45 protein-coding genes (2 of these 45 running past the window's edge) are annotated in these 57,671 nt (G+C 74.7%); 14 read left to right on the top strand and 31 right to left on the bottom strand.

Going from position 1 to position 57,671, the window contains the following annotated elements; all coding sequences use genetic code 11:
* Window positions 1-487 carry the 5' portion of an asparaginase gene (locus BLW63_RS06905; RefSeq protein WP_211517037.1) on the bottom strand. Its footprint begins 530 nt before the window's first position, so 487 of the gene's 1,017 nt are visible here — the first part of the coding sequence; its start codon is at window positions 485-487; its stop codon lies off the left edge, out of view.
* A 98-nt stretch (window positions 488-585) separates the two neighbouring features.
* Between BLW63_RS06905 and BLW63_RS06900 the strand changes: the two genes are divergently transcribed.
* The 4 genes from BLW63_RS06900 to BLW63_RS06885 all read left to right on the top strand — a co-directional run bounded on the left by BLW63_RS06900 (window position 586) and on the right by BLW63_RS06885 (window position 4,994).
* Window positions 586-1,959, top strand: a complete 1,374-nt coding sequence (locus tag BLW63_RS06900; RefSeq protein ID WP_091152846.1) for a dihydroorotase — start codon at window positions 586-588, stop codon at window positions 1,957-1,959.
* Between the two features lie 98 nt (window positions 1,960-2,057).
* Window positions 2,058-3,596, top strand: coding sequence for an aldehyde dehydrogenase (locus BLW63_RS06895; RefSeq protein WP_211517036.1), 1,539 nt, complete (start codon window positions 2,058-2,060; stop codon window positions 3,594-3,596).
* Window positions 3,596-4,309: an enoyl-CoA hydratase/isomerase family protein gene (locus tag BLW63_RS06890; protein ID WP_091152844.1), complete on the top strand. Its 714-nt coding sequence runs from the start codon at window positions 3,596-3,598 to the stop codon at window positions 4,307-4,309. The genes BLW63_RS06895 and BLW63_RS06890 overlap by 1 nt, the downstream gene beginning before the upstream one ends.
* Window positions 4,310-4,316: 7 nt before the next feature.
* Entirely contained in the window at window positions 4,317-4,994 is a 678-nt protein-coding gene (locus BLW63_RS06885; protein ID WP_091152841.1) for a GntR family transcriptional regulator, read from the top strand.
* 11 nt (window positions 4,995-5,005) lie between these two features.
* Here BLW63_RS06885 and BLW63_RS06880 read toward each other — a convergent pair whose 3' ends face one another.
* From BLW63_RS06880 to serA, 5 genes are all read right to left on the bottom strand, one after another.
* Window positions 5,006-7,465 (bottom strand): xanthine dehydrogenase family protein molybdopterin-binding subunit, encoded by a 2,460-nt coding sequence (locus BLW63_RS06880; RefSeq protein WP_091152839.1) that lies wholly within the window; start codon window positions 7,463-7,465, stop codon window positions 5,006-5,008.
* Window positions 7,462-7,977: a (2Fe-2S)-binding protein gene (locus tag BLW63_RS06875; RefSeq protein ID WP_091152837.1), complete on the bottom strand. Its 516-nt coding sequence runs from the start codon at window positions 7,975-7,977 to the stop codon at window positions 7,462-7,464. The genes BLW63_RS06880 and BLW63_RS06875 overlap by 4 nt, the downstream gene beginning before the upstream one ends.
* Before the next feature lie 7 nt (window positions 7,978-7,984).
* Window positions 7,985-8,854: an FAD binding domain-containing protein gene (locus tag BLW63_RS06870; RefSeq protein ID WP_091152834.1), complete on the bottom strand. Its 870-nt coding sequence runs from the start codon at window positions 8,852-8,854 to the stop codon at window positions 7,985-7,987.
* Between the two features lie 170 nt (window positions 8,855-9,024).
* Complete coding sequence (locus BLW63_RS06865) at window positions 9,025-10,047, bottom strand: 3-isopropylmalate dehydrogenase (RefSeq protein ID WP_091152833.1); 1,023 nt, start codon at window positions 10,045-10,047, stop codon at window positions 9,025-9,027.
* Between the two features lie 16 nt (window positions 10,048-10,063).
* The gene (serA, locus tag BLW63_RS06860; protein WP_091152831.1) at window positions 10,064-11,665 is read right to left on the bottom strand and encodes a phosphoglycerate dehydrogenase; all 1,602 of its coding nucleotides are present in this window, start codon (window positions 11,663-11,665) and stop codon (window positions 10,064-10,066) included.
* A 171-nt stretch (window positions 11,666-11,836) separates the two neighbouring features.
* Here serA and BLW63_RS06855 point away from each other — a divergent pair, with 171 nt between their 5' ends.
* A complete protein-coding gene (locus tag BLW63_RS06855) occupies window positions 11,837-12,598 on the top strand; it encodes a hypothetical protein (protein WP_091152829.1) in 762 nt (253 codons plus the stop codon).
* A gap of 20 nt (window positions 12,599-12,618) precedes the next feature.
* On the top strand, window positions 12,619-13,035 hold the full coding sequence (locus BLW63_RS06850) for a hypothetical protein (RefSeq protein WP_139263497.1): 417 nt from the start codon (window positions 12,619-12,621) through the stop codon (window positions 13,033-13,035).
* Window positions 13,036-13,164: 129 nt separating this feature from the next.
* Here the strand turns inward: BLW63_RS06850 and ilvC are convergent, their stop codons facing one another.
* The 6 genes from ilvC to ilvD form a co-directional block, all read right to left on the bottom strand.
* Window positions 13,165-14,193 carry a ketol-acid reductoisomerase gene (gene ilvC, locus BLW63_RS06845; RefSeq protein ID WP_091152824.1) on the bottom strand — a complete coding sequence of 343 codons (1,029 nt, stop codon included), beginning with the start codon at window positions 14,191-14,193 and terminating at the stop codon, window positions 13,165-13,167.
* Between the two features lie 90 nt (window positions 14,194-14,283).
* Complete coding sequence (gene ilvN / locus BLW63_RS06840; RefSeq protein ID WP_091152822.1) at window positions 14,284-14,811, bottom strand: acetolactate synthase small subunit; 528 nt, start codon at window positions 14,809-14,811, stop codon at window positions 14,284-14,286.
* Window positions 14,812-14,902: 91 nt separating this feature from the next.
* Window positions 14,903-16,774, bottom strand: a complete 1,872-nt coding sequence (locus BLW63_RS06835; protein WP_091152820.1) for an acetolactate synthase large subunit — start codon at window positions 16,772-16,774, stop codon at window positions 14,903-14,905.
* A 311-nt stretch (window positions 16,775-17,085) separates the two neighbouring features.
* Complete coding sequence (locus tag BLW63_RS06830; protein ID WP_139263496.1) at window positions 17,086-19,797, bottom strand: putative bifunctional diguanylate cyclase/phosphodiesterase; 2,712 nt, start codon at window positions 19,795-19,797, stop codon at window positions 17,086-17,088.
* 110 nt (window positions 19,798-19,907) lie between these two features.
* Window positions 19,908-22,508 carry a putative bifunctional diguanylate cyclase/phosphodiesterase gene (locus BLW63_RS06825; protein ID WP_139263495.1) on the bottom strand — a complete coding sequence of 867 codons (2,601 nt, stop codon included), beginning with the start codon at window positions 22,506-22,508 and terminating at the stop codon, window positions 19,908-19,910.
* A gap of 260 nt (window positions 22,509-22,768) precedes the next feature.
* The gene (gene ilvD / locus BLW63_RS06820; RefSeq protein ID WP_091152813.1) at window positions 22,769-24,496 is read right to left on the bottom strand and encodes a dihydroxy-acid dehydratase; all 1,728 of its coding nucleotides are present in this window, start codon (window positions 24,494-24,496) and stop codon (window positions 22,769-22,771) included.
* 167 nt (window positions 24,497-24,663) lie between these two features.
* Between ilvD and BLW63_RS06815 the strand changes: the two genes are divergently transcribed.
* Together BLW63_RS06815 and BLW63_RS06810 are read left to right on the top strand one after the other, a co-directional pair.
* Window positions 24,664-25,485 carry a helix-turn-helix transcriptional regulator gene (locus tag BLW63_RS06815; RefSeq protein WP_091152811.1) on the top strand — a complete coding sequence of 274 codons (822 nt, stop codon included), beginning with the start codon at window positions 24,664-24,666 and terminating at the stop codon, window positions 25,483-25,485.
* A gap of 24 nt (window positions 25,486-25,509) precedes the next feature.
* A complete protein-coding gene (locus BLW63_RS06810) occupies window positions 25,510-25,881 on the top strand; it encodes a PH domain-containing protein (protein ID WP_091152809.1) in 372 nt (123 codons plus the stop codon).
* A gap of 23 nt (window positions 25,882-25,904) precedes the next feature.
* On the opposite strand, the gene BLW63_RS06805 is transcribed toward BLW63_RS06810, so the two are convergent.
* Both BLW63_RS06805 and BLW63_RS06800 read right to left on the bottom strand, forming a co-directional pair.
* Window positions 25,905-26,288: a PIN domain-containing protein gene (locus BLW63_RS06805; protein ID WP_211517035.1), complete on the bottom strand. Its 384-nt coding sequence runs from the start codon at window positions 26,286-26,288 to the stop codon at window positions 25,905-25,907.
* A gap of 32 nt (window positions 26,289-26,320) precedes the next feature.
* Window positions 26,321-26,572: a type II toxin-antitoxin system Phd/YefM family antitoxin gene (locus tag BLW63_RS06800; protein WP_091152807.1), complete on the bottom strand. Its 252-nt coding sequence runs from the start codon at window positions 26,570-26,572 to the stop codon at window positions 26,321-26,323.
* Between the two features lie 84 nt (window positions 26,573-26,656).
* Here BLW63_RS06800 and BLW63_RS06795 point away from each other — a divergent pair, with 84 nt between their 5' ends.
* Window positions 26,657-27,820: a PQQ-dependent sugar dehydrogenase gene (locus BLW63_RS06795; protein ID WP_091152805.1), complete on the top strand. Its 1,164-nt coding sequence runs from the start codon at window positions 26,657-26,659 to the stop codon at window positions 27,818-27,820.
* Window positions 27,821-28,029: 209 nt separating this feature from the next.
* On the opposite strand, the gene gatB is transcribed toward BLW63_RS06795, so the two are convergent.
* The 4 genes from gatB to gatC are packed head-to-tail and all read right to left on the bottom strand — an operon-like array spanning window position 28,030 to window position 31,653.
* Window positions 28,030-29,529, bottom strand: coding sequence for an Asp-tRNA(Asn)/Glu-tRNA(Gln) amidotransferase subunit GatB (gatB, locus tag BLW63_RS06790; protein ID WP_091152804.1), 1,500 nt, complete (start codon window positions 29,527-29,529; stop codon window positions 28,030-28,032).
* A complete protein-coding gene (locus BLW63_RS06785) occupies window positions 29,526-29,705 on the bottom strand; it encodes a hypothetical protein (RefSeq protein WP_091152802.1) in 180 nt (59 codons plus the stop codon). The genes gatB and BLW63_RS06785 overlap by 4 nt, the downstream gene beginning before the upstream one ends.
* Complete coding sequence (gene gatA, locus BLW63_RS06780) at window positions 29,702-31,237, bottom strand: Asp-tRNA(Asn)/Glu-tRNA(Gln) amidotransferase subunit GatA (RefSeq protein WP_170856675.1); 1,536 nt, start codon at window positions 31,235-31,237, stop codon at window positions 29,702-29,704. Before gatA ends, BLW63_RS06785 begins: the two co-directional genes overlap by 4 nt.
* Window positions 31,234-31,653 (bottom strand): Asp-tRNA(Asn)/Glu-tRNA(Gln) amidotransferase subunit GatC, encoded by a 420-nt coding sequence (gene gatC / locus BLW63_RS06775; RefSeq protein WP_091152800.1) that lies wholly within the window; start codon window positions 31,651-31,653, stop codon window positions 31,234-31,236. Before gatC ends, gatA begins: the two co-directional genes overlap by 4 nt.
* A gap of 201 nt (window positions 31,654-31,854) precedes the next feature.
* On the opposite strand from gatC, the gene BLW63_RS06770 reads away from it, so the two are divergent.
* Window positions 31,855-32,523 carry an ACT domain-containing protein gene (locus tag BLW63_RS06770; protein WP_091152798.1) on the top strand — a complete coding sequence of 223 codons (669 nt, stop codon included), beginning with the start codon at window positions 31,855-31,857 and terminating at the stop codon, window positions 32,521-32,523.
* A 67-nt stretch (window positions 32,524-32,590) separates the two neighbouring features.
* Window positions 32,591-32,962, top strand: a complete 372-nt coding sequence (locus tag BLW63_RS06765; RefSeq protein WP_091152797.1) for a hypothetical protein — start codon at window positions 32,591-32,593, stop codon at window positions 32,960-32,962.
* Window positions 32,963-33,003: 41 nt separating this feature from the next.
* On the opposite strand, the gene ligA is transcribed toward BLW63_RS06765, so the two are convergent.
* The 11 genes from ligA to BLW63_RS06710 form a co-directional block, all read right to left on the bottom strand.
* Window positions 33,004-35,154 (bottom strand): NAD-dependent DNA ligase LigA, encoded by a 2,151-nt coding sequence (ligA, locus tag BLW63_RS06760; protein ID WP_091152794.1) that lies wholly within the window; start codon window positions 35,152-35,154, stop codon window positions 33,004-33,006.
* A gap of 109 nt (window positions 35,155-35,263) precedes the next feature.
* Window positions 35,264-36,331 carry a methionine synthase gene (locus BLW63_RS06755; RefSeq protein ID WP_170856674.1) on the bottom strand — a complete coding sequence of 356 codons (1,068 nt, stop codon included), beginning with the start codon at window positions 36,329-36,331 and terminating at the stop codon, window positions 35,264-35,266.
* Window positions 36,332-36,363: 32 nt separating this feature from the next.
* Entirely contained in the window at window positions 36,364-37,437 is a 1,074-nt protein-coding gene (mnmA, locus tag BLW63_RS06750; RefSeq protein ID WP_091153193.1) for a tRNA 2-thiouridine(34) synthase MnmA, read from the bottom strand.
* A 2-nt stretch (window positions 37,438-37,439) separates the two neighbouring features.
* Window positions 37,440-38,645 (bottom strand): cysteine desulfurase family protein, encoded by a 1,206-nt coding sequence (locus tag BLW63_RS06745; RefSeq protein ID WP_091152791.1) that lies wholly within the window; start codon window positions 38,643-38,645, stop codon window positions 37,440-37,442.
* Entirely contained in the window at window positions 38,642-40,036 is a 1,395-nt protein-coding gene (locus tag BLW63_RS06740; RefSeq protein WP_091152788.1) for an MFS transporter, read from the bottom strand. The genes BLW63_RS06745 and BLW63_RS06740 overlap by 4 nt, the downstream gene beginning before the upstream one ends.
* A gap of 161 nt (window positions 40,037-40,197) precedes the next feature.
* Window positions 40,198-41,160 (bottom strand): electron transfer flavoprotein subunit alpha/FixB family protein, encoded by a 963-nt coding sequence (locus BLW63_RS06735; RefSeq protein WP_091152786.1) that lies wholly within the window; start codon window positions 41,158-41,160, stop codon window positions 40,198-40,200.
* 31 nt (window positions 41,161-41,191) lie between these two features.
* Window positions 41,192-41,971: an electron transfer flavoprotein subunit beta/FixA family protein gene (locus tag BLW63_RS06730; protein ID WP_091152784.1), complete on the bottom strand. Its 780-nt coding sequence runs from the start codon at window positions 41,969-41,971 to the stop codon at window positions 41,192-41,194.
* Between the two features lie 130 nt (window positions 41,972-42,101).
* On the bottom strand, window positions 42,102-42,887 hold the full coding sequence (locus BLW63_RS06725; RefSeq protein ID WP_091152782.1) for an enoyl-CoA hydratase/isomerase family protein: 786 nt from the start codon (window positions 42,885-42,887) through the stop codon (window positions 42,102-42,104).
* A 156-nt stretch (window positions 42,888-43,043) separates the two neighbouring features.
* Complete coding sequence (locus BLW63_RS06720) at window positions 43,044-44,672, bottom strand: glycosyltransferase family 39 protein (protein ID WP_091152780.1); 1,629 nt, start codon at window positions 44,670-44,672, stop codon at window positions 43,044-43,046.
* Between the two features lie 213 nt (window positions 44,673-44,885).
* Complete coding sequence (locus BLW63_RS06715) at window positions 44,886-46,520, bottom strand: hypothetical protein (protein WP_091152778.1); 1,635 nt, start codon at window positions 46,518-46,520, stop codon at window positions 44,886-44,888.
* 140 nt (window positions 46,521-46,660) lie between these two features.
* Window positions 46,661-47,452, bottom strand: a complete 792-nt coding sequence (locus tag BLW63_RS06710; protein WP_244522410.1) for an ABC transporter ATP-binding protein — start codon at window positions 47,450-47,452, stop codon at window positions 46,661-46,663.
* Between the two features lie 77 nt (window positions 47,453-47,529).
* On the opposite strand from BLW63_RS06710, the gene glgX reads away from it, so the two are divergent.
* Window positions 47,530-49,659 carry a glycogen debranching protein GlgX gene (gene glgX / locus BLW63_RS06705; RefSeq protein WP_091152776.1) on the top strand — a complete coding sequence of 710 codons (2,130 nt, stop codon included), beginning with the start codon at window positions 47,530-47,532 and terminating at the stop codon, window positions 49,657-49,659.
* Between the two features lie 307 nt (window positions 49,660-49,966).
* Here glgX and BLW63_RS06700 read toward each other — a convergent pair whose 3' ends face one another.
* Together BLW63_RS06700 and glgP are read right to left on the bottom strand one after the other, a co-directional pair.
* On the bottom strand, window positions 49,967-50,944 hold the full coding sequence (locus BLW63_RS06700) for an FHA domain-containing protein (RefSeq protein ID WP_091152774.1): 978 nt from the start codon (window positions 50,942-50,944) through the stop codon (window positions 49,967-49,969).
* A gap of 176 nt (window positions 50,945-51,120) precedes the next feature.
* Window positions 51,121-53,670, bottom strand: coding sequence for an alpha-glucan family phosphorylase (gene glgP / locus BLW63_RS06695; RefSeq protein WP_091152771.1), 2,550 nt, complete (start codon window positions 53,668-53,670; stop codon window positions 51,121-51,123).
* Window positions 53,671-53,849: 179 nt separating this feature from the next.
* On the opposite strand from glgP, the gene BLW63_RS06690 reads away from it, so the two are divergent.
* Together BLW63_RS06690 and treS are read left to right on the top strand one after the other, a co-directional pair.
* Complete coding sequence (locus BLW63_RS06690) at window positions 53,850-55,919, top strand: alpha-1,4-glucan--maltose-1-phosphate maltosyltransferase (protein WP_091153190.1); 2,070 nt, start codon at window positions 53,850-53,852, stop codon at window positions 55,917-55,919.
* A 49-nt stretch (window positions 55,920-55,968) separates the two neighbouring features.
* Window positions 55,969-57,671 carry the 5' portion of a maltose alpha-D-glucosyltransferase gene (treS, locus tag BLW63_RS06685; RefSeq protein ID WP_091152769.1) on the top strand. It continues 121 nt past the right edge of the window, so the window shows 1,703 of its 1,824 coding nt (coding positions 1-1,703); its start codon is at window positions 55,969-55,971; the stop codon falls past the right edge of the window.

The following is a 57,671-nucleotide window of genomic DNA, read 5'->3' as shown; positions in this document are numbered from 1 at the left end:
GGACCCGCGCGGCGGCGTGCACCTCGTCGGCGAGCACCACCAGGACCCCGCGGTCACGCGCGCCGGGGTCCGCCGCGACGCGCGCTGCCGCGAGCAGGTTGGCCGGCCCGTCCGCGCCGGCCGCCGCCGGGGAGCGCATCGCGCCGGTGACGACGAGGGGCTCCGGGTGGTCCCAGAACAGGTCGAGCAGCGCGGCGGTCTCCTCGATCGTGTCGGTGCCCTGCACGAGCAAGACGCCGTCGGCTCCCCCGGCGACCTGTGCGGCGGCCCAGTCGCCGGCGGCGACCACGTCGGCCGGCCGCAGCCAGGCGCCCGGGACCGTCTGCAGCGTGGTGGCGTCGATCTCGGCGACCGCGCCGAGACCCGGCACGCCGCGCAGCAGGTCGGCCGCCTCAAGCTCGGGCCGCACCCCGCCACCGGCGGCCGGCGCGGTCATCGTGATGGTGCCGCCGAGGGACCCCACCGCCACCCGCACCCGTCCGTCCACCCCGGCACCCTCCCGTCCCCGCCCGGCGGCCCCGTCGGCCCCCGGCCGGGACACCGTAGGACCCCGCTCACCCCACCCGTCGACCGGAGGACCGCCGCGTGACCGACCTGGACCTGCTCGTCGCCGGGGGCACCGTGGTCACCCCGGCCGGACGCCGCCGCGCGCACGTGGGCGTCCGGGACGGCGTCGTCGTCCACGTGGGCCCGCCGGTAGCGGCCGGGGGCCCGACCGCCACCTGCACCGTGGACGCCACCGGGCTGGTCGTCCTGCCCGGCGGCGTGGACACCCACGTGCACCTCATGGACCCGGGCAGCCCGGAGCGGGAGGACTTCCCGACCGGGACGGCCGCGGCCGCCGCCGCGGGCGTCACCACGATCGTGGAGCACACCCACGGCAGCCCGGTGCGCACCGTCGACGACCTGCGGGACAAGACGGCGTACCTGCGCGAGCGCGCCGACGTCGACTACGGCCTGGCCGCGCACGCCTGGCCGGGGCGGGCGGGCGACGTGGCCGCCCTGTGGGCCGCCGGCGTGACCTTCTTCAAGGTCTTCACCTGCACCACCCACGGCGTCCCCGGGCACGACCCGGCCCGGCTCAGGGAGCACCTGGAGGCGACCGCGCTGGCCGGGGCGGTGAGCCTGCTGCACTGCGAGGACGAGTCCCTGACCGGGGCGGCCGAGACCCTGCTGCGCGAGCAGGGCCGCACCGACGGCGGGATCCTGCCCGATTGGCGCAACCGGGACGCCGAGCTCGTCGCCGCCGCCGTCGCCGCCCTGCTCGTCCGGCGGACCGGCGCGCGGGCCACGGTCGCCCACGTCAGCCACCCGGAGGTCGCCGCGTACCTCGCGGCCGAACGGGCCCGCGGCGGCGCGCTGGCGGCCGAGGGCTGCCCGCAGTACTTCCTGCTGCGCGAGGACGAGGTGCTCGACGCGGGGGCGCTGCGCAAGTTCACCCCGCCGGCGCGGGCGCGCACCGACGCCGACGAGGCCGAGATGTGGCAGCTGCTGCGCTCCGGCGTCCTCACCCACATGTCCAGCGACCACGCCCCCTCCACGCTCGAGCAGAAGCGCGCCGGCGACATCTGGAACGTGCACTTCGGGCTGCCCGGCCTCGACAGCACCATGCAGCTGCTGCTCGACGCGGTCGCCCGCGGGCACCTCTCGTACGAGGACGTGGCCCGCGTCTACGCCGAGCGGCCCGCGCGGGCCTACGGCCTCTGGCCGCGCAAGGGGCGGATCGCGCCGGGCGCGGACGCCGACCTGGCGCTCGTGGACCCCGCCGCCCGCCGGACGCTGCGCAACGCCGACGTCCTCTCCAAGGCCGGGTGGACGCCGTACGACGGCCGCAGCGTGGGCGGCCGCGTGGTGCAGACCTACCTGCGCGGCGCGCTCGTGGCCGAGGAGGGCCGACCGCTGCGCGCCCGCGGCGGCCGCTTCCTGCCCGGCGCCGGCGCCGTCCCGGGCTCGAGCTGAGGTCTTGCCCCGCGGGTCGTCCGGACCTAAGGTCGTCCCAGCCGTATACGGGGAGCCTCCTCCGCATACGACCCCGAGCCCCCGTCCGAGGAGCCCCCGTGACCCTGTCCAGCCCCGTCCCCGACGTCGTGGACCTGCCGGTGGCCTCGCTGCCGACCGGTCTGCGGATCGGCGGCGAACTGTCCCCCGGCGGCGCCGAGCCGATCGAGGTCGTCAACCCCGCCACCGGCGAGGCGTTCGCGACCGTCGCCGCGGCCGACACCGCGGACGTGGACCGCGCCGTCCGCGTGGCCGACGAGACGTTCCGCTCCGGCGTGTGGAGCCGGATGCCGATCCACGACCGCGCCCGGCTCCTGCACCGCTTCGCCGACGGCATCGAGGCCCGCATGGCGGACCTCTACACGCTGGAGACGATGAACAACGGCCGGCCGATCACCGAGACGAAGGCGCAGATCACCCGGCTCGCGGAGTGGTACCGCTACAACGCCGCGCTGCTGCTGGCCGACCGGGACGCCGTGGTGCCGCTGCGTGGCGACTACCACGCCTACACCAGCCGCTTCCCGCTCGGCGTGGTCGGCATCCTGGCCCCGTTCAACCACCCGATGATGATCGCCTCCAAGAGCCTGGCGCCGGCGCTGGCGACCGGGAACAGCGTCGTCCTCAAGCCGTCGGAGCAGACCCCGCTGACCGCGATGCTGCTCGGCGACATCGCGGCGGACGCCGGCATCCCGCCGGGCGTCCTCAATGTCATCAACGGCCTCGGGCGCACGGCCGGTGCGGCCCTCACCGAGCACCCGCTGGTCAAGAAGGTGGTCTTCACCGGCGGCACGGAGGTGGGCCGGGCGATCTCCCTGGCCACGGCCGGCCGGTTCGCCAAGGCCACCCTGGAGCTGGGCGGCAAGTCGCCGGTGCTGGTCTTCGACGACACCCCGGTCGACGTCGCCGCCCGCGGAGCCGCCTTCGCCGGGTTCATCGGCGCCGGGCAGACCTGCATCGCGGGCAGCCGGCTGCTGGTCCAGCGGGGCGTCTACGACCGGGTCGTCGACGGGCTCGCCGCCCAGGCGCAGCAGATCCGGGTCGGCGACCCGTCCCTGCCCGAGACGCAGCTCGGCCCGGTGATCTCCGAGCGGGCCCGCACCCGCATCCTCGGCCACGTCGAGAGCGGGATCGCCGAGGGCGCCCGGCTGGTCACCGGCGGCCGCGCCGCCGACGTCCCCGGTCTCCCGGGTGGCTTCTTCATCGAGCCGACGGTGCTGGCCGACGTCCGCAACGACATGCAGATCGCCCAGCAGGAGATCTTCGGCCCGGTCGTCGTGGTGATCCCCTTCGACGACGAGGACGAGGCGATCCGGCTGGCCAACGACTCGCCGTTCGCGCTCGGCTCGGCGATCTGGACGCGCGACGTGGCCCGGGCGCACCGCGTCGCTCAGCAGCTGGAGATGGGGATGGTCTGGGTCAACGACCACCACCGGCTCGACCCCTCCTCGCCCTGGGGCGGCCTCAAGGAGAGCGGCACCGGCCGCGAGGGCGGCTGGGAGTCCTTCCACGACTTCACGCACGTCCGCGCCATCACCGTGCGCACCGCGGCCGACGACGTCGACTGGTACGGCGGCCGGGCGACGGGACGGCTCAACTGATGGCCGGGCTGTCCATCTCACCGGTCACCGACGGCGTCCTCGTCGCGGAGCTGGACCGCGGTCCGGACAACCTCTGGACCCTGGCCGACCTGCGGGAGCTGGTCGGCGTCCTCGAGGCCCCGCCCGAGGGCGCGCACGTGCTGCGGGTGCGCTCGGTGGGCGAGGCGTTCTGCCGGGGCCGCGAGCGTGGGGGCACGAGCACCGCGCCGGGCGTGGTGCGCGGCGAGGCGGAGACGCTGGTCGCGGTCACGCGGGCCTTCCGGCGCACCCGGCTGGTCACCGTCGCCGAGGTCCAGGGCGACGCGGCCGGCTTCGGCGTCGGGGTGCTGGCCGCCTGCGACGTCGCGGTCGCCGTCGCCGACGCCCGCTTCTCCTTCCCCGAGGTCGGCATCGGCCTGGCACCCGCGCTGGTGCTGGCCTGGCTGCCGCGGAAGATCGGCGAGCGGCAGGCCTTCTGGCTGACCGCCACCGGCGAGCAGGTCCCCGCCGCCCGCGCCCTGGAGCTGGGCCTGCTCAACGCCGTCGTCGGCACCGCCGACGAGCTGCGCAAGGACGTCGACGAGCGGGTGGCCCAGCTGCGCGCCCGCAGTCCGCGGGTGCACGCCGACATCAAGGACATGCTCCGGGCCTTCGGGGCGGTCGGCGACGACCAGGCGCTGGACATGAGCATCGACCGGCTGGTCGTCGGCTCGCTGCGGCGCGGCGAGGAGTGAGCTGACGATGGCCGAGGAGTCAGCGGGCAGCCGCGTCGCGCGGGGGCTCCGCGAGCGGCTGTGGACGGGGGCGATCCCCCCGGGGACGCTGCTGTCCCAGGCCGACATCGCCGCGGAGTACGGGGTCAGCCGGATCCCGGTGCGCGACGCGCTGCACGTCCTGGCGACCGAGGGCCTGGTGCAGCTCGGCGTGACCGGTGCCACGGTCACCAGCCTGTCCATCCCGGAGCTGCAGGAGCTCTACGAGATGCGCGAGGCCGTCGAGCCGGTGGTCACCGCCATCGCCGTGCCGAACGTAGGCCGCGCCGAGATCGCCCAGATGGCCGCCCTGGCCGACCGGATGGAGGCCGGGGAGACCTCCCCCGGCGAGTGGCTGGAGGCCAATGCGCGCTTCCACGCCCTCGTCTACGAGCGGGCCGACCGGCCGCGGATGGTGGCCCTGACCGAGCAGCTGCGCCGGCTCACCGACCGGTACGTGCACCTCCACCTCGACGTCATCGGCGACGTCGAGCACCTCCACCGGGAGCACCGGCAGATCCTGGCCGCGGTGCGCGCCGGGGACCCCCGGGAGGTCGCCGAGCTGACCCGCCTGCACCTGGCGACCTCGCACGACTTCATCCTGCAGTACCTGCTGCGGACCGGGCTGGCCGGCGACGGGACGGAGCAGCGCCCCGCCGCCGGTTGACCTCGACCCGCTCAGCCCCGTCCCGGTGCCGCTCCTGCCTCCCGGATGGCCGCCCGCAACCGGTCCGGGGTCATCGGCAGCTCGGTGACCCGCACCCCGAGCGGGGCCAGTGCGTCGTTGACCGCCGCGTTGAGCGCCGCCGGCGCCATCATGCGGCCGCCCTCACCGCCGCCCTTGATGCCGTGCGGTGTGTACGGCGACGGCGTCTCGACGTGCCCGATGCGCAGCTCCGGCACCTCCATCGCCGTGGGGATCGAGTAGTCGAGGAAGCTGCTGGTGACCAGCTGACCCTCGTCGTCGTACACGAACTCCTCGTAGAGCGCGGTCCCGATCCCCTGGGCGGTCCCGCCCACGATGTGACCGGCGAGCGAGCGCGGGTTGACGAGGGTCCCGCAGTCGTGGACCGCGGCGTAGGCCAGGATCCGGACCTCCCCGGTCGCCACGTCGACCTCCACCACGGGGACGTGGCAGGCGTTGCCCATGAACGGGTAGAAGACGCCGAGGTCGCTGCGGTCCGGCGCGGGCATCGTCGTGTAGGGGTGGTCGTAGACCTTGGACTCCTCCAGACCCGACTCGAGGTCCTCGGGGAAGCTGTGCTTGAACATGTGCAGCATGGCCGCGATCTCGTCGAGACCCTTGCGCTGATCCGGCACGCCCCTCACCTGGAAGCCGCCCTCGGCCCACTCAAGGTCCTCCGGGTCGACCTCCATGAGGTGCGCCGCGGCCCTCCGCGCCTTGGCCTTGATCTTGGCCGAGGCCCCCTCCACGGCGCCGGCGAGCATCACCGTGGTGCGCGAGCCGCCCGGTCCCGTCGCCGGCAGCCCGCCGGACAGGCCGTGGTAGATGATCGACACCGAGTGCGGGTCGCAGTCGAACTCCTCGGCGACCAGCTGGGCGACCATCGTCTCCGGGCTGTTGCCCCAGAAGGCGCACGAGTACAGCGTCGCGGTGATCGTGCCGGTGGCGTCCACCCCCAGGGTCACGCTCTCGGGGCTGCTGGTGACAGGGGCGTTGGGTTCGTCGAACCAGAACCAGAACTCCGTCGCGGAGAAGACGCTCCGCTCCTGCGCGGAGATCAGCCCGATACCGATGTAGCGCCCCTCCTCGCGGAGGCGGGCCTGCTCCGCCCGCCAGCGGTCGTACTCCCCGAGCTCCAGCGCCTTCTCGAGGACCGTGGCGTAGTCCCCGCTGTCGTATACGTTCCCGCTGGGGATGAAGTACGGGAAGGCCTCCGGCGGGATGAAGTTCCGCCGGCGGATCTCGGCCGCGTCCATGCCGAGCTCCCGGGCGGCCTTGTCGACGACCTGCTCGAGCATCCAGTTGTTGACCTCGGAACCGAAGCCCCGGTAGGCGCCCTGCTGGTTCTTGTTGGTCAGCGCCGCGCGGACCCGGTACTGGACGCTGCCGATCGTGTAGGGGCCGGTGACCTGGGCTAGGGCGTTGCCGTGGTGGCCGACGCCGAACTGGATGTAGGCCCCGTAGTCGTCGATGGTGTCGATAGTGATGCTGCGCAGGGTGCCGTCACGCATGACCGCCAGCTCGACGTCGTAGACGCGGTCGGAGCCGTGGTGGTCGCAGTTGGACATGTTGTCGACCCGGTCCTCCAGGTAGACGACCGGGCGGCCGAGGATCCGCGAGCACATGCCGGCGATCACCGTCGGCTTGGTGACGAACAGCTTGGAGCCGAAGCTGCCGCCGGCCGGCACCTGGTGGACGTCGAACTTGTTCATGGGGATCCCGAGCGCGCCGGCCGCCATGAACATGTAGCTGGTGAAGCTCAGCGAGTTCGTGTGCACCGTGAGCTTCTCCGTGGCCGGGTCGAAGTCGGCGATCGCGCCGACCGTCTCCAGCGGCTGCCCGCCCGAGCGGTGCCAGCGCAGCCGGTCGCGGACGACCACGTCGGCCTCGGCGAAGTCACGGGCGACGTCGCCGAAGGTGAACTGCCGGTCGTAGGCGCAGTTGCTCTCGAGCGCCTCGTGCAACAGCGCCGCGCCCGGCCGCAGGGCCGCCTCGGGGTCGGTCACCGGAGGCAGCGGGTCGTACTCGACCTCGATGAGCTGGAGGGCGTCCTCGGCGAGGTAGCGGTCGTCTGCGACGACGACGGCCACCCCCTCACCGACGTAGCGGACCTTGTCGACGGCGAGGCAGCGCCAGGTGTGCTTGGTCGGGTCGGGGCCGAAGTCGGGCAGCGGGCCGGTCAGCTCGGCGGCCTGTGCGCCGGTGACCACGAGGTGCACGCCCGGGGCGGCCTCCGCGGCCGCGGTTTCGATCGAGAGGATCCGCGCGTGCGGCATCGGACTGCGCAGCACCGCGGCGTGCAGGGTGCCCGGCCGGACCAGGTCGGCGACGTAGCCGCCCCGCCCGCGCAGGAACTTGGGGTCCTCGACCTTGCGGATGCTCTTGCCCACCCACCTGCGGTCCTCCTTGTGGGTGCGGACCGGCGGCGGGGCGGGACGCTCGACGGCGGTCATGCCTGGGCTCCGGTGGTCGGCTGGGTGGCAGGGGCGGCCAGTCGCATGCGCGGCGCCGCGGCCATGACGGCTTCCACGATGTACTGGTATCCGGTGCAGCGGCACAGGTTGCTGGCGATCCCCTCGCGTACCCGCTCCGGGGTGGGGTCGGGGTCCTGTTCGAGGATCTCCAGGGCTCGCATGAGCATCCCCGGCGTGCAGTAGCCGCACTGCAGGCCCTGCTTGTCCCAGAACTCCTCCTGCAGCGGGTGCAACCCCGCGCCGTCGCCCAGCCCTTCCACCGTTCGGACCGTCCGCCCGTCGGCCTGGACCGCCAGCGTGGTGCACGACCGGATGCTGGCACCGTCGACGAGCACGGTGCAGGTGCCGCACACGCCGTGCTCGCAGCCGATGTGGGTGCCGACCAGGCCGAGGTCGTCGCGGAGCACGTCCACGAGCAGGCGCCGGGGCTCCACGGCCAGGGTGTACCGGCGTCCGTTGACGGTCAGGGTGACGTCCTGCAACTCGGTCATCTCCGCCTCATCTCCGGTCCTCCGCGCGTCGGAGCGCGCGCCCGATGCCCTCGCGCAGGCACACGCGGGCGATGTCGGTGCGGGTCGCCGCGCTGGCGTGCACGTCGCCGGCCGGGTCGAGGCCGGCGGTGGCGGCGTCGACCGCGGCCTCGACGGCCGTGTCGTCGCCCGTCATCCCCACCAGCGCCTCCTCGGCCGCGGCCAGCCGCACCGGCGTCGGGGCGACGCCGCTGGCCGCGACCGCGGCGCGGGAGACCCGCCCGTCCTCGACGGCGACGAGAGCCGCCACGCCGACGACGGCGAAGTTGCCGTGGGTGCGCGCGAACTCCACGAAGGCGTGGCCGCCGGGGAACCGCGGGAGGCGGACCTCGGTGAGGATCTCCTCGGGCGCCAGCGCGGTGGTGAACGGTCCCAGGAAGAACTCGCCGGCAGGGATGCGCCGCTCCCCCTGCGGCCCGACGACCGTCATCTCGGCGTCCAGGGCGAGGGCGACCGCGGGCAGTTCGGCGGCGGGGTCGGCGTGCGCGATGCTGCCGACCACGGTTCCGCTGTGCCGGACGGGTGGGTGGGCGACGTGGCCGAGGGCCTCGGCGAGCAGGGGTGCGGCGAGCGCCACCTCGGGACTCCGCTCGGCCGTCGCCTGCCGCACCATGGCGCCGACCACGAGGTGGTCGCCGTCGAGCCGCAGGGTGTCCAGCCCCGTCACCCGCCGCAGGTCGACGAGGTGCCCGGGCTGGGCCAGCCGGAAGTTCATGAGCGGCACCAGGCTCTGCCCGCCGGCGAGGACCCGCGGCTCCTCCTCGGCGTGCTCGACCAGCAGCGCCACGGCGTCGGCGACGGTGGTCGGGACCGAGTAGGTGAAGGGCGGCGGTTTCACGGCGGCCTCCTCCGGAGTGACGCGCGGAGCGTGCCGCGATCCTGCCGGGGAACCCCCTCGGACACCATGTGTCCGGGCCCATGATGTGCACCGTCCGTCGGTGACCGGGCACAGGCCCGTCAGCCGGGAGCTCGGGGCGGCCGGGCCGGCGACGTCCGCCGGCCGGGGGCTCAGCCGCTCGTCAGCGCGGCGAGCCGGTCGCCGACCTCCTGCGTGCGCAGCGTGTCCTGCCCGCCCCGCGTGGACAGGTCGAAGGCGACCGCGGCGTTGACCTTCTTCGCCTGGTCGGCGCGGCCGAGGTGCTCGAGCAGCAGGCCGACCGAGAGCACCGTGGCGGTCGGGTCGGCGACGCCCCTGCCGGCGATGTCCGGTGCGGAGCCGTGCACCGGCTCGAACATGCTCGGGTGCGTGCCGGACGTGTCCAGGTTGCCGCTGGCCGCCATGCCGATGCCGCCGGTGACCGCCGCCGCGACGTCGGTGACGATGTCGCCGAAAAGGTTGTCGGTGACGATGACGTCGTAGCGGCCGGGGTCGGTGATGAAGAACATCGACGCCGCGTCGACGTGCTGGTAGGCGACGGTGACCTCGGGGAACTCGGCCGCGACCTCCTCCACCGTGCGCGACCAGAGCGACCCGGCGTGGGTCAGCACGTTGGTCTTGTGGATCAGCGTGAGGTGCCGCCGCGGCCGGGCGACCGCCCGCTCGAACGCGTACCGGACGACCCGCTCGACGCCGAACGCCGTGTTGAGGCTGACCTCGGTCGCGATCTCCTGCGGGGTGTCCCGGCGCACGACGCCTCCGTTGCCGGCGTACAGGCCCTCGGTGCCCTCCCGGATGCAGAGCATGTCGATCTCGCCGGGCTCGGCCAGCGGGCTGCGGACGCCGTCGTAGAGCCGGGCCGGCCGCAGGTTCACGTGGTGGTCGAGCTCGAAGCGCAACCGCAGCAGGAGCCCCCGCTCGAGGATGCCGCTGGGGACCCCCGGGTCACCGATGGCACCCAGCAGGATGGCGTCGTGCTGGCGCAGCTCGTCGAGCACCGTGTCCGGCAGCAGCTCGCCGGTCCGCTGCCAGCGGGCGGCCCCGAGGTCGTAGGGGGTGGTCTCCACGTCGGGGGCCACCTCGCGGAGGACCTTGAGGCCTTCGGCCACCACCTCCGGGCCGATGCCGTCTCCAGGGATCACTGCCAGGCGCATGAGGACCGACCCTAGGTCAGGCGGCGCTGAGGTCGGCGGAGTGGGCCTCACGCGCCCCGATCCGGCCGGCGATGTCGCCGAGCAGCTCGGCCGGGACGGGGCTGTCGACGATCACCGCCATGAGCGCCTCGCCGCCGCGGGTCGTGCGGCTGACCTGGGCGCCGGCGATGTTGATGCCGGCCTCCCCCAGCGCCGCGCCCACGGTGCCGACGACGCCGGGCCGGTCGGTGTAGACGAAGAACAGCAGGTAACCCGAGGCGTCCAGGTCCATGTCGAAGCCGTTGACCTCGACCAGCTTGGGCACCTGGTTCTTGCCGAAAAGGGTGCCGGAGACGGTGATCCCGGTGCCGTCGGCCATCGCGCCGTGGACGCTGATCAGGTTGCGGTAGTCGGGGCTCTCGACGTCGCTGGTGAGCGCCACCTCGAGGCCGCGCTGGTCGGCGAACAGCGGCGCGTTGACGTAGGTGACCTGCTCCTCGACCACGTCGGAGAAGACGCCCTTGAGGACGGCGAGCTGCACGACCGAGTCGTCGAACTCGGCGATCTTGCCGCGCACGTCGACGGTCACCGACTGGGCCAGCCCGCCGGCGACGGCGGTGAACACCCGGCCGAGCTTCTCGGCCAGCGGCAGGCCGGGGCGGACGTCCTCGGCGACGACCCCGCCGGCCTGCACGTTCACCGCGTCCGGCACGAACTCGCCCTGCAGCGCCAGCCGCACCGAGTGCGCCACCGCGGTGCCGGCCTTGTCCTGGGCCTCGGTCGTCGAGGCGCCCAGATGCGGCGTGACGACGGTGTTCGGCAGCCGGAACAGCGGGCTGTCGGTGCACGGCTCCTTGGCGTACACGTCGATGCCGGCCGCACCGACCTGCCCGGACGCCAGCGCCTCGGCCAGCGCAACCTCGTCGACCAGCCCGCCCCGGGCGGCGTTGACGATGATGACGCCGCGCTTGGTGGTGGCCAGCTCCGCGGCGCCGATCAGGCCCAGGGTCTCCGGCGTCTTGGGCAGGTGGACGGAGATGAAGTCGGCCTCGCGGAGCAGCTCCTCCAGCGACACCATGCGGACGCCGAGCTGCGCGGCGCGGCCCGGCTGGATGTAGGGGTCGTAGGCGATCAGCGTGACCCCGAAGGCGGCCAGCCGCTGGGCGACCAGCTGGCCGATCCGGCCCAGGCCGACCACGCCGACGACCTTGTCGGTGACCTCGACGCCGGTGTACCTCGACCGCTTCCAGGTGCCCTCGCGCAGCGACGCGTCGGCGGCCGGGATGTGCCGGGCCGCGGCCAGGAGCAGCGCCACCGCATGCTCGGCCGCGCTGACGATGTTCGACGTCGGCGCGTTGACGACCATGACGCCGCGCTCGGTCGCCGCCGGCACGTCGACGTTGTCCAGCCCGATGCCGGCGCGGGCGACGACCTTGAGGTTCGGGGCCGCGGCCAGCGCCTCGGCGTCGATCTGCGTGGCACTGCGGATCATCACCGCGGCCGCGTCGGCCAGCGCGGGCAGCAGGGCGGCGCGGTCGGCGCCGTCGACGTGCCGGATCTCGACGTCGCGCCCCAGGACCTCCAGCACGCTGGGCGCGAGTTCTTCGGCGATCAGGACGACGGGCGCGGTCGGAGTCACGGGACCACAGCCTAGGGACGCCCGCCGCTACCGGGCCGCGCAGCCCCGTCCGCCGGTCCGGGCACCGCGGCCGGCCGCCCTCCCACCGGGTGGCGTCGCTTGCCCGGGGTGCGACGGGCCGGACATCCTGGCCGGGACGGTCGGCGGAGGCCGGCGCCGACGGAGGAGAGCATGAGCACCCAGGACGACGAGTACGACCCCGGCCGCGACCCGCGGTACACGCCGCCGCAGCAGTACGGGCAGGCGCCGCAGCAGTACGCGGGCGGCGGACAGCCCGGGCCGCCGTACGGGGGCCAGCAGTACCAGCCCTCCCCCTACGGCCAGGGCCAGGCGGGCGGGCAGCCCGGTCCCCCGCAGCCGTACGGCCAGCCCGGCGGCTGGGGCCCCTACCCGCCGCAGGGCCCGTACGGGCAGTACGGGCAGTACGGGCAGACGGCGGTGCCCGTCCGGCCGGCGCCGGTCGTGGTCGCCGCCGTCCTCGGCTTCGTCTTCGGGGCCCTCGGCGTGCTGGTGTCCCTGGGCCTGCTCCTGGGCGGCGCGGTGTTCGGGACCGTCTTCGAGGACCTGGCCGCCAACGACCCGGCCTTCCAGGACGCCGACACCAGCGGCATCGACACCGGGCAGGTCACCGGCGTGCTCGTGGTGATGGGGGTGCTCGCGCTGGCCTGGACGGTGCTGGTCATCTGGGGCTCGGTGCAGGCGCTGACCGGCCGCAGCCGCGTGCTGCTGCTGGTCGGGGGTGCGATCGCCGCCGCCGCGACCGGCGTGTTCGCGGTGCTCGTCCTTACGGGGCTCGCGACCGGGGAGGTGGGCGGCGGGGAGGTCGTCTTCGCCCTGCTGCTCGTCCTGGCGGCCCTGGCGATCGTCGTGCTGCTCTGCCTGCGGCCGGCCGCGCAGTTCTACGCCGCGCACCGCGCGCGGCGCGGCCGCTGACGCCGGACGGGGGGCAGCCCGTGTCCTCCACCGGTCGTCCCGGCCCCGCCGCGGGCCCGCAGCGGCCACCGCACGTCCTCATGGCGGGCGTGGCCGGCTTCACCGAGGCCACGCTGCTGTTCCTGGTGGCCCTGGTGTCGTTCACGTTCAGCCCGCAGGCCGGCCTGCTCGGGCTGTTCGGCGTCCTCTACCTGACGCTGACGGCGGGGTGCCTGTGGGGCGCGGTCTCGGTGCTGCGGGGCCGGTCCGCGCGGCCGCTCCTCGCCGCCTCGGCGGTCACCGGCGTCGTCGCCCTCGCCGGCCTCGTCGTCGGGCTGCTGCAGGGCGGCGGGGTGGCCTTCCTGCCCGCGCTGCTCCTGCTGCTCGCCGTCGGTGCCGTGGTGCTCCTGCTGCAGGCACCGTCCCGCGAGTGGTTCGCCGCCCACCGCGACCGCTAGCCCGCGGACGACGCCAGGGGTACCCGCTGCCTCCCGACAGCGGGTACCCCTCTCGTGACGTACAAGAGCGGCCACCCTCCAGGGACCCGCGCCGAGCCTGCGAGGCGCGGGGGGGAGGGTGGTCCTTCTTCAGCTGCGGGCGGCGGTGCCGGTGTAGTCGTCGGACGCCGACACCCAGCTCATGAGGCCGCGCAGCTTGCGGCCGGTCTCCTCGATCGGGTGCGCCTCGGCCTCGGCACGGCGGCGCTTGAAGTCCGGCGCGCCGGCGTCCTGGTCGGCGATGAACTCCGCCGCCCACGAGCCGTCCTTGATCCGGGCCAGAACGTCCTTCATGGCGTCCTTGACGTGCTGGTCGATGACCTTCGGGCCGGAGGTGTAGTCGCCGTACTCGGCGGTGTCGGACACCGACCAGCGCTGCTTGGCGATGCCGCCCTCGTACATGAGGTCGACGATCAGCTTGAGCTCGTGCAGGCACTCGAAGTAGGCGATCTCGGGCTGGTAGCCGGCCTCGGTGAGGGTCTCGAAGCCGGCGGTGATCAGCGCGCTGGCGCCGCCGCAGAGCACGGCCTGCTCGCCGAACAGGTCGGTCTCGGTCTCCTCGGCGAAGGTCGTCCTGATGACGCCGGCGCGGGCGCCTCCGATGGCCTTGGCGTAGGACAGCGCCAGCTGCAGCGCCGAGCCGCTGGCGTCCTGCTCGACGGCGACGAGCGCCGGAACGCCCTTGCCGTTCTCGAACTCGCGGCGCACCAGGTGGCCGGGGCCCTTGGGGGCGACCATGGCGACGTCCACACCGGCCGGGGGCTTGACGTAGCCGAACCGGATGTTGAAGCCGTGGGCGAAGAAGAGCGCGTCGCCGTCCTGCAGGTTGGGCTCGATCGACTCGGCGTACACCTTCCGCTGCACGTGGTCCGGGACGAGGACCATGATCAGGTCGGCCTCGGCAGCGGCGTCGGTCGGGGTCACGACCCGCAGGCCCTCGGCCTCGGCCTTGGGCCGGCTCTTGCTGCCCTCAGGCAGGCCGACGCGGACGTCGACGCCCGAGTCGCGCAGCGACAGCGCGTGGGCATGGCCCTGGCTGCCGTAGCCGATGACGGCGACGGTGCGCCCCTGGATGATCGAGAGGTCGGCGTCGTCGTCGTAGAAGATCTCGGCGGCCATGCGGTGCGGTTCCTTCCGGTGGTGAGGTGGGCGGCCCCTCTGCGGGGTCCCGCCGCGAGCCTGCGAGTGGTGGGGGGCAGAGGGGTCCGCTCAGGCGGTGCGCTCGACCGGGCGCAACGTACCGGCGCCGCTCATCGAGCGCGGACCCCGGCCCAGGGCGACCGTGCCCGACTGCGCCATCTCCTTGATGCCCAGGGGGGCGAGGACGGCGAGCAGGGCCTGGAGCTTGTCCGGCGTGCCGGTCGCCTCCAGGGTCACCGTGTCGGTGTTGACGTCGACGACGTGGGCACGGAACAGCTCGGCGGTCTGCAGCACCTGAGTGCGGTCGGCCATCGGCGCGCGCACCTTGACCAGCAGCAGCTCCCGCTGCACGGCCGCGGTCGCGTCCAGTTCGACGATCTTGATGACCTCGACGAGCTTGTTGAGCTGCTTGGTGATCTGCTCGAGCGGCTGGCTCTCCGCATCGGCGACGATCGTCATGCGGGAGAGGTCGGGGTTCTCCGTCGGCCCGACGGCGAGGGACTCGATGTTGAAGCCGCGGCGGCTGAACAGCGCCGAGACGCGCGCCAGCACACCGGACTTGTTCTCGACCAGCACCGAGAGCGTGTGCCTCGTCATCGGAGGGGACCTTCTTCCGGTCTTGCGGGCCGGCCCCCTTGCAGGGACCCGCCGCGAGCGTGCGAGTGGTGGGGAGGAAGGGGGTCCTTCATCAGACCTGCCCCTCGCCGAAGACCGGGCGGATCCCCCGCGCGGCCAGGATGTCGTCGTTGCTGGCGCCCGCGGCCACCATCGGCCACACCTGGGCGTCGGCGCCGACGGTGAAGTCGATGACCACCGGGGCGTCGTCGATCGCCATGGCCTTCTCGATCACGGCGTCGACGTCGTCCTTGGACTCGCAGCGCAGGCCCACGCAGCCCAGCGCCTCGGCCAGCGCCACGAAGTCGGGGATGCGCACCGGCTTGGGCCGGCCCTGGTCGTCGACCGGGTGCAGCTTGGTGTTGGAGTAGCGGCCCTCGTAGAAGAGGGTCTGCCACTGGCGGACCATGCCGAGGTTGCCGTTGTTGATGATGGCGACCTTGATCGGGATGCCCTCGATCGCGCAGGTGGCCAGCTCCTGGTTGGTCATCTGGAAGCAGCCGTCGCCGTCGATCGCCCACACGGTGGTGTCCGGGCAGCCGTACTTGGCGCCCATCGCCGCGGGGACGGCGTAGCCCATCGTCCCGAGCCCGCCGCTGTTGAGCCAGGTGCCCGGCTTCTCGTACTTGATGAACTGGGCGGCCCACATCTGGTGCTGGCCCACGCCGGAGGCGTAGATCGCGTCCGGGCCGGCGATCGCACCCAGCCGCTCGATGACGTACTGCGGCGACAACGCGCCGTCCTCGGGCCAGTCGTAGCCGAGCGGGTACTTCTGGCGCCACTGGTCCAGCTGCGCCCACCAGGCGGACAGGTCCGCGGTGCGGCCGGCCTCGCGCTCGGCGCGCAGCGCGGTGACCAGCTCGGCGATCGTCTCCCGCGCGTCCCCGACGATGGGCACGTCGGCCTTGCGGTTCTTGCCGATCTCGGCCGGGTCGATGTCGGCGTGCACGACCAGCGCGCCGGGCGCGAAGGACGACAGCTGGCCGGTGACCCGGTCGTCGAAGCGGGCACCGAGGGCCACGAGCAGATCGGCCTTCTGCAGCGCGGTGACCGCGGTGACGTTGCCGTGCATGCCCGGCATCCCGAGGTTCTGCGGGTGGCTGTCGGGGAACGCGCCCCGCGCCATGAGCGTGGTGACCACCGGGGCGCCGGTGAGCTCGGCCAGCTCGGCCAGCTCGGCGCTCGCCTGGGCCTTGATGACGCCGCCGCCGACGTAGAGCACCGGCCGGCGCGCGGCAGCGACGAGCGCGGCGGCCTCGCGGACCTGTTTGCCGTGCGGGCGGGTGGTCGGCTTGTAGCCGGGCAGGTCCAGCCGCGGCGGCCAGGAGAAGTCGGTGGTCGCCTGGAGGGCGTCCTTGGCGATGTCCACCAGCACCGGGCCGGGGCGGCCGGTGGCCGCGAGGTGGAAGGCCTCGGCGATCCGCTGCGGGATCTCGTCGGGGTCGGTGACCAGGAAGTTGTGCTTGGTGATCGGCATCGTGATGCCGCGGATGTCGGCCTCCTGGAAGGCATCCGTGCCGATCGCCGCGCTCGGGACCTGGCCGGTGATGGCCACCATCGGGACCGAGTCCATGTAGGCGTCGGCCAGCGGGGTCACCAGGTTGGTCGCGCCCGGGCCGGAGGTGGCCATGCAGACGCCGACCCGGCCGGTGGCCTGCGCGTAGCCGGTGGCCGCGTGTCCGGCACCCTGCTCGTGCCGGACGAGCACGTGGCGCACGTGGGAGTCGAACAGCGGGTCGTAGGCGGGGAGGATCGCCCCGCCCGGGATGCCGAAGACCACGTCGACGCCGACCGCCTCGAGCGACCGCACGAGGCTCTGCGCCCCGCTGATGCCGGTGAGCGGCTCGGCGGCGGCCTCCTCGAGCGAGCGGGCGGTCGTCTCGACCCCGGTCAGTGCCTCGGCGGCCTCACGGGTGGCGGACCCACCCGGGGTGGTGCTGGTCATGGCGTCTCCTGGCCTCGCTCACTGAGGTGCTGCTCACTGAGGGTGCTGCGTGCTGCGGGCGCCCCTGGACGGGGCCGTGCGGTGTGCGGCGCGGGTGCCTGCGGCGGGCCGGCGGCCGTCGGGAGGAGGTCGGGGCCCGCAAACGAAAGACCCCCCGTGCCTGCGGGCACGGAGGGGTCAGCGCGTCGGTCGGGAGGACCGACGCGCTAGGCGATTACCAGGAGCAGGCAGGCCGGACGCACGGGGCCACTGTGCGCCCCGACCGGGCCGGACGTCAACCAGGCCGTCCCAATGTGTGGAATGTCGTGTCGTCAGACGTGGGACGGCAGCTCGTCTCCACGCACCACGTCGGCGACCGGTGCGGCCAGCACCGCGGGCAGGTCGGCGGCGGGCACGGGGCGGCCGAGCAGGTGGCCCTGCAGGTAGCGGCAGCCGAGCCCGCGCAGCGCGGTCACCTGCCCGAGGGTCTCCACGCCCTCGGCGACGACGTCGAGGCCCAGCGTCCGGCCGAGCTGCACGACGCTGGCGACGACGGCCGCGGTGCGCGGGTCCTCCTCGATGCGGGCCACGAAGTCGCGGTCCATCTTCAGCACGTCGACGGGCAGCCGGGAGAGCCGGGCCAGCGTGGAGTGGCCCGTGCCGAAGTCGTCGATCGAGATGAGGCAGCCGGCCTCGCGCAGGGCGGCCAGCTCGCGCTCGACCCGGTCCTCGGCGTCGACGAGCACCGACTCGGTGATCTCCAGCATCAGCCGGCGGGCCGGGACGCCGGAGGCGGCGAGCGCCCGGGCGACGTCGGCGGCCAGGCAGCCGGCCTGCAGGTGCCGCACGGAGACGTTGACGCCCAGCTGCAGGTCGTGTCCCTGCGCGAGCAGCGGCGCGAGGACCGCGGTCGCGGTGCCGAGCACCCAGCGCTGCAGCGGCACGACGAGGCCCTCGTCCTCGGCGACCCCGACGAACTCCTCCGGCGGGACGTCGCCCAGCTCCCGGTGCCGCCAGCGCACGAGCGCCTCCAGGCCCAGCACGCGGCCCTCCTCCAGGCCGACCACCGGCTGGAGCTCCAACGACAACCCGCCGTCGGCGATCGCGTCGGGCAGGTCCCGCGCCAGCCGGGCGCGCCGGTCGACGACCCGGTCCAGCGCCTCTCCGGTGGTCCGGACGCAGTTCTTGCCGGCGGCCTTGGCCGCCCGCAGCGCCAGGTCGGCCCGGCGCACCACCTCGGCGGGGTCCCCGCCGGCGCGCAACTCGGCCACGCCGACGCTGCTCGAGACCGGCAGGACCAGCCCGCCGCGGGCGCTGCCGTCGGGGGCCGGCGGCCGGTGGTCGCGGTCGAGCAGCACGACCAGCCGCTCGGCCAGCACGGTGGCCTCGTCGCGGCCGGCCCGCACCAGGACGGCGAACTCGTCGCCGCCGAGCCGGGCGACGACGTCGTCCTCCCGCGCGGCCGCGCGCAGCGTCTCGGCCACCTCGCAGAGCAGCCGGTCGCCCGCGTCGTGGCCGGCGACGTCGTTGACCGCCTTGAAGCCGTCGAGGTCGACGAGCAGCAGGCACCCGGGGTCGGTGCCGGCGGGCACGTCGCCGAGCTCGGCCATGAGCCGGGCGCGGTTGGGCAGGCCGGTGAGGAAGTCGGTGTAGGCCATCCGCTCCAGCTCGCGCCGGCTGGAGCTGCGGGCGGTGACGTCGCGCAGGTGCAGGACCAGGCCGCCGCGCCACGCGGGACCGGGATCCCCGGCCGGGGCGGCGCCGGCGGGCGCGGCCCCCGTGACGTCGACGTCGCGCCAGTGGCCGTCGCGGGTGCGCAGCCGCACGGTCGCGGGCAGCAGCCCTCGTGTGGTGCCGCTGCGGACGGCCTGCGCGACGCGGGCGACCAGCTCGCGGCCCTCGACGTCCAGCAGATCGGCGAGCGGCCGCCCGGCGAGGTCGCCGTCGGTCCGGCCGAGCTGCGCCGCCACGGCACCCGAGGCCCAGCCGATCCGGCCGGTGCCGTCGAGGACGACGGTGACCGCGTCACCGCTGTCGACCAGTGCGCGGAAGTAGCCCTCGGTGCGGACCAGCCGCTGGGTGAGCCGGTAGCCGTCGGCCGCCCAGAGCGTGGTGCGCAGCGAGGTGAGCACCACCAGCGCCGCGCCGCCGCCGGCCTCGACCGGGTCGATCGCCCGGCCGGTCAGCACGCCGGCGAGGAGCAGCAGCAGGACGCTCGACGCGACCCCCGAGGCGAGCACCAGGCCGCGCAGCGGGACGATCGGCCGGTCGTGGTCCGGTGTCGCCGGTTCCCCGGGGTCGCACCGCACGGCCAGCACGCTCGCCGCCAGCATGGCCAGCCAGGCCTGCTCGGTGACGACCGTGGCGGCGGTGCTGCCCAGCGTCCGGCCGAGCGCGCCGCCGACCGCGACGACCGCCATCGCGACCGCCGCGGTGAGCAGCCAGACCGCGGCTCCGCGGCGGGCGCCGCGGACCCCGGTGACGGTGACCAGCCCGACCCCGACCAGGACGGCACCGACGGCCGGGTAGCCGACCGCGATGAGCCCGTCGGCGGCGCCCTCCACGCCGGCGAGCAGCGCGGCCAGCAGCACGTGGCCGAGGACGGCGACGGCGAGGGTGGCGACGAGGCCGTCGAGCACCGTGCGGGAGCCGGGCCACCGGCGCGGCCGCGGAGGCAGCAGCCGGAGCGCGGCCAGGACGGCGAGCGGCACCGCGAGCAGCGTCGGCACGTCCTCGACACCGCCGAACTGCAGGTCCGCGCCAGCACGGACGGTGGCGAGGACCTGGCCCACGGCGAGCAGCGCGAGGGCCGCTGTCAGCGCCCGCCACGGCCGCGCGGAACGGCCCGGCAGGCGGGCGGCGCCCCGCGCCGCCACGACCGCGGCCGCGCCGGACCCCAGGCCCAGGCAGGCGGGGACGAGCGCGGGGGTCAGCGGGGACCGGGTCAGCTCCAGGACCGCGGTGGCCGCGGCGAGCACCCCCAGCAGGACGAGGACCGGGAGCGCGCCGCGGAGGGCGGACCGCGGCGGCCCCGTCCAGGGCACCGCCCCGAGCCTGCGAGGCGGCCCCTCGCAGGGGCCCGCCGCGAGCTTGTGAGCGGTGGGGGGCGAGGGGTCCTTCTCGGGGGGCGAGGGGTCCTTCGAGGGGTCCTCCGTCACCGGGAGCCCACGAGCCCGGGCCACAGCTGGCCGGCGCCGACGTCGAGCACGTCGACGAGGTCCTGCGCGCGCATCGGCCGGGCCAGCAGGAAGCCCTGCGCGAAGCCGCAGCCGGCGGCGCGCAGCGCGCCCAGCTGGGCCGGGGTCTCCACGCCCTCGGCGACGACGTCCAGGCCCAGGGCCGCGGCGATCGCGACGACCGACTCGCACAGGGCGCGGGCCTTCGGGTCCCGGTCGACGCGCAGCACGAACGCGTGGTCGAGCTTGAGTACGTCGATCGACAGCCGGGTCAGGTGCGCCAGCGAGGAGCGGCCGGTGCCGAAGTCGTCGAGCGCCACGTGCACGCCCATGAGGCGCAGCGCCTCCATGTCGACGGCCACGTGCTCGCCCTCGGACATCAGCGTCGCCTCGGTGACCTCGAGCACCAGCCGCTCGGGCGCCAGCCCTGTCGACTGCAGCACCGCGGCGACGTCGCGGACGAGGGTGCGGGCGGCCACGTGCGAGGCGGAGATGTTCACGCCCAGCCGCACCGGCGTGCCGCTGTGCGGCAGCGGCAGCACGGCCGCGGCGGCGGTCTCCAGCGCCCAGCGCTGCAGCTCGCCGATCACGCCGGCGCGCTCGGCGATCGGCACGAACTCCGTCGGGGGCACCTCGCCGAGCTCCGGGTGCTGCCAGCGCAGCAGGGCCTCGACACCGGTCACCCGCTGCTCCCCCAGCGAGACGATGGGCTGGAAGAGCACCGACAGCTCGCCGCGGTCCCAGGCGCCCGGCAGGTCGTCGCGCAGCCGGGCGCGCCGCTCGGCGGCGCTGCCCAGCGCCGGCCGGTACCGCACCGCGCTGCCCGTGCCGGCAGCGACCGCCGCGCGGAGGGCGAGCTCGGCGCGGGTCATGAGCTCGGCGACCGAGCCGGCGGCGGCCAGATCGACCACGCCGATGCCGGCGCTGAGATCGAACACCCCGGCGACGGTGTCCACCGGCTGCTCGATGACCGACAGGCAGCGGTCGGCCAGCAGGTCGACCGCGTGCGGCGCGCCCTCGGCCAGGAGCGCGAAGGCGCCGCCGCCCACCCGGCTGACCGCGTCGCAGCCGCGCACGGTGGTCCGCAGCCGCCGGCCGACCTCGACCAGCACGGCGGTGACCACGTCGCGGCCGGCGTCCTCGCGCACCTCGTCGAGGCCCTCGAGCTCGATCAGCAGCAGGCTGCGGCAGGTCGTCCCGGTCTCGGCCAGGGCCCCCTCGAGCCGGCTCTCGAAGCCGGCCCGGTTGGGCAGCCCGGTGACCGGGTCGGTGAATGCGACCTGCTCCAGCGCCCGCTCCCGCGCGACCCGCTCGGTGGTGTCGCGGCAGTACAGGACGACGGCGCCCACGACGGCGTCCGAGCGCAGGTCGGAGGTGCTGGCCTCCAGATGCCGCCAGGTGCCGTCGGCGTGCCGCAGCCGCAGCCGGAGCACGCCGGGCGGCGGCGCGTCCGCCGCCGCGGACCGGAGGGCCCGGGCGACGGGCACCGCGTCCTCGGGGTGGACCAGCTCGAGCAGGTCGGCGCCGGCCGGCACCGCGGCGGAGCCGCCGAGCGTCGTCCCCAGGGTCGGCGAGGACCAGGTGACCCGCAGGTCGCCGTCGAGGATGAGGACGGCGTCGCTGCTGGCGGCGACCAGGGAGCGGAAGTAGGCCTCGCTGTGCCGCAGCCGGGCGCCGAGGCGCTGCTCGTCGCGCGCGGTCAGCCAGCGGTGCAGCACGGCGAGGACGGCGCACAGCGACCCCCCGACGGCGATCACGGGGCTGATCCGGTGGCCGGTCAGCGACACCGCGGCCGCGCCGAAGCAGGCCACGGTCATCGCCAGGTACGGCAGCACCTGGCGCAGCTGGGTGGAGCGGCCGCTGCGCGGGCGCCTGCCCGACTCGGGGCAGGGGCCGGGGTCGACCAGGACGGCGGCGCCGAGCAGCACCAGGCCGCCGCCGATGAGGAAACGGCCGACGTCGCCGACGGCGTGCTCCCCCGACAGCGTGGCCGCGGTGCCCAGCGCGCGGCCGGGGGCGAGCAGTGCGGTGGCGGCGAGCAGCACCAGCGCCATGGGCTGGCGGCGGCTCTCGATGACGCCGAGCAGGAGCAGTGCCGCGGCCATGGAGGCCGAGGTCACCAGGACGGCCGCGCCGAGGACGACGGCCCCGGTGGGCGCCAGGTCCGACCAGCCGGGGTCGGGGCCGAGCACGAGCACCTGGACGACGAGGACGCAGGCGGTGAGGAACAGGGCCAGCTCGACGGCCGGGCGGGCGCCACCGCGCAGCCGCGAGGGGGCGACGAGGGTCAACGTGGCGACGACGACGAGGACGTAGCCGGGGACGGTGGGCAGCCAGCGGAGCGCGACCTGTTCCAGCGGCGACTCCGGTGCCGCGACGGTGACGGCGACCAGGCCGACGACCGGCGTCAACGGGGCCAGCGCGAACAGCCGCCAGCCCCGCCACCCGGACTGCTTCGACCGGCCGGCCGTCCACAGCACCGCAGCCGTGGCGATGCCGAGCGCGGCGAGTGCGAGGTCGCCGACGTACCCCGGGCCGGGCGTGCTCGCGGAGACCGCGCAGGCGGCACCCACGGGCACGGCGCTCCCGAGGAGCCACCACCTCAGCTTGTCCACACCTGCTCAGTCGGCAGGCGGCCGGAGCCACGACAGCCGGGGGGACCCCGGCCTCACCCCTCCGGGGGACGCCCGGCGCTCGGCCCCCGTCCAGCAGAAGGGCCTCCCTGCCCCCACCGCTCGATGGAGGACCCGGTCCTCTCACCCCTCGCAGGCTCGGGGTGAGCCTCCGGACGGGGCCGGCGGGACCCTGCAGGGAGGCCGGGGCGAGGAGGTCCTCCCTTTCAGCCGCAGACCGCGCCCTGGGCCGCGGAGCTCACCAGCTTGGCGTACTTGCCGAGGACGCCGGTGGTGTAGCGCGGGGGCAGCGGCGTCCACGCGGCCCGGCGGCGGGCCAGCTCGTCGTCGTCGACCAGCAGGTCGAGGGTGCGGGTGGTGAGGTCCAGCCGGATGCGGTCGCCGTCCCGCACGAGGGCGATCGGGCCGCCGTCGGTGGCCTCGGGCGCGACGTGGCCGACGCACAGGCCCGTCGTCCCGCCGGAGAACCGGCCGTCGGTGAGCAGCAGGACGTCCTTGCCCAGGCCCGCGCCCTTGATGGCGCCGGTGACGGCGAGCATCTCGCGCATGCCCGGCCCGCCCCGGGGGCCCTCGTAGCGGATCACCACGACGTCGCCCGCCTGCAGCGTGCCCTCGGTGACGGCGTCCATGGCGCCCTGCTCGCCGTCGAAGACGCGCGCGGTGCCCTCGAAGACGTCGGCGTCGAAGCCGGCGGACTTCACGACCGCGCCGTCCGGGGACAGCGTGCCGCGCAGGATGGTCAGCCCGCCGGTCTTGTGGATCGGGTTGTCCATCGCGTGGACGATGGTGCCGTCCAGGTCGGGCGGGGCGATCTCGGCGAGGTTCTCGGCCATCGTCTTCCCGGTCACGGTCAGCACGTCGCCGTGCAGCAGGCCGGCGTCGAGCAGCGCGCGCAGCACGACCGGGACGCCGCCGACGCGGTCGATGTCGGTCATGACGAACCGGCCGAAGGGCTTGACGTCGGCCAGGTGCGGGGTGCGGTCGCCGATCCGGTTGAAGTCCTCGAGCGTGAGCTCGACCTGGGCCTCGTGCGCGATGGCCAGCAGGTGCAGGACGGCGTTGGTCGACCCCCCCAGCGCCATGACGACGGTGATGGCGTTCTCGAACGCCTCCCGGGTCATGATCTGCCGGGCGGTGATCCCCTGGCGCAGCAGGTTGACGACGGCCTCGCCGGAGGCGACCGCGACGGCGTCGCGGCGGCTGTCCGGCGCCGGCGGCGCGGCACTGCCGGGCAGCGCCATCCCCAGCGCCTCCGCGACGCTGGCCATCGTGTTGGCGGTGTACATGCCGCCGCAGGAGCCCTCGCCGGGACAGGCCGCCTTCTCGATGGCGTCCAGCTCCTCGCGGCTGATGAGCCCGCGGGCACAGGCGCCGACGCCCTCGAAGACGTCGATGATCGTCAGGTTGTCCCGGTCCCCGAGCCGTCCGGGCAGGATCGAGCCCGAGTAGACGAAGACGCTGGCCAGGTCGAGGCGGGCGGCGGCCATCAGCATGCCCGGCAGCGACTTGTCGCAGCCGGCGAGCAGGACGGTGCCGTCGAGGCGCTCGGCGAACACGACCGTCTCGACCGAGTCGGCGATGACCTCGCGGGAGACCAGCGAGGCGCGCATGCCCTCGTGGCCCATGGAGATGCCGTCGGACACCGAGATGGTGCCGAACTCCAGCGGGTAGCCGCCGGCGGCGTGCACGCCCTCCTTGGCCCGCTTGGCCAGCCGGTCCAGGGAGAGGTTGCACGGGGTGATCTCGTTCCACGACGAGGCGACGCCGATCTGCGGCTTCTCCCAGTCGTCGTCCCCCATGCCGACCGCGCGCAGCATCGCCCGCGCCGGGGCCTTGGCGATGCCGTCGGTCACCTCGTAGCTGCGCGGCTTGAGGGGGCTGTGCGTCGCACCGTGGGACTCGCGTCCCGGGATGAGGTCCTCGCCGATCGTCACTCGTCCTCCTCGCTGGCGCTCGTCGGCCTCGCGCCGATCGTCGTGCCGTGCTCCTGCACGAGCTCGCGGGCTCGCTCCCGTGCGGCGACTCTAGGCCGATCCGTCCGGCCCGCCGAGAGACCCTCGATACTGGTACCGACACCACCACCGAGCGGCGAGGAGTCCTCGTGTCCGCAACCGCCCGACGTGAGCTCGCGGAGTTCCTCCGCTCGCGCCGCCGCCAGGTCGACCCCCGGGTCGCCGGGGTGCCCGGCGGCGGACCGCGCCGGACGCCGGGGCTGCGCCGCGAGGAGGTCGCGCTGCTCTCCGGCGTGAGTCACACCTGGTACACGTGGCTCGAGCAGGGCCGCGACATCCGGCCCTCGCGCCAGGTGGTCGACGCGCTGGCCCGCACGCTGCGCATGTCCCCGGCCGAGCACGAGTACGTGCTCCGGCTGACCGGGCACGGTGGCAGCACCCCGACCGGCGCGGCCGCGGGCATGCCGGCCCACGTGCAGCGGCTGCTCGACGCGCTGGGCCCCTCCCCCGCCTACGCGATCACCGCCGGCTGGACCATCGTGGGCTGGAACCGCGCCTACGAGCGGCTCTACCCGGGGGTGGCCGCCGTGCCCGCGGCCGAGCGCAACCTGCTGTGGCTGGTGTTCACCGACCCGGCGGTCCGCTCGCTGCTCGCCGACTGGGCCGGCGACAGCCGCCGCTTCCTCACCCAGTTCCGCGCCGAGGTGGGCCCTCGGCTGGCCGATCCGGGGGTGGTCGACCTGGTGGCCCGCTTGGCGGCGGCCAGCCCGCACTTCCGCACCGGCTGGGCCAGCCACGACGTCGACCGGTTCAGCTCCTCGGAGCGGTTGTTCGAGCACCCGCGCGTCGGGACGCTGCTGCTCGAGCACCACCAGCTCACCCCGGCCGACGCCCCAGGGCTGCACCTGGTGGTCTACACCGCCGCGGAGGGCGGGGACGCGGCCGACCGGCTGGCGCGGCTGTCGGCCTGACCCGGTCTGGGAGGATGTGCGGACGTGACGACAGCGCGTCTGCGGATGAGCCGGGTAGCGCTGCTGCCGGTCGTCGTCCTGCTGGTGTGCGTCCTGCCCCTGGCCTCCGCCGCCGCGTGGACGCCGGTCTTCCTGCTCGTCCCGGCCCTCGCCGCGGCGTACGTGCTGCGGGTCGGGGTGGACGTCGGCGACGCGGGGATCACGGTGCGCTCGCTGGCCGGCTCCCGCCGGGTGCCGTGGGGCGAGGTGGCCGGCCTCCGCGTCGGCGAGCGCGGCGAGCTGTGGCTGGTGACCACCCGCGGCACCGAGCTGCGGCTGCCGGCCCTGCGCGCCCGCGACCTGCCCCGCCTGGCCGGGGTCTCCGGTGGCCGCATACCCGCTCCCGGCCCCGCCTGACGGGCACCGGGCTCGACCGGTCGTCAGACCGCGTGGACCTCGACGAGGTCCTCCAGACCGGCGAGGTCGACCGGGTTGCGTGTTGCGACCGCCAGACGGTTCGCGCGGGCGACCGCAGCGATGAGCAGATCGAACTGCCGCCGCCGCGGCTGCCGGCCGGATCGGCGGACCGCCGAGACGATCTCGCCGAAGGCCCGCGCTGCTGCTGCGTCCACCGGGATCGGGTCGAAGAGGGCCTCGACCTCCTGCAGGTGCCGTTGACGCCGGGCGCGCTCGGCGTCGTCATCGGTGACCAGTGGACCGGCGGCGAGCTCGGCGATGGTGACGACGCTGATCGCCGTCGTCTCCGGGAGAGCTGCGAGCACCGCGGGGTCCGTGAGGTCGATGACGACGGAGGTGTCGAGCAACCACGGGGCCTGCCCCGCTCCCGACGCAGACCTCAGAGCTGGGCCCACGGATCGGCCACGTCGTCGAGGTCGGCGCGCAGCCGCGCCCCGTCCAGGGGGTCGAGCCGGCCCGCGACCTCGGCCAGTCGGTCCCGGTGCACGACGCGCTGCCTGCCGGCCGGGAGCGGGCGCAGTTCCGCGACGGGTACCCCGTTGCGGGTCACGATGAAGGTCTCCCCGGCCTCCACCCGCCGGATGACCTCGGCGTTGTCGTTTCTCAGCTCGCGTTGGGCGATCTCGGCCACCCATCGAGCGTAGCACCGAGTGCTACGGTCGGCCTCTGCTCAGTCTGGTCCGTCGCCCCACCTCGCGCACGTACTGTTCGAGAGGTGAGCCGGCAGCGCGCGCGACGGGGACGGGGCCTGGCCGGTGCCGCCCTGCTGGCCGTCGTCCTCGCCGGGTGCGGGAGCGACGGCTACGAGCCGGCCGGCCCGTTCCGCCCGCAGCCGGAGGGCCCGCCGCCCCAGGTCGGCCCGCCGACGGAGTCCTCGCCGGCACCCGCGCCGGGCGACCCGGCCGACCCGGAGTCCGAGGAGGACGCCGGCGACCCGAACGTGGTGGCCTCCGGGCTGCTGGTGCCCACCGGGCTGGTGGTGCTGCCCGACGGCAGCGCGGTCGTCGGGGAGCGCGAGACCGGGCGACTGCTGCAGGTCTTCCCCGACCGCTCCCCCGCCCGCGAGCTCATGACCGTCGGCGGGGTCGACACCGCCGGGGACGGCGGGCTGCTCGGGCTGGCGATCTCGCCGACCTTCCCCGAGGACGGCCTGTTCTACGCCTACGTCTCGACGGCCACGGACAACCGGGTGGTCCGCTTCCCCATGGGCGGCACCCCGAACCCGGTGCTCACCGGCATCCCGCGCGGCGAGACGCACAACGGCGGCGGGCTGGTCTTCGCCCCCGACGGCACGCTGTTCGTCGGCACCGGCGACACCGGGAACGCCGGCCTGGCCCAGGACCCCGCCTCGCTGGCCGGCAAGGTGCTGCACGTCGACGTCTTCGGCCGCCCCGTCGGCGCCGGCCCGGTGCACAGCAGCGGGCACTCCGACGTGACCGCGCTGTGCTGGGGCGGCGAGCAGGCGCTCTACGCCACCGACGAGTCCGCCGAGGGGCCCGACGCGCTCGACGCCGTGACCGAGGGCGGTGACGCGGGCTGGCCGACCGCGGGTCCCGACAGCACCGGCCCGGTCGTGGACTTCGGCCCCGCGGAGGGCGGCCTCGGCGGCTGCGCGGTCGCGGGGCGCACCGTCTTCCTCGGGGCGCTCGACGGCCGGCGCATCCACACGGTGCAGCTCGACGGCACCGGGGCGGTCAGCCAGGAGCCCACCGAGTTCCTCACCGAGCGGTACGGCCGGCTGCGCACCGTCGTCCTCGACGACGAGGGTGCGCTGTGGATCACGACGTCCAACGAGGACGGCGTCGGCACCCCGGGTCCGGACGACGACCGGGTGCTGCGCGTCTTCCCACCCGGCGGCGCCCAGGACAGCCCGCTGTGACACCGTCGGCCTACCGGCCGACGCCGCGGCCAGGTGCCGTCCCCCACCCACGCTGAGCCGCTGCCCGTGTCCCGGTCGGACAGAGGACCCGTCCTCCCCACCCCTCGCAGGTTCGGGGCGTGCCCCTGGACGGGGCCACCGGGCCCCCGCGACCGATCCACCCCAGCCGGGTGCCGTCCCCCCGACTCGTGGGACCGTTGCGTTCCCTCTCAGCTCCCGACCACGCGCTCCTCGAGCATGCGCTTCACGGTCGCGGCGTCGGCCTTGCCGCGGGTGGCCTTCATGACCGCGCCGACCAGCGCGCCGAGGGCCTGCACCTTGCCGCCCCGCACCTTGGCGACGACGTCGGGCGCCCCGGCGATCGCGGCCTCGACGGCGGCCACCAGCTCGTCGGACTCCCCCATCACCGCCAGGCCGCGGGCCGCCACGACCTGCGCGGGGTCGCCCTCGCCGGCCAGCACGCCGTCGAGCGCCTGCCGGGCCAGCTGGTCGTTGACCGTGCCCTCGGCGACCAGCCGGGTGAGCTCGGCGACCTGCCGTGGGGTGACGGCGAGCTCGGCGAGCTCGACCCCGGCGTCGTTGGCGCGGCGGGCCAGCTCGCCCAGCCACCACTTGCGGGCGTCGGCCGGCGTGGCGCCGGCGGCGACCGTGGCGTCGACCAGGCCCAGGGCGCCGGCGTTGACCAGCCAGGCCATCTCGGTGGCCGACAGGCCCCACTCCTCCTGGAGCCGCGCGCGGCGGGCCGCGGGCAGCTCCGGCAGCTCGGCGGCGAGCTTCTCGACCCACTCGGCGTCCGGCGCGACCGGCACGAGGTCGGGCTCGGGGAAGTACCGGTAGTCGGTCGCCTCCTCCTTGCTGCGGCCCGGCGAGGTGCTGCCGGCGTCCTCGTGGAAGTGGCGGGTCTCCTGCAGCACCCGGCCACCGGCGTCCAGGACGGCGGCCTGGCGGCGCATCTCGAACCGGACCGCCCGCTCGACGCTGCGCAGCGAGTTGACGTTCTTGGTCTCGGTGCGGGTGCCCCACTCGAGGTCGCCGACCGGGTTCAGCGAGGTGTTGACGTCGCAGCGCAGGCTGCCCTGCTCCATCCGGACGTCGGAGGCGCCGAGGGTCTGGATGATCTCGCGCAGCTCGGTGACGTAGGCGCGGGCGACCTCGGGGGCCTTGGCGCCGGTGCCGGGAATCGGCCGGGTGACGATCTCGACCAGCGGGATGCCGGCCCGGTTGAAGTCGACCAGCGAGTGCGAGGCACCGTGGATGCGGCCGGTGGCCCCGCCGACGTGCAGGTTCTTGCCGGTGTCCTCCTCCAGGTGCACCCGCTCGATCTCCACGCGGTACGTCTCGCCGTCGACCTCGACGTCCAGGTGGCCGGCCGTGCACAGCGGCTCGTCGTACTGGCTGGTCTGGAAGCCCTTGGGGATGTCCGGGTAGAAGTAGTTCTTCCGGGCGAAGCGGCACCAGGACGCGATCCGGCAGCCCAGCGCCAGCCCGATGCGGATCGTCGCCTCGATCGCGGCGGCGTTGGCCACCGGCAGCGAGCCGGGCAGCCCCAGGCAGACCGGGCAGGTCTGGGTGTTGGGCTCGGCGCCGAAGGTGGTCGCGCAGCCGCAGAACATCTTCGACGCGGTGCCCAGCTCGACGTGGGTCTCCAGGCCGATGACCGGCTCGTAGCGAGTGAGGAGCTCGTCGTAGTCGACGAGGGTGGCGGTCATGAGCGGTTCTCCTTCGGGCCGGTGCTGCGGCCGCTCAGCCACGCCCCGACGGCGGTCAGCAGGCCCAGGACGATGAAGACGGCGAAGAACACCTCGCCGGTCGCGAACCAGCCGATCAGGCCCACCAGGACGACGAAGGCCGTGAGTCCCCAGGCGGCCTTGAGCGCGCCGTTCACGCGGCAGCCCCCCGGTTCGCCAGCTCGTCGAGCAGCCGGGAGCCGCGGGCGGCGTCGAGTGCCGCCTCGACCGCGGCGGCGACCCGGTAGCAGCGGTCGTCGGCCAGCGCCGGCGCCATGACCTGGAACCCGACCGGCAGCCCCTCCGACAGCCCGCACGGCACCGAGATGGCCGGCAGCCCGGCGAGGCTGGCCGGCAGGGTGCACAGGTCGGCGGCGTACATCGCCAGCGGGTCGTCGACGCGCGCGCCGATCGGCCACGCGACCGTGGGGCTGGTCGGGCTCACCAGCACGTCGACGTCGTCGAACGCGGTGGTGAAGTCCCGGGTGATCAGCGTGCGGACCTTCTGCGCCTGGCCGTAGTAGGCGTCGTAGTAGCCGGCCGACAGCGCGTAGGTGCCGAGGATGATGCGCCGCTTCACCTCGGGGCCGAAGCCCTGCTCGCGGGTCAGCGACATGACCTCCTCGAGGGAGCGGCTGCCGTCGTCCCCCACCCGCAGGCCGAAGCGCATGCCCTCGAAGCGGGCCAGGTTGGACGAGGCCTCGCTCGGCGCGATCAGGTAGTAGGCCGGCAGCGCCAGGTCGAACGCCGGGCAGGACACCTCGCGCACGTCGGCGCCCATGCCGGCCAGCAGCTCGACGGTCTCCCGCACCCGGTCCAGGACGCCGGCGTCGTAGCCGTCGCTGTGCCCGTCGCCGCCCAGCTCGCGGACGACGCCGACGCGCAGGCCGGCCAGCTCGCCGCGGGCACCCTCCTGCGCCGCCTTCACCAGGAGCGGTACGGGGGCGTCGATGCTCGTCGAGTCGCACCGGTCGTGCCCACCGATCACCTCGTGCAGGACGGCGGCGTCGAGCACCGTGCGCGCCATCGGGCCGGCCTGGTCGAGGCTCGACGAGAAGGCGATCAGGCCGTAGCGGGACACCGAGCCGTACGTCGGCTTGTGCCCGACCAGCCCGGTGACCGCGGCCGGCTGGCGGATCGAGCCGCCGGTGTCGGTGCCCAGCGCCCACGGGGCCAGCCCGCCGGCGACCGCGGCCGACGACCCGCCGGAGGAGCCGCCGGGGATCCGGTCGGGGTCCCACGGGTTGCGGGTGGGGCGGTAGGCGGAGTTCTCGGTGGAGGAGCCCATCGCGAACTCGTCCATGTTGGTCTTGCCGAGCAGCACCGTGCCGGCGGCCTTGAGCCGCGCGGCGACGGTCGCGTCGTACGGCGGGTGCCAGCCCTCGAGGATCCGCGAGCCGCTGGTCGTCGGGACGCCCTCGGTGACGAAGACGTCCTTGAGCGCGACCGGCAGCCCGGCCAGCGGGCCCAGCTCCTCCCCGGCGGCTCGGGCGGCGTCGACCTCGCCGGCGCGGGCCAGCGCGGCCTCGCCAGCGACGTGCAGGTAGGCGCCGAGGACGCCGTCCTCCGCGGCGATCCGGTCGAGGTAGGCCTGCGTCAGCTCCACCGAGCTGGTCCCGCCGGCCGCCAGCCGCCGGCCGAGCTCGGCGGCGTCCAGGCTCGTGAGGTCGTCGGTCACCGGGGTGCTCACTCCTCCTCCCCGAGGATCTGCGGCACGCGGAAGCGGTCGTCCTCCGCCGCGGGGGCCTGGGCCAGGACGACGTCGCGCGGCAGGCTCGGGATGACGACGTCCTCGCGGGTGACGTTGGTCAGCGGCACCGCGTGGGTCATCGGGGGGACGTCGCCGACATCGGCCTTCCCGACCTCGGCGACCGCGTCGAGCACCGCCGACAGCTGCCCGGCGAAGTGGTCGAGCTCCTCGTCGGTGAGGGCCAGCCGGGCCAGCCGGGCCAGCTGCGCGACGTCCTCACGCCCGAGTCCGGCGACGTCCTCACGCCCGAGTCCGGCGGCGGTGTCATCGCGCCCGAGTCCGGCGGCGGTGTCATCGCGACCGAGCGCGGCGGACGCCTGCGACTCGGCCGTCTCCTGCGGGGAGGGTGTGCTCATGCTGCGGCGGGACTCTCCTCGGTCGGCGCCCGAGGGCGCTCGTCACCACGTCGGAACCCCGCCACTGTACGTGCCGGGCCTCCCGCGCCGGTCCGCCGGAGGCGGCCCGGGGAGGTGGCTCGACCGCCGGACGGTCGGTGCGAGAAGCTGTCGCCGCCCGCGATCGACGGAGATCGGCCGAACCTCGAACACGGAGGAACCGTGTCCTATCTCCTGCGGCTGATCGTGCCCGACCGCCCCGGCATCCTCGGCGCCGTCGCCACGGCGCTGGGCGAGGCGGGCGTCGACATCGTCTCCGTCGACGTGCTCGAGCGCGGCGGGGAGGTCGCGGTCGACGACATCGTCGTGGACCTGCCCCCCGACCGGCTCCCCGACAGCCTGATCACCGCCGCGCAGCGTGTCCCAGGCGTGCAGGTCGAGTCGCTGCGGCCCTTCGCCGGGCCGCTCGACACCCACCGCGAGCTGGAGCTCCTCGAGGCGCTCTCCCGGGCCGCCGAGGGCACCGCGGTGAAGCTGCTGGCCGCCGAGCTGCCGCGGGTCTTCCACAGCGGCTGGGCCGTCGTCCTCTCCGGGGACGCCGAGGGCCCGTGCGAGGTGCTGGCCGCGTCCGACGCCGCGCCGTCCTTCGACGGGATGACCGTGCCCTGGCTGCCGCTGTCGAGCGCGCAGTTGCTGCCGAGCGAGGCCGCCTGGTTGCCGGAGCGCTGGCGCGAGATGGCCATCGAGATGATGGCCACCCCGTTCGGCAGCCCCCGGACGGCCGTGGTCATCGGCCGCTCCGGAGGGCCGGCGTTCCGCCGCTCCGAGTTGCTGCGGCTGGTCCACCTCGCCGGCATCGCGGCCAGCGTCGCCCACCTGCCTCCGGCGTGACCGTCCTGCGCGATCGCCATCGCCGACCGGGGCCACGTCCTCATCGGCGTCACGGGGTTCTGACCCGTTGACCGGTTCGTCGTCCAGCCGGACGCCGGAGCCGGGGCACCTGCGGGTCACCGTGGAGGGCCGCGCGGACGACGTCCTGCGCTTCCCGGGGGTCACCCTGCGCCCGCTGACGCTGCGCTCGGTCTTCGTCGCGACGCCGGAGGTCGTCGAGTACCAGGTGCGGCAGACCGCGCGCGGAGTCCACGCCGCCGCCGTCGTCGCCGCCGCCCTGGACCGGGCCGGCCTCGCCGACCGGCTGCGGACCGCCCTCGCCGGCGCCGGGCTGCCCGACCCGGTCGTCACCGTGGAGACGGTGACCGCGGTCCCCGTCGATGCCCGCACGGGCAAGGCCAAGCGCTTCCTGTCCCTGGCCCCGGGGACGGCCAGCTGAGGCGGCCGCGCGCCGGGCCCCGCCGGCCCGGCGCGCGGAACTCACTCCGCCGGCGGCTCGCTGCCGTCGCCGACGGTGGCGACCGCGCGGGCCGCGTCGGGTCCCTCCTCCAGCAGCACCCGGAAGCCGTCGTCGTCGAGGATCGGTGCCTTCACCTGCACCGCCTTGTCGTACTTGCTCCCCGGGTCGGCGCCGACGACGACGAAGCCCGTCTTCTTGCTCACCGAGCCGGTCACCTTGCCGCCCCGCTCCTGGATCGCGGCGACCGCCTGGTCGCGGCTGAGGTCCCGCAGCGAGCCGGTGACGACGACGGTGACGCCGGTGAGCGGCCCGGGCCCGGCACCCTCACCCTCGTCGGCCATCCGCACCCCGGCGGCCCGCCACTTCTCGACCACCTCGCGGTGCCAGTCGACGGCGAACCAGTCCCTGACCGACCGGGCGATGGTCGGCCCCACCCCATCGGCCGCGGCGAGCTCCTCCTCGGACGCCTCGGCGATGCGGTCCAGCGAGCGGAAGTCGCGGGCGAGCGCCTGGGCCGCCGTCGGCCCGACGTGCCGGATGGAGAGCGCGACGAGCACCCGCCACAGCGGCACGTCCTTGCGGATCTGCAGGTTGGCGAGCAGCTTCTGCCCGTTGGCGGAGAGGGCGCCGTCCTTCCTGGTGAAGAACGCGGTGCGGCACAGCGCCGCCTCGTCGAGGAAGAACAGGTCGCCCTCGTCCTGGAGCAGGCCGCTCTGCAGCAGCGCGATCGCCGCCTCGTAACCGAGGTTCTCGATGTCGAAGGCACCGCGGCCGGCGACGTGGAACACGCGCTCCCGCAGCTGCGCCGGGCAGGACCGGGCGTTGGGGCAGCGGATGTCGGCGTCGCCCTCCTTCTCCGGGCGGAGTTCCGTGCCGCACTCCGGGCAGTGCGTGGGCATCTCGAACTCGCGCTCGTCGCCGGTGCGCGCGGCGACGACGGGGCCGAGCACCTCGGGGATCACGTCGCCGGCCTTCCGGATGACCACGGTGTCGCCGATCAGCACGCCCTTGCGCCTGACCTCACTGGCGTTGTGCAGCGTCGCCAGCTGCACCGTCGACCCGGCGACCTTCACCGGCTCCATGTACGCGAACGGCGTCACCCGCCCGGTGCGCCCCACGTTGACCCGGATGTCCAGCAGCTTGGTGGTGGCCTCCTCCGGCGGGTACTTGAACGCGATCGCCCACCGCGGCGCCCGCGAGGTCGACCCCAGCCGCCGCTGCAGCGCCACCTGGTCGACCTTGACCACCACGCCGTCGATCTCGTGCTCCACCGAGTGCCGCTGCTCGCGGTAGCGCTCGATGTAGGCCCACACGCCCTCGAGGTCGTCGAGCACCTCGAACCGGTCGCTCACCGGCAGCCCCAGCTCGCGCAGCCGCGTGTATGCCTGCGACTGCCGCTCGGGCGTGAACCCCTCGCGGGCGCCGAGGCCGTGCACGACCAGGCGGAGCGGCCGGGAGGCGGTGACCCGCGGGTCCTTCTGCCGCAGCGAGCCCGCGGCCGCGTTGCGCGGGTTGGCGAACGGCGCCTTGCCCTGCTCCACCATGCCGGCGTTGACGTCGGCGAAGCCGGTGATCGGGAAGTAGATCTCGCCGCGGACCTCGAGCAGCGGCGGAACGTCGTCCCCGGCGAGCTGCTGCGGGACGTCGTCCATCGTGCGCACGTTGGCGGTGACGTCCTCCCCCGTGACGCCGTCCCCCCGGGTGGCCGCGCGCACCAGCCGGCCGCGCTCGTAGACCAGGTCGACCGCGACGCCGTCGACCTTGAGCTCGCAGAGGTAGACAGCGGCCGTGCCGACCTCGCGCTCGACGCGGGCGGCCCACGCGGAGAGCTCGTCGCCGGAGAACGCGTTGTCCAGGCTCTGCATCCGCTCCAGGTGCCGGACCGGGGAGAAGGTCGCGGTGAAGCCGCCGTTGACCTTCTGGCTCGGCGAGTCGGGCGTGACGAGAGCCGGGTGGGCGGCCTCGATCACCTTCAGCTCGCCCATGAGCTCGTCGTACTGGCCGTCGCTGACCAACGGCGCGTCCTGCACGTAGTAGGCGAACGCGTAGCGGTCGAGCTCCTCGGACAGGTCGCGGTGCCGGGTCCGCGCGTCGTCGGGGACCTCGGTGAGGTCCTCCCGCTCGGTCGGGGCCTCGACCTGCGGCTCGTCCAGCTCGGCGTCGGTGGTCACGCCGGAACGGTATCCGGCGGGTCCGACGGTGCACCCGTGGTCACCCGGCCGTGTACGTCACTCGGGCAGCGCCCCGAGCGTGCGAGGGGTGGGGAGGACGCGGTCCTTCTCACTCGGGCAGCAGGTACTTCGCAGCCTCCCGGACGTGGGTCATGGCCCGGCGCGCGTAGCCGGGCGTCGCGCCGGCCAGCCCGCACGACGGGGTGAGCGTGACCGCCTCGTGCAGGTGTTCGGCGGGGAAGCCGAGCTCGCGCCACCAGGCCCGCAGTCGGGACGCCGTCGCCTTCGGAGCGGGCAGCGGGCCGTCGGTGCCGGGGACGACGCCGGGGAACAGGTGGGTGCCGGCCTCCACGGCGGCGCCGAGCGCGTCGAGGTCCTGCACCAGGCCGAGGTCGAAGGAGACGGCGTCCGCTCCGGCGGCGCGGAACAGCGCCAGCGGCGCCCGGTCCGCGCAGCAGTGCACCACCACCGGCCCGGGCAGCGCGCCGACGACGGCGGCGAGCTCCTGCTCCACCACCGGCGCCTCGACGGCGGGCAGCCTGCCGAAACCGCTCGCGGTCGGCAACCCCCCGGCGAGGACGGCGGGCAGCGACGGCTCGTCCAGCTGCACGACCACCTGCGCCCCGGGGACCCGCGCGGCGACGGCGGCGACGTGCGCGGCGATGCCCTCGGCGAGCGACTGCGCCAGGTCGCGGCGGGCTCCGGGGTCGACGACGGCGCGGTCGCCGCGCGTGCGCTCGAGACCGGCGGCCAGCGTCCACGGGCCGGCCGCCTGGACCTTGAACGGGCCGGTGTAGGCCTCGGCGACGTCGTGGAGCGCGTCGAGGTCGCGGGCCAGGAGTTCCTCGGCGCGGCGCTGGTCGATGCCGGACCGAGGCACCAGCCGCCAGCCGGCCGGCGACAGCTCGACGGCGAGGTCCACGAGCAGCGCGGCGCTGCGCCCGACGAGGTCCGCGCCGGGACCTCGGCCGGGCAGCTCGGGCAGGTGCGCGAACTCCGGCAGCTCGCCGGTGACCACCCGCAGCGCCTCGACCGGGTCGGCTCCGGGCAGCGAGCCGACCCCGGTGGCCGGGCCCCACGACGGGCGCGCGGGCTCCTCCGCGCGGGCCTCCGGTGTTCCGGCGAGGTCGGACGGGACGTCGGGATCGGTCGGAGAGACGGGGTCGAGCGGGGCCACGGCGGCGACGGTAGTCCTCGTCAGCGCGGCGTTCAGGCGGTGGCGAGGACCGTGCCCTGGCCGAGGACCAGGTCGCCGCGCTCGGCGTCCGGGGCGTACAGCACCGCCGACTGCCCGGGCGCGACGCCGCGCTGCGCGGTGCCCAACAGCACCCGCAGGCCCCCGTCGTCCCCCGCGGTCACCTCGCACGCGACCGGTGTGCCGTGCGCCCGCAGCTGGACCTCCGCGGGGATCGGCAGCGCCGGTGCGGCGCCCGTCCAAGTCGGCGGGGCGGTGCGGACCTCGGTCACCCCGGCGAGGTCGGCGGTCCCGACGGTCACCGTGCGGCTCACCGGCTCGATGCCGAGCACGTAACGCGGCCGGGAGTCGCCCACGGCGACGCCGAGCCCCCGGCGCTGGCCGACCGTGAAGCCGTAGGCGCCCGTGTGCTCCCCCACCGTCGCGCCGGTGGCGGCGTCCACGACCCGGCCGGGTTGCTCGCCGAGCCGCCGGGCGAGGAAGCCGCGCGTGTCGCCGTCCGGGATGAAGCAGATGTCGTGCGAGTCGGCCTTGGTGGCCACGGCGAACCCGCGCTCGGCGGCGATCTCACGAACCCGCTGCTTGGTCATCGAGCCGAGCGGGAAGACCGCCCCGCCGAGCTGGCCCGCGGTGAGGACGGCGAGCACGTAGGACTGGTCCTTGGCCGCGTCCACCGACCGCCGCAGCTGCCCGCCGGCGAGCCGGGCGTGGTGCCCGGTGACGACGGCGTCGAAGCCGAGCGCCTGCGCCCGGTCCAGCACTGCCGAGAACTTGATCTTCTCGTTGCACCGCAGGCAGGGGTTGGGCGTGCGGCCGGCGGCGTACTCGGCGACGAAGTCCTCGACGACGTCCTCGGTGAACCGCTCGGCGAGGTCCCAGACGTAGAACGGGATGCCCAGCTCGTCGGCGACCCGGCGGGCGTCGTGCGCGTCCTCGACGCTGCAGCACCCCCGGGCGCCGCTGCGCAGGGTCTGCCGGTCCGGCGAGAGCGCGAGGTGGACGCCGGTGACGTCGTGCCCGGCGTCGACGGCCAGCGCGGCGGCGACGGCGGAGTCCACGCCCCCGCTCATCGCGGCGAGCACGCGCATGGTCACCGCCGTCCCATCCCGGCCCGGCGGGCCCGCTCCACGACCGGGCCGATCACGTCGAGGACGGCGTCGACGTCGTCGTCGGTCGAGGTGTGCCCGAGGCTGAACCGCAGCGAGCTGCGCGCCCGGTCGGGATCGGCGCCGGTGGCCAGCAGCACGTGGCTGGGCCGGGCCACGCCCGCGCTGCAGGCCGACCCCGTGGAGCACTCCACCCCCCGGGCGTCGAGCAGCATCAGCAGCGCGTCGCCCTCGGCGCCGGGGAAGGACAGGTGCGCGTTGCCGGGCAGCCGCCCCGGCCCGCCTGCGACGACGTCGTCCAGCGGCGCGCCGTTGAGCTGGGCGTCGGGCACCTGCGCCACCACCCCGGCCACCAGCCGGTCGCGCAGCGAAGCCAGCCGGTCGGCGCGGTCCTCCCGCTCGGTGACGGCGACGGTGGTGGCGACCTGCAGCCCCACGATCGCCGCGACGTCGAGGGTGCCGGAGCGCACGTCGCGCTCCTGGCCGCCGCCGTGCAGCAGCGGCGTGCACTCGGCCTCGCGGCGCAGCAGCAGGACACCGGCGCCCATCGGCCCGCCCAGCTTGTGCCCGGTCATGGTGAGCGCGTCGACACCGCTGGCGGCGAAGTCGACCGGCACCTGCCCGACCGCCTGGACGGCGTCGGTGTGCAGCGGGGCGTCGACGGCGTGCGCGACGTCGGCGAGCGCGGCCAGGTCGCTGACCGTGCCGATCTCGTTGTTGGCCCACATGACGCTGGCCAGGGCGACGTCCTCACCGGAGCCGAGCGCCGCGCGCAGCGCACCGGGCGTGATCCGCCCGGTCGGCTCGACGGGCAGCCAGGTGACGTCGGCGCCGTCGTGCTTGGCCAGCCACTCGACGCTGTCGAGCACCGCGTGGTGCTCGGCGGGGCTGACCACGATCCGCCGGCGGCGGGAGTCGGCGTCGCGCCGGGCCCAGAACAGGCCCTTGACGGCGAGGTTGTCGCTCTCGGTGCCGCCACCGGTGAACAGCACCTCGGACGGGCGGGCGCCCAGCGCCTCGGCCAGCCGTTCGCGGGACTGCTCGGCGACCCGGCGGGCGGCCCGGCCGCTGGCGTGCAGCGAGGAGGCGTTGCCCACCCGCCCCAGCTGGCCGGTCATCGCGGCCAGGACCTCGGACAGCAGCGGCGTCGTGGCCGCGTGGTCGAGGTAGACCGCCTGCGAGCTGCTCATGACGCCGCCAGGGTAGTCCCGGCGCCTGGGACCGCCTCCCGCGGCGGAGCAGCCGCCCGCCCGGCCAGCCGGGCACCCACCAGCGCGAGGGCGGTGCACACGGCGATCGACACGGCCACCGCCACGGGCAGGCCGAGCAGCCCCTCCGTGGCCGCCGCGACGAGGACGCCGGCCAGACCGATGCACAGCGCCGACATGGTGACGTCGGAGATCTGCAGCGCAGCCGAGTCCGCACCCCTGCGGTGCTCGGGTGACTGCTCCAGCAGCAGCACCCCGACGCTGGGCATGCCGAACCCCATGCCCAGGCCGGCGACCGCCCAGGTCAGGTAGGCCGGCCAGCCGCCCGTCCCGGGGAGCGCGGCCAGCACGGTCGCGGCCAGGCCAGCGGCGAGCAGCACGAAGCCGAGGCGCAGCAGCCGTTCCCGCGGCACACCGGGGAAGCGGCCCTGCAGCTGCGAGGCCAGCGCCCAACCCACCGCACCGGCGGTCAGCGGCAGGCCGGCCGCGGTCGGGCTGTAGCCGTGGACGGTGGTCAGCAGCAGCGGGATGAGCGCGTCCATCCCGAAGAACGCCCCGGCCAGGAGTCCGCGGGAGGCGACCACCGCAGGCAGCCCGCGCGCGACGCGGACGGTGCCGCGCGGCAGCAGCGGGCGCAGGCCGGCGAGCAGGGCACCGGCGCCGACGACGGCCACGGGCACCGCCAGGAGGTCCAGTCGCTGCCCGGCGTACTGCAGCGCCGCGATGCCGAGGCCGGCGAGCACCGCCGACCACCGCCGTCCCCGGGCCGCGGGGGGCGGGGAGTCGGGCGCGGTCAGCGACCGGCAGGCCGAGAGCACCAGGAGGGTGCCGAGGACGATCACCGGCAGCAGGCCGAGGAAGACCAGCCGCCAGCTGGCGTGCGTGGTGACCAGCCCGGCCAGGACCGGGCCCACCAGCGCCGGCAGCACCCACGCTGCGGAGATCGCGCCGAACAGCCGGGGCCGCAGCGCGGCGTCGTAGGCCTGGCCCGCGATGACGTAGAGCAGGACCACCATGACGCCGGCCCCGAGCCCCTGCATGGCCCGGCCGGCGACGAACACCGCCATGCCCCCGGACAGCCCGGCGACCAGCAGCCCCGCGGCGAAGGCCGCGACCCCCCAGGGCAGCGCGACCCGCGGACCCCGGCGGTCGCCGGCGTCCCCGCCGACGACCATGCCGACGACCGACGCCACGAGGAAGGCGCTGAACGGCCAGCCGTACCACGCCAGCCCGTCGAGCTCGGCGACGGCCGTGGGCATCGCCGTCCCGACGGCCATGGCCTCGAACGCGATGAAGGTGACGAGCATGAGCAGGCCCGCGGTCGTCCGCCGGTGCGCCTGGTCGAGGATCCCCGGCACCGCGCTCCCGTCCACCTCTGCGCCAACCCGCTCGTCGCCCGGACACTTCCCGGCCGACAGACGCGTCGAGCGCCGGCCCCAACGGGACCGGCGCTCGACATGGCGACCTACTGGAACGGCCTCGCTGCAGGGGCCCGCGCCGAGCGTCAGCGAGGCGTGGGGGGCAGCGAGGTCCTTTATTTGCGGGCGGTGATGGCCTCGGTCGCCTGCGGGACGACGGTGTTGAGGTCGCCGACGACGCCGAAGTCGGCCAGCTCGAAGATCGGGGCCTCGGGGTCCTTGTTGACCGCGACGATGGTCTTGCTGGTCTGCATGCCGGCCCGGTGCTGGATGGCACCGGAGATGCCGACGGCGATGTACAGCTGCGGGCTGACGGTCTTGCCGGTCTGCCCCACCTGGAAGGTGTGCGGGTAGTAGCCGGAGTCGACCGCGGCCCGCGAGGCGCCGACCGCCGCCCCGAGGGAGTCGGCGAGCGCCTCGATGATGGAGAAGTTCTCCGCCGAGGCCACGCCGCGACCGCCGGAGACGACGATCGAGGCCTCGGTGAGCTCCGGGCGGGAGGACTTCTGCTCCACGACCCGGTCGAGCACGCGGGTGGCCCGGGCGGCGTCGGACAGCTGCACCGCCACCTGCTCCTCCTCGGCCGCGCCGGGGGCCGGCTCGGGGGTGACCGAGTTGCCGCGCACCGTGTAGATCGGGGTGCCGACGGTGACCTTGGAGTGCACGATCGTCGCCCCGGCGAACGCGACCTGGGTGGCGGTGCCGTCACCGGCGATCTCGGTGACGTCGGTGAGGAAGCCGCTGCCGGTCTTGATGGCCAGCCGGCCGGCGATCTCCTTGCCCTCCGGAGAGGAGGGGATGACCACCGCGGCGGGGGACTTCTCTGCCACCAGCTGGGCGAGCACCTCGGCCTTGGGGGCGACCAGGAACTGGTCGACCTCCTCGGACTCGGCGACGTAGACCTTCTGCGCGCCGTACTCGGCCAGCTGCGCCTTGGCGGCCGCGGCCGAGCCGGGGGCGCCGACGACGACCGCGGCGGGCTCGCCGAGCGCGCGGGCGGCGGTCAGCGCCTCCAGCGTGGTCTTGCGGACGCCCTCACCGGCGGGGTTGAGCTCGACGAGGACCAGCACCTCTGCCATGACTGTGTCTCCTCCTGCGCTTCGATCCGGGTCAGACGATCTTCTGGACGGCCAGGAAGTCGACCAGCTTCGCCGCACCGTCGCCCTCGTCGTTGACCTTGACACCGGCGCCCTTGGGCGGGCGGCCGGCGAAGTCGAGCACCTGGCTGGTCGCCGTCGCCAGGCCCACGGTGGACGGGTCGACGCCGAGGTCGGCCAGCGATTTCTTCTCCACCGGCTTCTTCTTGGCGGCCATGATCCCCTTGAAGGAGGGATAGCGCGGCTCGTTGATGGTGTCCCAGGTCGACACGATCGCCGGCAGCGGCGCCTCCAGCGCCCAGTAGCCGCCGTCGGTCTGCCGCTCCACCCGGGCCACGCCGCCCTCGACGGTGAGCTTGCGCGCGCCCGACAGCTGCGGGATGCCCAGCCGCTCGGCCAGCAGCGCCGGCATCACCGACAGCTGGCCGTCGGTGGACTCCGCCCCGCACAGCACGATGTCGAAGGACATCTGCTGCAACGCCGCGGCCAGGACCGCGCTCGTCTGCGGGGCGCAGGCGCCGTGCATGGCGTCGTCCACCACGTGCACGGCCCTGTCCGCGCCCATGGACAGGGCCTTGCGGATCGCGTCGGCGGCCGAGTCCGGCCCGACGGTGAGCACGGTGACCTCGCCGCCGTGGGCCTCCTTGAGGACGAGGGCCTCCTCGATGGCGTACTCGTCGATCTCGTTGACGACGTTGTCCGCGCTCCCCCGGGCGACGGTGTTGTCCGCCGGGTCCAGGTTGCGCTCGCTCCCGGAATCGGGCACCTGCTTGACCAGAACGACGATGTCCATCGTCAACCAACCTCCGCGCGGCTAGGGGCGCGGGCCATCGCCCGCCTGCTCCGATGGTCGAGGTTACCGCCGGGTAACGGGGCGCCCGCCGGGGGTCCGGGTGACCTGGGTCACCCGGACCGTGCCGCCCTCAGCGCCCGGTGAAGGTGGCCTTGCCCGGCCCGTTCTCGAGGAACGAGCGCATGCCGGTCGCCTGGTCCTCGGTGTCGAACAGCTCGGCGAACAGCCGGCTCTCCAGGGTCAGGCCCTCGCGCAGCGGCCGGTCCAGCCCCTCGTCGATGGCCTTCTTGGCGGCGGCCAGCGCCAGCGGCGGGCCGGCCGCGAACTTGCGGGCCATGGCGACGGCGGTCTCGTACACCTCGGCGTCGGGGACGACGGCGTCGGCCAGCCCGATCTCCAGGGCCTCCTCGGCGCCGACGTGCCGGCCGGTGAAGACGAGGTCCTTGGCCTTGGCCGGGCCCACCAGGCGGGCCAGCCGCTGGGTGCCGCCGGCACCGGGGATGACGCCGAGCAGGATCTCCGGCTGGCCGACCTTCGCGCCCGCTCCCATGACGCGGAAGTCGGCGCACAGGGCCAGCTCGTAGCCGCCGCCGAGGGCGTAGCCGGTGATGGCCGCGATGACCGGCTTGGGGATCTCCTGCACCGCCGTGAAGGAGTTCGTGAGTTCCTGGCCCCAGGCCACCATGCTGCGGCCGTCGAGCCGGGACATCGCCTTGATGTCGGCGCCGGCGGCGAAGACGCGCTCCCCGCCGTAGACGACGACGGCCCGCACGTCCTCGCGGTTGCCGGCCTCCAGTGCCGCAGCGCGCACCTCCATGTGCAGCTGCTCGTCGATCGCGTTCATCTTCGGCCGGTCGAGGCGGATGGTCCCCACCCCGTCCTCGACCTGCAGCGTCACGAACTCCGGCTCTGCCACGGGACCTCCTGGCGGTGGACGACGTCGTCGTCGGCACCCTAACCAGCCGGCCACCGCGGGTGTGGCCGGCCCGGGCACCGCAAGCCCCGTCCCGCGACCCGCGACCCCGCGACCCGCGCCGAGCCTGCGAGGTGTGGGGGGAAGGGTGGTCCTCCTTCAGGGGACGGCGACCGGCGGCAGACGGTGCAGCCGGCTGTCCTCCGGGATGACGCGGTCGGGCGCGACGACGAGCTCGGCGGTCCCGCGGGCGGCCTCGAGGGCGCCGACCAGGTCGCCGCACTGCTGCGTCGACGGCACGCGGTAGCCGGGCCCGCTGACCACCCACACGGCCGACCCGTCGCCGGCCCGCTGGAGCACGTCGGCCGCGACGGCCGCCGACGGCGTGCTCTCCATGCGGGCCTCGTAGTCGGTCCAATCGACCCGGTCGGCCGGGCCCAGGTCGGGGAAGGCGACGAGGTCGAGGCCCCGCTCCGGAGGCACCAGCCGGGTCACCGCCGGCCCGAGCTGGTCGGGGCAGAAGACGACGACGTCGCCGGGGGCCGCGTCGGCCAGGGCCCGGGCCACCTCACCCGCCTGTGTGCGGGGCTCCGCCACCTCGGGCAGCTCGGTGGCCAGGCCCAGGCCGGCGACGGCCACCAGCACGGCGGCGCGGACGCCGGTCCCCGGCAGGGCGGCCACGCCCAGGGCGGCCAGCGCCAGGAAGGCGGACACCGCGACGCTGGTGTAGCGGTCGTGGACCGCGGTGCCCGTCAGCCGGCTGACCTCGCCGGCCACCAGCAGCACGCCCAGCGACAGGGCCAGTAGCACCAGGCGCGAGCGGCGCGGCTGCAGGGACAGCACCACGGTGCGCTCGCCGGCGCGCCGCGTGGCGGCCGCGGCGAGCAGCCCGACGGCGGCGAGCAGCAGCAGCGTCGTCCCGAGGACGTGGGCGCGCACCTGGCCCCCGCCCTGCCACGCCTCCAGCGCGAGGGGCAGCGCGGCGTAGCCGGGCGGTACTGCCCACGGCGTCCCCGTGTGGGCGAGCTGGACGAGGAACGACAGCAGCCAGGGGCTGTACAGCAGCCCGCCCACAGCCAGCCCGGCGAGCACGCGCAGCGCCGGACCGCGGCGAAAGGGCAGCGCCGCGAGCGCGAGCACCCCGGTGACCGCGACGACGTGAAAGGCCCAGACGTGGGTGAGCAGCAGGGCGCCGGTGACCGCGCCGAAGCCGAGTACCGGCCCGGCGCCGGGCCGGCGCACAGCCGCGGCGCCCGCGCCGACGCCGAGCACGGTCAGCAGCACCATGAGCGCGTACATCCGCGCCTCGCTGGCGTAGCGGATCAGGAAGGGCGAGGTCGCCAGCAGCACGATCAGCGCGGCTGCCGAGCGGCGGCCGGCCAGCCGGCGGGCGAGGTGCCACGCCAGCGGCAGCGTCAGGACGCTGATGACCGCCGACAGGGCGCGCACGGCGGTGGCGCTCGTGCCGAACAGCGCCGTCCAGCCGTGCAGGAGCAGGTAGTACAGCGGCGGCGAGCCGTCCTGCTCCAGGGCATCGAGGAGCTCCGGCAGCGGCAGGCGGGCGATCGCGACGCTCTGCGCCTCGTCGAGCCAGAGCTCCGGCGGCGCGACGAAGCGGGCGACCACCCCGACGGCGACCAGGCCGGCGAGCAGGACCGCCAGGACGACGACCGGCCACGGCCGGCCGGGGCGCTCGCCGAGGCGGGTCCACGGACTCGGGCGCCGGGCCGGGCGGACCGGAGCCGGGGCGGTGGGAGCGGCCTGCGTGCCGCCGAGCCTAGGCAGCACGCGTACGGCGGCGGGACGGCTGACCGGGGGCTCCGGACGCGGCGGACCCCGGGTGCCCCGCTCCGACGTCGACGGTGGAGCCGGTCCCCGGCACTGGCCTGCGCACGCGTCCTCCGTAGCTCTCCCGGCGTCCCCGGTCCTGGGGACACCGCGCCGGTCGGTGTGAGACGACGGGACGGGAGTACCCCGGTGCTCCTGGAGCGGAACCCGGGGTCAGCCCGTCGGGGCGGCCGCGCTGCCACCGCCCGCAGTGTGACCAGGCGCCGCGCCGGCGCGCCACAGCACCCCGAGGCCGGTCGGCGAGGTCGCCACCTCTGTGTAGTGGGCCGACAGCTCTGCGGTGACGGCCCGGGTGCGGTCGTGCCGCCGCACCCCGGCGTCCGCCCGGTCCAGACCCAGCACCACCACGGCGTCGAGGTCGCCCCGCACCGCGGCCAGGTCGACCGCCGGCGGGACGCGCTCGAGCCCGCCCAGCAGCGGGTCGGTGTCCAGCCGCTCGCGCAGGTGCGACGGCCCGGCGAAGCGCACCTGGAAGTAGTCGTGCACCGCCTCGTAGTGGCCGACGTCGACCCCTCCGGCGCGGACCGCCAGCCGGCTCGACTCGTGGCGCAGCGGGTCAGGGGACCCCGTCGCGGGCCAGACCACCGACCGGTCGTACTGCAGGACCGCGATCGTCGAGCCGGGCGGGATCCGGTCGGCCAGCGCCAGCAGCTCGGCCACCTCGTCGGCGGCGGCCGACTGGGCGGGCAGCCGGGCGACCGCGGCGGCCGAGGCGGCGGCGACCAGGACCATGGTCGCTGCGGCGCCGACGCGCGGCCCCGGGGCGCGGGTGGCCACCCACAGCACCACCAGCAGCGGCGGGAACCAGGCCAGCCGGGCGGCGAGGAAGCCGAAGTCCGCGCCCAGCCGGTCCGGCGTCAGCCAGTAGGCCGCCGTGGCGCCGACGAGCAGCAGCCCGAGCCCGAGCCGTTCCGGTCCTGGCCCGGGGTCCTCCGGACGGGCCCGCCGCAGCGCCGCGACGGCGAGGACGGCGAGCACGACCACGGTGAGCAGCGCCGGCAGCCGCTCGTCGCCCCAGCCGGTGACGAACGGCCGCAGCCCGGTGACGAGCTCCTGGAGCCGCTGGGTCGACGGCACGACCTCGCCCTCGGCCGGCGGGCCCTCCCCCGTGGCCAGGTAGCGGGCGGTCAGCGCCGCGGACGGCGGGACGGCCAGCAGCACCGGTAGGGCGTGCCGCCCGACGGCCGCGGCCACCGGCTGCCCGCCGCGGACCGCCGCGGCGGCACGGACCCCCGCCAGCGTCAGCGTGCTGCCGGCCGCGAACGCCCACGGCAGCAGGTGCGCGCTCCAGGTCAGCACCAGCAACCCGGCCAGGCCCGCCGCCGCAGCGACCGGCCACCGGTCCCGGCGGCGCAGCACCACCGCGAGGACCAGCAGCGCCCCGATCACCCCGAGCACGAAGTTGTAGAAGCCGTAGGCCACCAGGTTGCTGCCCGCGAGGGGCAGCGCCGCCGCGGCGAGCCACCAGGCCCGGCGGTCGAGGGCGTGCACCACCCGGGCCGTGGCGCCGACCAGCCCGAGGACCAGCCCGGCGACCAGGAGCCGCTCCGCGCCGTCCGGCCCGGCGAGCGGCAGCAACCCGGCCAGCAGCAGCGTGGTCAGCATGTTGGGCACCGGCGTCAGGTCGATGCGGTAGTGCTCGGCCAGCACGGCGCCGGTCCCGTCGTCGTCCCCCACGTTCAGCAGCACCCAGGCACCGGCCACGTGCGCCGGGCCGTCCTGGCTGAGCACCGTGGGGAACAGCAGCAGCGGCAGCAACTGGACGACGACCCCGAGCCCCAGGGCCACCCCCGCCACGACCGCCGCGGGCGGGGGACGGCGGCGCGGACGGACCGACGCGGCCCCGCTCTGAGCTCGCGAGGTGGCCCCCTGCAGGGTCCCGTCGCGAGCGTGCGAGTGGCGGGGGGCAGGGGGTCCTTCGACCTTCATCAGGCAGCCCGGCGGGCGGTCCAGCGCCCGTCGTCGCGCTGCACCTGCAGCGCCAGCCCGAAGGTCTCCGACAGCGCCTCCTGGGTGACCACCTCCTCCAGCGGCCCGGCCGTCACGACCGCTCCCCCGCGCAGCAGCAGCGCGTGGGTGTAGCCGGGCGGGATCTCCTCGACGTGATGGGTGACCAGCACCTGCGCCGGGGCGAAGCGGTACCGGGCGAGGTCGGTCAGCCGGCTGACGAGGTCCTCCCGGCCGCCGAGGTCCAGGCCCGCGCCCGGCTCGTCGAGCAGCAGCAGCTCCGGGTCGGGCATCAGCGCACGGGCGATCTGCACCCGCTTGCGCTCCCCCTCGCTGAGCGTCCCGAAGGGGCGGTGCGCCATCGGGGTCACGCCCCACTGCTGCATCAGCATCGCCGCCCGGGTGAGGTCGTGGACGTCGTAGCGCTCCCGCCAGCGGCCGAGGACCGCGTACCCGGCGGAGAGGACGACGTCGCCGGTGCGCTCGCCAGGCTCGATGCGCTGGGCCAGCGCGGCACTGGTCAGCCCGATCCGCGGCCGCAGCTCGAAGACGTCGACCGCGCCGAGGGTCTCCCCGAGTAGCGCGACCTCGCCGCGGGTGGGGTGCATCTGCGCCGCGGCCAGTTGCAGCAGCGTCGTCTTGCCCGCCCCGTTGGGTCCGAGGACCACCCAGCGCTGGTCGGCCTCGACCGTCCAGTCGACCCCCCGCAGCAGGTGCGTCTCCCCGCGCACGACGTCCACACCCTGCATCTCGACGACCGGATCGCTCGACACCACCCCATCCAACCAACCCGCACCGGGTCCCGCGCCGCTGCGGCCCGGAGCCGGGCGGGGCTGACAGGATCGCCGACGTGCGCAGTCCGGACGAGTACGAGGTGTGGCCCGGCCGATCTGCCCCGCTGGGCGCCCACTGGGACGGCACCGGCACCAACTTCGCGCTGTGGTCGGCCGGCGCGCACGCGGTCGACCTGTGCCTGTTCGACGAGGACGGCACCGAGCACCGCCACCGGCTGCGGGAGAACACCCACCAGGTGTGGCACGGCCGGCTGCCCGGCACCGGTCCCGGCCAGCGCTACGGCTACCGCGTGCACGGCGGCTGGGACCTCGGCTCCGGGCAGCGGTACAACCCGGCCAAGCTGCTGCTGGACCCCTACGCCCGCGCGGTCGACGGCGAGCAGTCGCTGCACCCGGCGCTGTTCGGCTTCCGGTACGAGGGCGGCGAGGGCCCCGACCCGCGCGACTCCGCGCCGTACGTGCCGCGCGGGGTCGTCGTCCGCGACTCCTTCCCGTGGGACGGCGACCGATCCCCCGCCACCCCCTGGTCGGACACGGTCATCTACGAGGTGCACGTCAAGGGCGCGACGATCCGCCACCCCGACGTCCCGCCGGCGCTGCGCGGGACCTACGCCGGGCTGGCCCACCCCGCGTTCGTCGAGCACCTGCAGTCCCTCGGCGTGACCGCCGTCGAGCTGCTGCCGGTGCACCAGTTCGTCAGCGAGCCGCACTTGCCCCGCCGCGGGCTGACCAACTACTGGGGCTACAACACGCTGGGCTACTTCGCACCGCACGCGGCCTACAGCTCCGCGGGCACGGCCGGGCAGCAGGTCACCGAGTTCAAGGCGATGGTGAAGACGCTGCACGCCGCGGGCATCGAGGTCGTGCTCGACGTCGTCTACAACCACACCGCCGAGGGCGACCACACCGGCCCGACGCTGTCGTTCAAGGGCATCGACAACGGCGGCTACTACCGGCTGCGCGAGGGCGACCCGTCGCGCTACCAGGACTACACCGGCTGCGGGAACACCCTCGACGTCCGCCGTCCCCAGGTGCTGGCGCTGCTCATGGACTCGCTGCGCTACTGGGTCACCGAGATGCACGTCGACGGCTTCCGGTTCGACCTGGCCGCGGCGCTGGCCCGCTCGCTGCACGACGTCGACCGGCTCTCGGCGTTCTTCGACGTCGTCCACCAGGACCCGGTGGTCAGCCAGGTCAAGCTCATCGCCGAGCCGTGGGACGTCGGTCCCGGTGGCTACCAGGTGGGCAACTTCCCGCCGCTGTGGACCGAGTGGAACGGCCGCTACCGCGACACCGTCCGCGACGTCTGGTCCGGCGCCCGCGTCGGGGTGCGCGACCTGGCCTATCGGCTGACCGGCTCCTCGGACCTCTACCGCTCCGACGGACGGCGGCCCTTCGCCAGCGTCAACTTCGTGACCGCGCACGACGGCTTCCCCCTCGCCGACCTGGTCACCTACGAGCACAAGCGCAACGAGGCCAACGGCGAGGACAACCGGGACGGCGAGAGCCACAACCGGAACTGGAACTGCGGCGTCGAGGGCCCCACCGACGACCCGGAGGTGAACGAGCTCCGCCGCCGGCAGGTGCGCAACCACCTGGCCACGCTGCTGCTGTCCACCGGCGTCCCGATGCTCACCGCCGGCGACGAACTCGGCCGCACCCAGGGCGGCAACAACAACGCCTACTGCCAGGACAACGAGATCTCCTGGCTGGACTGGACCGAGGTCGACGAGGACCTGCGGACCTTCGTCGCCCGCCTGCTGCGGCTGCGCCGGGAGTCGCCGGTGCTGCGGCAGGAGGCGTTCTTCGAGGGCCACGAGCTCGCCGACACCGGCGGCACCCGGGACCTGGCCTGGTTCGCCCCCGGCGGGGCGCAGCTGGACACCGGCGACTGGTTCGACAACGACCTGCAGACGGTGGGGATGTACCTCGACGGCCGCGGGATCCGGCACCGCGACCAGCGCGGCCGGCCGGTGCAGGACGACTCCTACCTGGTGCAGCTGCACGCCGGCGCGGAGCCGGTCACCGTGCACCTGCCCGGCGCCCCGTGGGCCGACGGCTACGAGTTCGCCGCCTCGACGGAGTGGGCCACCGGCGCGCCGCCGCGGCCGACCGTGGTCGCGCCCGGCCCGATCGAGGTGCCGGCGCGCTGCGTGTGGCTGCTGCGGGTCCTGCGCCGGCCCTGACCCCGCGGTCCGGCGCCGCCTGCTCTGCCGGGGTTCCTCGCGTCGTGCGGGTGCGGCAGCGCCGGCAGCGCGCGAGGAACGCCGGCAGTGGTGCGCCCGCCCGGCCCTCGCGCCGTTCCTGTCGCTCCCGCGCTGCTGCGACGGCGCGAGGGCGGGCAGAACAGCGCGGGAGTGCACCCACCCGAGACCTCGAGAGCCCCGGTCCGCACGGACCGGGGCTCTCGTGCCGGCCCCCTGCAGGGTCCCGCCGGCCCCGTCCCGGGTCCCGCCCCGAGCCTGCGAGGGGTGGGGAGGACGGGGTCCTTCGTCAGTCGGGCTGCTGCTCGAAGGTGATGACCGTCCAGCCGAGCAGCAGGCGGTCGCCGTCGGAGAGCGGGTGGGCGACGCCGGGCTCCAGCTGCGTCCACTCGGTGGCCTCGGGGCCGGCGACGTGGGTGCCGTTGAGCGAGCCGAGGTCGACCAGCGACACCTCGCGGCCGCTGCGCTGGATCGCGGCGTGCGCGGAGGACAGCACGTTCTGGGTGTCGGCGATCGGCACCGGCCGCGCCGAGCCCGCGGTGACCAGCTCGTGGTTGTCCGGACGGCGGCCGAGCACCAGGTCCTCGTCGACGGTCACGACCAGACCGTCGTCGAAGCGCAGCACCGGGGCCGGCGCTGCGTCGGGCTTCCAGAAGGCGGTCGCCTCGCCCTCGTCCTCGTGCTGCCGGGACGGGGCGGCCGTCGCGCCGAAGCCCGAGGAGCCCGCGCTGCCGAAGCCGGCGTCGGAGCCGGCGGGAGACGACGACGCGGCCTGCGGGGCGGCGGCCGACGAGGGGTGGGCCACCGCGGCCAGCTGCAGCATCGCGCCCGAGCCGGGCACGGTGCCCTCGACCAGGTCGTAGGCCACGCCCGGCGGCATGCTCGGCACCGGCTGGCCGGGACCGACGTAGAGCGTCTGCCCCAGCTGGAAGCCGCTGGCGAGGGTGCAGCCGTCGACCGAGGAGCCCGACACCGGGACGCCGTCCACGGCGGGCTGGCCCTTGCCGCACCACAGCGCGACGCCGGTGCCCGAGCCGCCCGCGGTGTCGACGAGGACCAGTGCGAAGGACACCGCGCCACCGCCGAGCGGAGCGACCTGACCGGCGACCGCGCCGAGCACGCGCTCCGCGCCGGGGCCGGCCACCCCCAGGCAGGCGTGCAGCGCAGCGACCAGGGCCGGCGAGCCGGGGGCGTCGACCCACAGCAGGCCGCCTCCGCGTCGGGCGACGACGGAGTCGCCTGGCAGGACTTCACAGCGGTCGGGCATGGCGTCCAGCCTAGTTGCGACTCACCCGGCTGGGTGATCGGTCCTCCCCGCCACGCCGATCTCGCCCGGGTGGGCGAGACCGGTGCGACCGGCGGGGCAGGTGTGTCACCCGTGAGCGAGGGCCTCCCTGCCCCGAGTGCTCGCAGGCTCGCAGCGGGACCCTGCAGGGAGGCCGTTCAGGCGCTCGCGACGACCCCGAGCTCGGCCGGGTCGGCCAGGTGCTCCGAGTGCGGCAGCACGCGCACCGTGTACCCGAAGGCGCCGGTGCGCTCCAGCGGCAGCGTGGCGCTGAACCAGTGTCGCGACCCCTCGGTGTGCTCGTGCCGCATCGGCAGCGTGGTGACCTCGTGCAGGCCGTCGGCGTCGTCCACCCGCCCGTAGGCCGCCTGCACCTCGACGTCGGACGGCGTGAGGCCCGGCAGCTCCACCTCGGCGCGCAGTGCCAGCGTCGAGCCGATCTCCGGGGTGTCGCCGGCGCCGGTCGCCTCCACGTGGGCGACCCGCACGGTGCTCCAGCGGTCGAGCAGCCGGGCGCGCCACCCGGCCTCGCTGCGGGCCGGCGCGTAGCCGCCCTCGGCCATCGTCCGGGCCGAGCGGGCCGCGGGCACGTACAGCTCCTGCACGTAGTCGCGCACCATCCGGGTGGCCTGCACCCTGGGGCCGGTCTCGCGCAGCGTGTGCCGCACCATCTCGACCCACCGGGTGGGGACGCCGTCGCGGTCGGTCTCGTAGAAGCGCGGCAGCACCTGGTTGCCGAGCAGGTCGTAGATGGCCCGCGCCTCGATGTCGTCGCGACGCTCGGGGTCGGCCACGCCGTCGGCGGTCGGGATGGCCCAGCCGTTCTGGCCGTCGAACCACTCGTCCCACCAGCCGTCGCGGATGGAGAGGTTCAGCCCGCCGTTGAGCGCGGCCTTCATGCCCGAGGTGCCGCACGCCTCCAGCGGGCGCAGCGGGTTGTTCAGCCAGACGTCGCAGCCCCAGTAGAGGTAGCGGGCCATGCCGATGTCGTATCCGGGCAGGAAGGCGATCCGGTGCCGGATCTCGGGGTCGTCGGCGAACTTCACCATCTGCTGGATCAGCTGCTTGCCGCCGTCGTCGGCCGGGTGGCTCTTGCCGGCGATGACCAGCTGCACCGGTCGTTCGGGGTCCAGCAGCAGCGCGCGCAGCCGCTCGGGGTCGCGCAGCATCAGGGTCAGCCGCTTGTACGACGGCACCCGGCGGGCGAAGCCGATGGTGAGGACGTCGGGGTCGAACGCGCTGTCGGTCCAGCCCACCTCCGACTCCGCGGCGCCCCGCGAGAGCGCGGTGTCGCGCAGCCGCCGGCGCACCTCCTCCACCAGCCGGCCGCGCAGCATCCGGCGGGTGCTCCACAGCTCACCGGCCGGGATCCGGTCCACGCCGTCGAAGTGCACCGGCCCCTGGACGTCGACCGGATCGCCCTGGCTGGTGACCTGGGTGCCCATCTCGACCAGCTCCCGCGCGGTCCAGGTGGGGGCGTGCACGCCGTTGGTGATCGAGCTGATCGGCACGTCGCCCTCGTCGAAGCCCGGCCACAGGCCGCGGAACATCGACCGGCTGACGTGCCCGTGCAGCCGGCTGACGCCGTTGGCGCGCTGGCCCAGCCGCAGGCCCATGTACGCCATGTTGAACTTCGCCGGGTCCTCCTCGGCGCCCAGCGGGATGAGGTGGTCCAGCGGGACGCCGAAGCCGGCGAAGTAGCGCTCGATCAGCGCCCGCGGGAAGCGGTCGATGCCGGCCGGCACCGGCGTGTGCGTCGTGAACACCGTGCCGGCGCGCACCGCCTGCAGCGCCTCGGAGAAGGACAGCCCGTGCGACTCGGTGAGCTCACGGATCCGCTCGATCCCGAGGAAGCCCGCGTGCCCCTCGTTGGCGTGGTAGACCTCCGGCGCCGGCGTCCCGGTCAGCTGGCAGTACGCCCGCAGCGCCCGGACGCCACCGATGCCCAGCAGCATCTCCTGCCGCAGCCGGTGGTCCTCGTCGCCGCCGTAGAGCCGGTCGGTGACGCCGCGCTCGGCCGGCGCGTTCTCCTCGATGTCGCTGTCGAGCAGCAGCAGCGAGACCCGGCCGACCTGGGCCCGCCAGACGTGCGCGAAGAGCGTGCGGCCCTCGGGCAGGGGGACGCTGATGACGACGGCGGTGCCGTCGGGCTGGCGCAGCAGCTTCAGCGGCAGGCCGTGCGGGTCCAGCGAGGGGTAGTGCTCGAGCTGCCAGCCGTCGGCCGACAGCCCCTGCTCGAAGTAGCCGGCCCGGTAGAGCAGCCCCACGCCGACCAGCGGGACGCCCAGGTCGGAGGCGGCCTTGAGGTGGTCGCCGGCGAGGATGCCCAGGCCGCCGGAGTACTGCGGCAGCACCTCGGTGATGCCGAACTCTGCGGAGAAGTAGGCGACCGTGGCCGGCGCCCCCTCCCCCAGCGACTGGTACCAGTGCGGCGCGGACAGGTACTCCTCGAGGTCGTCGACGACGTCCTGCAGCCGGCGCACGAACCGGCGGTCGCGCGCCAGCGTGGCCAGCCGCTCGGCCGACACCTCGCCGAGCACCTGCACCGGGTCACCGTTGCAGGTCCGCCACAGCTCCGGGTCGAGGGCCTCGAAGAGGTCACGGGTCTCGGGGTGCCAGGACCAGCGGAGGTTGGTCACCAGCTGGGACAGCGGCATCAGCTCCTCGGGGAGGGATGCCCGGACGGTGAACCGACGGAGTGCGCGCACGGGGCGAGACTAGCGACGGTCACTGGGGCCGCCGGAGCGGTGCAGCGCCCCACGCGCCAGGATGGGCCATGGCCAGTCGACGCCCCGGTCACCCCTCCGTCCCGCCCGTCCCGCAGCACGAACGGCACGCCTCGGCGGCCGATGTGCTCACCCGACACGCCCTCGATAGCGTGGACCGGATGACTGGCCGCGCTGACCTCCGCCTCGGCATCACCGATGTCGCCCCCGTCGTGTCCTGCGGCGCGTTCTCCGCCCGCGCCGTGGTCGGTGAGCACCTGCCCATCACCGCCACGGTCTTCCGCGAGGGCCACGACGCCGTCGCGGCCAATGTCGTCTGGACCCCGCCCACGGAGGCAGGCGGCGGTCCCACTCGGACGCCGCCCGGTGGGGACGGCGCCGCGCAGCCGTTCCACCGGATGGAGCGCTTCGGGGACCAGCCGGACCGCTGGCTGACCACCGTCGTCCCCGACCGCGAGGGCCGGTGGACCTACCGGGTCGAGGCATGGAGCGACCCGCTGGCGACCTGGCACCACGCGGTCGAGGTGAAGATGGCGGCCGGCCAGGGTCCCGAGGAGCTCGCCAACGACCTGGAGGAGGGTGCCCGGCTGCTCGACCGGGTGGCCGCGGAGGCCGACGGCGACTGGAAGGAGCGGGTGACCGACGCGGCCGCGGCGCTGCGGGACACCTCCCGCGAGCTGCCCGCCCGGGTCGCCCCCGCCCTGGCCGAGGCGCTGCAGCACCACCTGCACGACCACCCGGTGCGCGAGCTGGTCACGCCGGGCCCGGAGTACGAGGTGTGGGTCGACCGCCCGCGCGCGCTGTTCGGCTCCTGGTACGAGTTCTTCCCCCGCTCCACCGGTCCGGTGGTCGACGGGCAGGCCACCCACGGCACCTTCGCGACCTCCGCCGAGCGGCTGCCCGCCGTCGCCGACATGGGTTTCGACGTCGTCTACCTGCCGCCGATCCACCCGATCGGCGCGGTCAACCGCAAGGGCCCGAACTCCGCGCAGTACCCCGGCGGCAACCCCCACGAGATCGGCCCCGACGACCCAGGCTCGCCGTGGGCCATCGGCAGCGCCGAGGGCGGGCACGACGCCGTCCACCCGCAGCTGGGCACCATGGACGACTTCAGGGCCTTCGTCGCGCGAACCCGCGAGCTGGGCATGGAGGTCGCGCTGGACTTCGCGCTGCAGGCCGCGCCCGACCACCCCTGGGTGGAGGCGCACCCGGAGTGGTTCACCACCAAGCCCGACGGGACCATCGCCTACGCGGAGAACCCGCCGAAGAAGTACCAGGACATCTACCCGATCAACTTCGACAACGACCCCGAGGGCATCTACGCCGAGTGCCTGCGGGTGATCCGGGTGTGGATCGACGCCGGGGTGCGGATCTTCCGCGTCGACAACCCGCACACCAAGCCCCTGAACTTCTGGCACTGGCTGATCTGGACGGTCAAGGAGACCGACCCCGACGTGCTCTTCCTCGCCGAGGCCTTCACCCGGCCGGCGATGATGCACCAGCTCGCCCGCATCGGGTACACGCAGTCCTACACGTACTTCACGTGGCGGACCGCGCGCGGCGAGCTCGAGGACTACGGCAGCGAGCTGGCCGCCAACTGCCACTACATGCGGCCGAACTTCTTCGTGAACACCCCGGACATCCTGCACGCGTCGCTGCAGCTGGGCGGCCCGCCGATGTTCAAGATCCGCGCCGTCCTGGCGGCGATGATGAGCCCGACGTGGGGGGTCTACTCCGGCTTCGAGCTCTTCGAGCACGTCGCGGTGCGCCCCGGCAGCGAGGAGTACCTCGACAGCGAGAAGTACCAGCTGCGGCCACGCGACTGGGCCGCCGCCGAGTCCTCCGGGCGCAGTCTCGTCCCCTACCTGCGCCGGCTCAACGAGATCCGCCGCGCCCACCCGGCGCTGCAGCAGCTGCGCACGCTGCGGTTCCACTCGGTGGACAACCCGAACCTCATCTGCTTCTCCAAGACCGACCCCGGCTCGCAGGACGCCGTCCTCGTCGTCGTGGCCCTCGACAGCCACAACACCCAGATCGGGACGACGTCCCTGAACCTGCCGGCGCTGGGCCTGGATTGGTACGAGCGGTTCACCGTCACCGACGAGCTGACCGGCAACAGCTGGGACTGGGGCCAGTTCAACTACGTCGAGCTCGACCCCTACCGGGAGCCGGCGCACGTCTTCTCCCTCACCCACCACCGGCAGGTCCAGGTACCGCCGCCGGTGGCCTGAACACCCCCTCCCCCGCTCCCCCCTGCAGAACCGAGGGCGACTTCCTGCGATGACCGTTCCCGACTCCGACCTCTCCGCCGGCCGTCCCGAGACGGCGCCGTCGGCGCTGCCGGCACCCGGCACCGACCCCGAGTGGTACAAGCGCGCACTCTTCTACGAGGTGCTGGTCCGCGGCTTCGCCGACAGCAACGCCGACGGCGTCGGCGACCTGCGCGGCATGATCGACAAGCTGGACTACCTGCAGTGGCTCGGCGTCGACTGCCTGTGGCTGCCGCCGTTCTTCGCCTCCCCACTGCGGGACGGCGGCTACGACGTCAGCGACTACACCGCGGTGCTGCCCGAGTTCGGCGACATCGAGGACTTCACCGAGTTCCTCGCCGCCGCCCACGCCCGCGGCATCCGCGTGATCATCGACTTCGTCATGAACCACACCTCGGACCAGCACCCCTGGTTCCAGGCCAGCCGCAGCGACCCCGGGGGCCCCTACGGCGACTTCTACGTGTGGAGCGACGACGACACCCGCTACGCCGACGCGCGGATCATCTTCGTCGACACCGAGAGCTCGAACTGGACCTTCGACCCGGTGCGCAAGCAGTACTTCTGGCACCGGTTCTTCTCCCACCAGCCCGACCTCAACTTCGAGAACCCGCGGGTGATCGAGGCGATCCTGGACGCCCTGCGGTTCTGGCTGGACCTGGGCATCGACGGTTTCCGGCTGGATGCCGTGCCCTACCTGATCGAGGAGGAGGGCACCAACTGCGAGAACCTGCCGGGGACCCACGAGATCCTCAAGCAGGTCCGCAAGGTCGTCGAGGCCGACTACCCCGACCGGGTGCTGCTGTGCGAGGCCAACCAGTGGCCGGCCGACGTCGTCGAGTACTTCGGCGAGGACGGCGACGAGTGCCAGATGGCCTTCCACTTCCCGGTGATGCCGCGCCTGTTCATGGCCGTCCGACGGGAGCAGCGGTTCCCCATCTCGGAGATCATGGCCCAGACGCCGGCCATCCCGGACAACTGCCAGTGGGGCATCTTCCTGCGCAACCACGACGAGCTGACCCTCGAGATGGTCACCGACGAGGAGCGCGACTACATGTGGGCGGAGTACGCCAAGGACCCCCGCATGAAGGCCAACATCGGCATCCGCCGCCGGTTGGCGCCGCTGCTGGACAACGACATGGACACCCTCGAGCTGTTCAACGCGCTGCTGCTCTCGCTGCCCGGCTCGCCGGTCCTCTACTACGGCGACGAGATCGCCATGGGCGACAACATCTGGCTCGGTGACCGCGACGGCGTCCGCACCCCGATGCAGTGGACGCCGGACCGCAACGGCGGCTTCTCCACCGCCGACCCGCAGCGGATGAACCTGCCGCTGAACCAGGACCCGGTCTACGGCTACCAGGTCACCAACGTCGAGTCGCAGCTGCGCAACACCAACTCGATGCTGCACTGGCTGCGGCAGATGATCCACGTGCGCAAGCAGCACCCCACCTTCGGTCGGGGCACCTTCGCCGAGATCGGCTCGCGCAACCCGACGGTGCTGTCCTTCGTCCGCGAGTTCGGCGACGACGTGGTGCTCTGCGTCAACAACCTCTCCCGGTTCCCGCAACCGGTGGAGCTGGACCTGCGCCGCTTCGAGGGCTACACGCCCATCGAGCTGACCGGCCGGGTGGAGTTCCCGCAGATCGGCGTCCTGCCCTACATGCTCACCCTGTCCGGCCACGGCTTCTACTGGTTCGAGCTGGCCAAGCCGGC

The organism is Geodermatophilus africanus, from assembly GCF_900107105.1.
GTDB lineage: Bacteria > Actinomycetota > Actinomycetes > Mycobacteriales > Geodermatophilaceae > Geodermatophilus > Geodermatophilus africanus.
Note: the sequence above shows the minus strand (reverse complement) of the source record. Positions and strands in the feature narration are given on the sequence as shown.

Coding starts and splice junctions, on each gene's coding strand:
- ilvN (WP_091152822.1), bottom strand. CDS start 14,811: ATGACGAGGCACACGCTCTCGGTGCTGGTCGAGAACAAGTCCGGTGTG.
- BLW63_RS06700 (WP_091152774.1), bottom strand. CDS start 50,944: ATGCCCGACCGCTGTGAAGTCCTGCCAGGCGACTCCGTCGTCGCCCGA.
- mnmA (WP_091153193.1), bottom strand. CDS start 37,437: ATGCGCGTGCTCGCCGCGATGAGCGGGGGCGTGGACTCCGCCGTCGCC.
- BLW63_RS06835 (WP_091152820.1), bottom strand. CDS start 16,774: ATGACCAGCACCACCCCGGGTGGGTCCGCCACCCGTGAGGCCGCCGAG.
- BLW63_RS06890 (WP_091152844.1), top strand. CDS start 3,596: ATGGCCGGGCTGTCCATCTCACCGGTCACCGACGGCGTCCTCGTCGCG.
- gatB (WP_091152804.1), bottom strand. CDS start 29,529: ATGACCGCCACCCTCGTCGACTACGACGAGCTCCTCACTCGCTACGAG.
- gatC (WP_091152800.1), bottom strand. CDS start 31,653: ATGAGCACACCCTCCCCGCAGGAGACGGCCGAGTCGCAGGCGTCCGCC.
- BLW63_RS06690 (WP_091153190.1), top strand. CDS start 53,850: ATGACTGGCCGCGCTGACCTCCGCCTCGGCATCACCGATGTCGCCCCC.
- BLW63_RS06730 (WP_091152784.1), bottom strand. CDS start 41,971: ATGGACATCGTCGTTCTGGTCAAGCAGGTGCCCGATTCCGGGAGCGAG.
- BLW63_RS06735 (WP_091152786.1), bottom strand. CDS start 41,160: ATGGCAGAGGTGCTGGTCCTCGTCGAGCTCAACCCCGCCGGTGAGGGC.
- BLW63_RS06855 (WP_091152829.1), top strand. CDS start 11,837: ATGAGCACCCAGGACGACGAGTACGACCCCGGCCGCGACCCGCGGTAC.
- BLW63_RS06880 (WP_091152839.1), bottom strand. CDS start 7,465: ATGACCGCCGTCGAGCGTCCCGCCCCGCCGCCGGTCCGCACCCACAAG.
- BLW63_RS06875 (WP_091152837.1), bottom strand. CDS start 7,977: ATGACCGAGTTGCAGGACGTCACCCTGACCGTCAACGGACGCCGGTAC.
- BLW63_RS06745 (WP_091152791.1), bottom strand. CDS start 38,645: ATGAGCAGCTCGCAGGCGGTCTACCTCGACCACGCGGCCACGACGCCG.
- BLW63_RS06885 (WP_091152841.1), top strand. CDS start 4,317: ATGGCCGAGGAGTCAGCGGGCAGCCGCGTCGCGCGGGGGCTCCGCGAG.
- ilvC (WP_091152824.1), bottom strand. CDS start 14,193: ATGGCCGCCGAGATCTTCTACGACGACGACGCCGACCTCTCGATCATC.
- BLW63_RS06865 (WP_091152833.1), bottom strand. CDS start 10,047: ATGCGCCTGGCAGTGATCCCTGGAGACGGCATCGGCCCGGAGGTGGTG.